The following is a 57,228-nucleotide window of genomic DNA, read 5'->3' as shown; positions in this document are numbered from 1 at the left end:
CGACCAAAGCCGCTGCGCCGCCTGGTCGCCTGGGTGATCGGCGCCATCGTCTGCCCCTTTACCGACTTCTTCACCCGCCACCATCGCAAGGCCATCTGGCTGCTGGCGTTCGTGGCGGTGTTCCGGATCAGCGACCTGGCCATGGCCTCGATGGCCAACCCGCTCTACATCGATTTGGGGTTCAGCCTGGCGACCATCGCCAACGTCACCAACGTCTTCGGCATCGCCATGAGCATCGGCGGGGGGATTCTCGGCGGGCTGCTGGTGGCCCGCTATGGCATCGGGCCGATCCTGGTGCTAGGCGCGGCGGCGGCGGCGCTGACCAACCTGATGTTCGTGGCCCTGTCGCTGGCGGGACAGAACCTGCCGATGCTGGTCATGGCCATCGTCGGCGACAACCTGGCCAACGGCCTGGCGAGTGCGGTCTTCATCGCCTTCCTGTCGAGCCTTACCTCGCGGGCCTACACGGCGACCCAGTACGCGCTCTTCTCGTCGCTGATGACCCTGCCCGGCAAGTTCCTGAGCGGCTTCGGCGGCCTGGTGGTGAGCAGCGAGGGCTATGCCACCTTCTTCATGATCTCCACCGCCCTCGGCGTACCGGCGGTGCTGCTGGCGATCTGGATCTACCGCGACCGCGAGCTGGTGGCGGCCCCGCGGGCCGCCTGAGCCAGGCTCGCTCGCCGGCACCCCAGCCGGCACCCATGCCGGTACCCAAGCCAGCGCGGGACGGCCGGCGCCGGGTCACTCGCCGAGCCGGCCCTGCAGCCAGTCCAGCGCGCCCGGGGTGGTGCGCCACTGGTCGCGCATCAGGGTACGGTACTGCCAGGCCTCGGCCCGGGAGCCGGGCGCGGCGACCCCGTCACCGCCGCTGCCAACCGGGCGCGGGTTCTCGGCGCATAGCATCGAGACCACATGGCTATTGTGGCGACGCACCTCGGCCAGCGCCTCGTCGGCCTCGTCGCGGCGCTCCAGGCGATAGAGCGCCAGCACTCGCCCCATCAGCAGCCCGAGCGGCGGCGCCTCGTCATCCTCGCCCTCGAGTTCGCGCACACTGAGCTCCAGCGCCGCGCGATCGCGCCCTTCCCGCAGCAGCTGATCGAGCACCAGCTCACGAAGCCCCAGGCTGTCCTCGGCGTCCAGGGTCAGCAGCCGCTCGGCCAGCTCCCGGGAGCGGGCGCGGGCGCCGCGCTCCATGCCGACCACCAGGGCCAGGCCCGAGCGCAGCAGCACGGCGTTATCGGCGTTGTCCCACAGGAAGCCGCCCTCGCCCTCGGCGCGCACCTGCTCGAGCCAGCGCTCGAGCCGGGTCGCCAGCGGCTCGAACAGGCTTGGCGCCATCCACGGCAGGCTGCCGAAGCGGCTGGCCAGCGCCAGCGCCAGGGCCTGCAGCACGGCCGGCGAATCCAGCCACTCGGGGTGGGCACAGAGCGCGGGGAGCCACTCGCCGGCCTGCGGCCAGGGATCCTCGTCGAAGCCCATGGGCGCATCGCTCTCGACCCGGGACTTGAAGACCTTCTGCCAGGCGGCGAACAGGGTGTCCTCGCGGGCGGTGGAGTGGTACTCGAGGCCGGCCTCGGCGTCGCGGCGGATCTCCAGGCGCGGGGCGACGGGCAGCTCGGCGAGCAGCGCCTGCAGGGCCACCAGCGGCTCGGCCAGGTCCTCCTCGGCGCTGAGCAGCTGGTCGGCCAGGGTCGCGCCGGGGTTGTCGGCCAGGTCGGCCAGGAACTGCAGCTGGTCGGGATCCAGTTCGCCCTGGCGGGCCAGGCGCCGGAACCAGAAGCGCGAGCGCTCCGCGGCCTCCTGCTCGTGCCCCTCATGGAGCAGCAGCATCGCCTCGATGTAGGCCAGCGTCGGCGAGTCGGGCAGCGCCTGCTGGGCGCGCACGAAGGCGGCCCGGGCGCTGTCCAGGTCGTCGTTGTCGAGGTGCATCAGGCAGAGGCGCTCCAGGGCCACGCCGCGCAGGAACAGCGGCCCGCGATCGAGCACCGCGTCGAGCAGCGCCTCGCGCTTGCGGTTGAAGCCGCGCTCCTGGTAGAGGTCGATGAGGATCTCGAAGGCGGGCTCCGCCTGCTCGGGCAGCGTCAGCCAGTCGGCGCGCTCGAACAGCGATTCGAGGATCTGCTGGGCGCGCCCGCGCTGGCCCGACTCGGCGGCGATCAGCCCGGCCTCCAGCAGGGCCTGGGCCGGCGCCCGGCCGCTGGCCAGTGCCGCCTTCAAGGTATCGCCCTTCCAGTCGCGCAGCGAGAGCATCCACATCAGGTGGGTCGGCACGTGCCCGGGCAGGCTGACCGCCCCGCAGCAGTGCTTGGTCTTGCGCCCGGAATCGCACCAGCAGGGCTCGTTGCGTCCCGGCCGGGCCAGCGGCTCGGCGGCGAAGTCGAGCCGCGCCAGCGGCGTCTGCGACCACAGCTCCGGGGCCAGCGCCTGGGCCAGCGCCGCGTCGCCGCCGACCAGCGCCGGCCCCTGCTCGCGGGCCCAGGCCATCAGCGTGGGATAGCGCTCATCCTCGCGAATGGCGCCCAGTGCCCCCGTGGCAAAGCCCAGCAGCTGTTCCACCCATACTGCCAGCATCGCACTCTCCGCATCCGCAAAAAGGGCACAGTCTACCAGCCCGCCGCGGGGCTGGGCAGGTGGTCAGGCCGGCGCGCTCGGCAGCAGCGCGCGGGTGCGGGCGTGCATGTCGAGGCGCGCGCCGAGGCGCACGAGGTTCCAGTAGTGGCCATTCAGGGTGCGTGACAGCAGCAGGGTGTCTGCCGGCGGCTGCAGGCGATCCATGGCCGCCCATACCTTCGGCGAGAGCTCGCGCAGCCGACGATGCACCCGCACGTCGCCGAAGTCCTGCTCGCCGGGCTGGAAGAGCGGCGACACCGCCTCGGCCGACTCGCGGTAGAGCGACAGCGGGGCACCCTGTCCCTGGCGGCCGCCAAGCTCGAGCAGCGCGGCGTCCATGGCCATGGCATCGCCCTCGAGGGTCGCCTCGAGCAGATGCATCATCGCCGTGAGGCGTGCCTCCGGCACCGGGATCACCGCGCCGAGGTCGTAGATCACCAGGCGCCCCGCCTCGTCCGCGGCGAAGTTGCCGGCGTGGGGGTCGGCGTGCAGCTCCCCATGGGTGAAGAGCTCCTCGGTCAGCCAGTCGGCGAGGGTGACCGCCACCTGCTGGCGAAGCTCATGGTCGGCCTCCTCGAGCTCGCGCAGCGGGGTGCCGGCCACATAGCGCATGGCCAGCACTCGCGGGCCCGAGAACTCGGGCAGCGGCTCGGGGATCACCAGCCGGTCGAGATGGGCATAGCGCGCGCGGTAGCGGGCCAGTGCCTCGGCCTCGGCATGGTAGTCGAGCTCGCCGCGCAGGCTCACCGCCAGCTCCTCGAACAGCGCATCGAGGCGCGCCTGGGGTACCTTGAACCAGCGTCCCAGGCGCATCAGGCGCCGCACCTGAGCCAGATCACTCTCCAGCACCTCGGCAAGCCCCGGGTACTGGACCTTGAGCACCAGGGTCTCGCCGTCGTGGGTCACGGCGCGATGCACCTGCCCCATGGAGGCGCTGGCGAAGGGGCGCTGCTCGATCTCGCGAAACCGCGCGTCGAGCTCGCCGTACTGCTCGACCAGGGTATGCCGGATATCGGCCCAGGGCATGGGTTCGGCCTGACGCTGGAGGCGGGCGAGCTCCTCGGCGAGATCCGGCGGCAGCAGGTCGTCCCACTGGGACATGATCTGGGCCAGCTTCATGGCCGGCCCCTTGAGCTCGGAGAGCCCCTCGAAGAGCGCCTCGCCCAGGGCCCGCCAGTCGGCCTGCCCCCCCAATCGGGTGCGGATCAGCGCCCCTCCGGTGCGGGCGCCGAGGCCCAGCAGGCGTCGAGTACGGCCACTTTCGCGCATCGCCTTATCTCCTCGCATAAATTTGTACAACCATTGTACACCTGAGAGCCAGCTTACACCTGGCGAGGCGCTGAGAATACTGGAAGAATGTCCATGTCATTTCCTCCGACGAGCCGCCATGCGCCTGATCATCGCCGAAAAACCGAGCCTGGGCCGGGCCATCGCCGACGCGCTGCCCGGCAGCCCGCGCCGTCACGACGGGGCCGTCGTGGTCGGCGACACCACGGTCACCTGGTGCCTGGGCCACCTGCTGGAGCAGGCGCCGCCGGACGCATACGACCCCGCCCTCAAGCAGTGGCGCCTGGACGCCCTGCCGATCCTGCCGGAGCGCTGGAAGCTGATGCCCCGCCCCAAGGCGCGCGGCCAGCTGGCGGTGATCCGCAAGCTGCTCAAGGACGCCCACGAGGTGGTGCATGCCGGCGACCCGGACCGCGAGGGCCAGCTGCTGGTGCAGGAGGTGATCGAGCACCTGGGCTGGAAGGGCCCGGTCTCGCGCCTGCTGGTCAGCGACCTCAACCGCCCGGCGGTCAAGCGGGCGCTGGGGCGGCTCGAGGACAATGCCCGTTTCACGCCCCTCTATCGGGCGGCCCAGTCGCGGGCCCGGGCCGACTGGCTGTACGGCATCAACCTGACCCGCGCCTGGACAGTGAGCGGGCGACAGGCCGGCCACGACGGGGTGCTCTCGGTAGGCCGGGTGCAGACGCCGGTGCTGGGGCTGGTCGTGCGCCGCGACGCCGAGATCCGTGACTTCCGGCCCACGCCCTTCTTCGTGCTATGGACCGATCTCGCTGTCGCCCAGGGCCGACTGCGGGCCTGGTGGCAGCCCGGCGAAGCCCATCCCCTGGACGATCAGGGGCGACTACTGGCGCGGGAACCCGCCGCCGAGCTGGCCGAACGCCTGCCCGGCGCCCAGGGCCGGCTGACCCAGCTGGAGAGCCGCGACAAGCGCCAGGCCGCGCCCCTGCCCTACTCGCTCTCGGCGCTTCAGGTGGACGCGGCGCGTCGCCACGGGCTCTCGGCCAAGGCGACCCTGGACGTCTGCCAGCGCCTCTACGAGCGCCATCAGCTGATCACCTACCCGCGCTCGGACTGCCGCTACCTGCCCGAGGAGCATTTCGCCGCCGCCCGGACCACCCTCGAGGGCGCCTGTCGAGCCGACGACACACTGCGCGGCTGGCTCGCCGGCGCGGATTTCTCACATCGCTCCAAGGCCTGGAACGACAAGCGGGTCGGCGCGCACCACGCCCTGGCACCCACCGGCAAGCCCGCCGATCTGTCGCGGCTCGAGAAGGCCGAGGCGGACGTCTTCCGGCTGATCGCCCGCAACGTGCTGGCCCAGTTCTACCCGCTCCTGGCCGTGCGCGAGGTCAAGGCGGACTTCCTGATCCTCGAGGAGCACTTCCGCGCCAAGGGGCAGGAGGTCCTCGACCCCGGCTGGAAGCCGCTGTTCACCACCCGCGAGGAGGCGCCGCCCCTGCCACCGCTCAACGAGGGCGAGGCCTGCCGGGTGGCAGAGGCCGGCGTGGAGGATCGCGAGACCCGCGCCCCCGAGCCCTTCACCGACGCCAGCCTGATCAAGGCGATGATGAACATCGCCCGCTATGTCGACGACCCGGCGGTGCGCCGCACCCTGCGCGAGCACGACGGCCTGGGCACCGAGGCGACGCGGGCCGGCATCATCGAGACCCTGGTGGAGCGCGGCTATCTGGTGCGCCAGGCCAAGGCGCTGCGCGCCAGCCGGCTGGGCAGCGCGCTGATCGCCTCGCTGCCCGACGCGGCCGGGCGCCCCGAGCGCACCGCCCTGTGGGAGCAGCGGCTGGGCGCCATCGCCGAGCAGGGCGACGATCCGGCCCCCTTCCTGGCGGCGCTGATCGAGGACCTGCGCGGCCTGCTCAGCGCCGCGGACGCCGGTAAGATCCGCACCGCGCTCGCCAGCGCCCAGGGGGAGCAGGCGCCGGCACCTCGCGCCAGGAGCGGCAAGAAACGCGGCGCCCCTCGCCGCCGCAGCACCGCCGCGACCAAGCGCACCCGGAAAACATGATGCACCGCGCCGCCGCCTAGTGTATTGCGAAAGCGTGATGCGAACGCCTGCTGCGAACGCGTGCCGCGGACGCTTGCCGCCCACGATGCCGTGGCCATGAATTTGAAAGGAGAGCCGCCATGACCCTGACGCGACACTGGATCGTCGGACCCGGCGCGCTGGGCCGGCTGATCGCCCTGCGGCTGGCCGGCGCGGCCGAGGTGACGCTGATCGCCCGCCGAACCCTGCCCGCCGAACAGACGCTGATCACCCCGGAGCATGCGGCGCTGGTGCGCCGAGTCGGCGTGGCCCACATCGAGGCCCTGCCATCGCCGCCCCCCGACGTGGTGCATCTCACCACCAAGGCGCACGGCGCCGAGGCGGCCCACGCCGCCCTGGCCGACCACCTGCCCGACGGGGTGCCGCTGGTGCTGTGGCAGAACGGCTTCGCCTGCCAGCCGCGGCTCAGTGAACGCCACGCGGGGCCGGTGCTGTGCGCCAGCACCACCGAGGGAGCGCATGTCCAGGACGATGCCCGAGTGACTCATGCCGGGCACGGCCACACCTTCCTCGGCAGCCTCGATGGCCGCCACGGCGAGCTCGCCGTGCACCTGGCCGACACGCTCGCCTCGGCGGGCCTGCCCGCCGAGGCGGTCGACGACATCCGTCGGCGGCTGTGGCGCAAGCTCGCCGTCAACGCGGCGATCAATCCGCTGGTGGCCCAGTTCGGCATCCGCAACGGCGAGCTCTGCGACGCGTTTTATCGTCCCCGGGTCGAGACCTTGCTCGCCGAGCTCGCGCCGATCCTCGCCGCCGAGGGCGTCGCGCCGCCCGATGGCGAGGGGATCGAGGGCTGGCGGCGCCTGGTGTGGCAGGTCATCGAGGCGACGGCCGCCAACCGCGCCTCCATGCTGCAGGACGTCCAGGCCGGGCGACTCACCGAACACGAGGCGATCCTCGCGCCGCTGCTCGCCGCGGCCGAGCGGCACGGCCTGGCGGCGCCCGACCTGGCCGATCACCTGACCGCCCTGCGGGCGCGCGCCGACGCATTGGCGCAACCTGGGGACGGTTGCTAGATTGAGAGGGTGATAATTCCGGGCCGGCACCCCCACTGCCGACTCAAGGTCGGAGATCATGCATCCGGATTCGCGCCACCTTATCGCCCTGACCGCCCTGCTGGCGTTCGTCGCCCTGCCCTGCCAGGCCGACATCGAGCTTGAACTCGACGCCGACAGAGAGATCGAGGCCGAGATGCCCGCTTACGGCGGCATCGCCCAGCCCTTGGTACTGCTCGACAACGGCATGCTCGTTCAGGGCGACGACGTCGCCACCCTCGATGGCACCACTTCCGGCTTTCGCCTCACCGCCGGCTTCACCCCCCAGAGCCTGCCCCGGCTAGACTTGGGCGCCGAACTCAGCTACCAGCGCAGCGACGACGTGCCGATCGCCGGGGAGGATGGCTCGCGACTCCACGACACCACCAGCCTGGGCGGCAGCCTGATGGCCGGTGTGCGCGTCGGCGACCTCGGCCTCTACGCCAAGGCGGGACTGGCGGAGTGGCAGGGCGACCCCATCGGCAGCGACGATCGCGCCGCGGGGAGCCGCGGCACGGCGAGGACCCAGGGCTTCGGGGCTCGCCTGCAGTTTCGCCAGGTGGTCAGCCGCTTCGAGTTCGAGCAGATCGATGCCCCGGCCCTCGAGCATCTCAACCTGATGACCGCCTCGATTCATTTTCCCTTCTAAACGCCCTGACCTGTCGAACCCACTGATCCCACGCTATAAACGACATCGCCCCGGCCAGTGATGGCCGGGGCGATGTCGTCGGCCGCCCAACGTCGCATCGGGCAGGGCCGGGTCGACCAGGGATCAGCCGGTGTTGCGAAGCCCCGCCGCGATGCCCGCCATGGTGACCATCAGGGCCCGCGACAGGTCCGCGCTGATGGCTCCGTCGGCATCGCGGTTACGCTGCAGCAGTTCGGCCTGGAGGCCATGCAGCGGATCAATGTAGGGGTTACGCACGTCGATGGCCTGGCGAATCAACGGCGTACCCTCGAGCAGTGCCTGCTGGTCGAGCACCTGCAGCACCGCGTCCTGGAGGCGACCGAAGCGCGTCCGCAGCCGCTCCCCCAGCGCCTTGAGGGCCGGCTCGTCCACCAGGCGATGCTCGTAGTAGGCGGCGATGTCCACGTCGGCCTTGGCCAGCAGCATCTCCAACATGTCGAGATAGGTGCCGAAGAAGGGCCACTCCTGGCGCATCTCGCGCAGCAGCTCGAGGCCGCCCGGCGTCTCGAGGCGCTCGCTGAAGGCCTCGCCGCTGCCGAGCCACGCCGGCAGCATCAGGCGAGTCTGGGTCCAGGCGAAGATCCAGGGGATGGCCCGCAGGGTCTCCACCCCGCCGTCCTGGCGACGCTTGGTCGGCCGCGAGCCCAGCGGCAGGCGACCCAGCGCCCCCTCCGGGGTCACCGAGCGGAAGTAGGGCACGAAGTCGGGATCCTCGCGCACCACGCTCACGTAGGCGCCGTGGGCCACCTTGGCCAGGCGATCCATCTCCTCGCGCCACTCCGCCCGCGGCGACGGCGGCGGCAGCAGGCTCGCCTCGAGCACCGCACAGGCGTAGATCTCCATGGAGCGCAGGGCGATCTCCGGCTGGCCGAACTTGAAGCGGATCATCTCGCCCTGCTCGGTCACCCGCAGGCTGCCGTTCACCGAGCCCGGCGGCTGGGAGAGGATGGCCGCATGGGCCGGGCCGCCGCCGCGCCCCACGGTGCCGCCGCGACCGTGGAACAGCGTCAGGTCGACGCCGTGTCGATCGCACACCTCCACCAGCGTCTCCTGGGCGCGGTACTGCGCCCAGGCGGCGGCCAGCTGGCCGGCATCCTTGGCGGAGTCCGAGTAGCCGATCATCACCTCCTGGCTATCGCCGGCCAGCTCCCGGTAGCCCGGCAGCGCCAGCAGGTGGTCGATCACCTCACCGGCATGGTCGAGATCATCGAGGGTCTCAAACAGCGGCGCGATGGGCAGGCTCACGGCGCCGCCCACCTCCTTCATCAGCAGCGCCACGGCGAGCACGTCGGAGGGCTCACCGGCCATGGAAATGATGTAGGTGCCGAGCGCCTCGCGATGCTCGGAGGCGATCACGCGAAAGGTGTCGATGACCTCTCGGGACTCCGCCGAGCACTCCCAGCGCCGCGGGATCAGCGGACGCCGGGAGGCCAGCTCGGCGAGCAGGAACTCCTGGCGCGTCGCCTCGTCCCAGTCGCGATAGTGGCCGAGGGCCAGGCCGTCGGTGAGCTCCTCCATCACCTGGGCGTGGCGACTGGCCTCCTGGCGCAGGTCGAGCTTGGTCAAGGTCACGCCGAACACGGCGACGCGGCGCAGGGTGTCGAGCAGCACGCCGTTGGCGATGGTGTCCAGGCCGACGTCGCACAGCGAGCGGTAGCAGGCCAGCAGCGGCGCATAGAGCTGATCGCGGGTCTCGATGATCGGGCCGTCGTCGACGCTGCGCCCGTCCAGCTGTGCCTTGGCCCAGTCCCGCGTCGCCTCGACGCGGGTCACCAGGCGCTTGAGCAGCTCGCGGTAGGGCTCGGCCACCTCGCCCACCTCGGCGCGCAGCGCGCTGTTGGCCTTCCACATGGAGAGCTCGGCCTTGAGCTGCTCCAGGTCGCGCAGGTAGAGATCGGCGGCCATCCAGCGGCCCAGCAGCAGCACCTCGCGGGTCACCTTGGCGGTGACGTTGGGATTGCCGTCGCGGTCGCCGCCCATCCAGGAGGCGAAGCGAATCGGCGCGGCATCCAGCGGCAGGCGCTCGCCGGCGGTCTCCAGCAGCAGGTTGTCGAGGTCGCGATGGAAATCGGGCACCGCCTGCCACAGCGAGTTCTCGATCACCGCGAAGCCCCACTTGGCCTCGTCCACCGGGGTCGGCCGCTCGTGGCGGATCTCGTCGGTGTGCCAGGCCTGGCTGATCAGCTCCTCCAGGCGCCCCTGGGCGCGCACGCCGCGCTCCGGGTAGTCGCCGGAGGACTCGATGGCGGTCAGGCAGTCGTCGATGGCGTCGTACTTCTGGATCAGGGTGCGCCGGATGACCTCGGTGGGATGCGCGGTGAGCACCAGCTCGACGCGCATGCCGGCGAGGCTCTCGACCAGCTTGCGCGGCGAGTGGCCGGCGCCCCGGGCGCGCTCGAGCAGCTCGGAGAGCACCGGCTGGGTGCCGGGCCGGTAATCCTCGACGCGACGGAAGCGCGCCCGATAGTGCTGCTCGGCGATGTTGGCGAGGTTGAGGAACTGGTTGAAGGCGCGGGTGACCGGCAGCAGGTCGCGGTCGGGCAGCTTGCGCAGGTACTCGATCAGCTCGCGCTGACTGCCGTGCTCGCCCTGGCGGCCGCCCTTGGCGAAGCCGCGGATGGCCTCGATGCGATCGACGAAGCCCGGCCCGAGATCATCGGCGATGGTGCGCCCGAGGCTGTCGCCCAGGATACGAACGTTGTCACGCAGTGATTCATGTAGATCATGGCTCATGGCCGGGTCTCTCCTTGCGGCGATTCCTTGTGGGGGACGTCGTGTCGCTTGGCCGCCTGCCAGTGGCGCTCCATGGCCGCCAGGCCCGCCTCGGGCAGCGGCACGTCCTCGGCGGCCAGCGCCGCCTCCACGTGGCGAAAGCGCCGCTCGAACTTGGCATTGGTGTGGCGCAGGCACTGCTCGGGGTCGGCCTTGAGGGTGCGCGCCAGGTTGGTGACGGCGAACAGCAGATCGCCTACCTCCTCCGTGGCATGCCGGCGATCACCCTCGGCCAGGGCCTCCTCGACCTCATCGAGCTCCTCGCGGATCTTCGCCAGCACGCCGCGCGCATCGGGCCAGTCGAAGCCGACCCGAGCCGCCCGCTTGGAGAGCTTGGCGGCCCGCGCGAGCGCCGGCAGGGTCCGCGGCACGTCGTCGAGCACCGAGAGGGCCTCGGCCTCCTCGCGCGCGCGCTCGGCGCGCTCCTCGGCCTTCAGCGACTCCCAGCGCGAGTGCACCTGCCGGGTCTGGACCTCGGCCGCACTCACGCCCTCGCGCCGCGAGGCCAGGGTGCCGTCGGGGAAGACGTGGGGATGGCGATGCAGCATCTTGGCGGTCAGGGTGTCGACCACGTCGTGGAAGTCGAAGCGCCCCTCCTCGGCCGCGAACTGGCTGTAGTAGACCACCTGGAAGAGCAGGTCGCCGAGCTCGCCGGGCAGCTCGTCCCAGGCGCGCCGCTCGATGGCATCGGCGACCTCGTAGGCCTCCTCGAGGGTATGCGGCACGATGGAGTCCCAGTGCTGCTGGACGTCCCAGGGGCAGCCCTGCTGGGGGTCTCTCAGCACGGCCATCAGCTCCAGCAGGTGGTTCAGGTCGTGGCGGGTGTCGCTCATGTGGCCTTCCTCTTGCCCTTGCCCTTCTTGCCGCCGCCGCGCAGGCGCCGCACCTCGATCACGTTGGGCAGCTGCTGGATGCGCGAGAAGAGCCGCCCCAAGGTCTCCAGGCCGTCGACCTCGACGGTGATGGACATGCGGGCGATGCCGTCGTCGGTATCGGTGAGGGTGTTGACGGAGAGCACGTTGAGGCGATCGTTGCTGAGCACGCCGGTGACGTCGCGCAGCAGCCCCGAGCGGTCCCAGGCCTGGATCTCGATGTCGACCGGATACAGGGTGCGGGCGCGCTCCCCCCACTCCACCTCGATGATGCGTTGCGGCTCATCGAGACGCAACTGGAGGATGTTGGGGCAGTCCTGGCGATGCACGGTGACGCCACGCCCCTGGGTGATGAAGCCGACGATCGACTCGCCGGGCACCGGATGGCAGCAGTTGGCCATGCTGGTCTTGAGGTTGCCCACGCCGAGCACGGTGATGTCGCCGCCAGGGCCCTTGCCGGTGGCCTTGCGCGGCTTGGCCAGCAGGCGGTCGAGCTGCTCCTGATCGTCGCTCTCGCCGAACAGCTGCTGCGCCTGGTGCAGCACCTGGCCGATGCGCAGGTCGCCGGCCCCCAGGGCGGCATACATGTCCTCCGGGGTCGGGTAGTTGACCTTGTTGGCCAGGCGGGTGAGATCCATGCCCTCGACGTCGAGCCGCTTCATCTCGCGCTCGAACAGCGCCCGGCCCTCCTCGAGATTGCGGTCGCGCGCCTGCAGCTTGAACCAGGCCTGGATCTTGGCGCGGGCCCGGGAGGTGCGCACGTAGCCCAGGTTGGGGTTGAGCCAGTCGCGGCTCGGCCCGCTCTTGCTGGCGGTGAGGATCTCCACCTGCTGGCCGGTCTTCAACCGATAGGTGAGCGGCACGATGCGCCCGTCGACCTTGGCGCCGCGACAGCGATGCCCGACCTCGGTGTGCACCCGGTAGGCGAAGTCGATGGGCGTGGCCACCCGCGGCAGGTCGATGACGTGGCCGTCGGGGGTGAAGACGTAGATGCGATCCGGCGCCACGTCGCTGGTCAGCCCCTCGCGAAGGTCGCCGAAGTCGCCGACCTCCTCGTGCCACTCGAGCACCTGGCGCAGCCAGGCGATCTTCTCCTCGTAGCTGGCGCTGCGGGCGCTGGTATCGTGCCCCTTGTAGCGCCAGTGGGCGCAGACCCCGAGCTCGGCCTCCTCGTGCATGGCGAAGGTGCGGATCTGGATCTCCAGCACCTTGTTCTCCGGGCCGAGGACCGCGGTGTGCAGCGACTGGTAGCCGTTCTTCTTGGGGTTGGCGATGTAGTCGTCGAACTCGTTGGGCACGTGGTGCCAGCGCGAGTGGACGATGCCCAGCACCGTGTAGCAGTCGCTCACCTCGGGCACCAGGATGCGCACCGCCCGGATATCGTGAACCTGGGAGAAGTCGATGCGCTTGCGCTTCATCTTTCGCCAGATCGAATAGATGTGCTTGGCGCGGCCGTCGACCTGATAGCGACGGATGCCCTGGGCCGACATCAGCGACTTGAGGGTCTCCACCACCTCGCTGATGTAACGGTCGCGATCCTGGCGCCGCTCGGCCAGCTGCCGGGCGATGGTCTTGTAGTCGTCCTCGTGCAGGTAGCGAAAGGAGAGGTCCTCGAGCTCCCACTTGAGGTGGCCGATACCCAGCCGGTGGGCCAGCGGGGCATAGATGTCGAACACCTCGCGGGCCACCTGCAGGCGCTTCTCGCGCGGCGCGTCGCGCACCTGGCGCAGCGCGCAGGTGCGCTCGGCGATCTTGATCAGGGCGACGCGCACGTCGTCGATCAGGTTGACCAGCATCTTGCGCAGGTTGTCCTGCTGATCGTGCTGGGTGAGGCCCTGGCTGGGCGCCTGGAAGGTGCTGATGGCGGCCATCTGCAGCACGCCGTCGATCAGTCCGGCGACCTCGTGGCCGAAGCGCTTCTCGACCTCGGCGAGGCCGATCAGCCGCTCGCGCACCGCCCGATAGAGCACCGCGGCCTCGAGGGCCGGCTGGTCGAGCTTGAGCTCGCCGAGGATATCGGCCATCTCGAGCCCCATGCGAAAGCTCGAGCCGTCCAGAAGCCAGGTCTTGTGGGGGCGCCCGGAAGTCTCTTCCAGGTGCTGGGCGAGCCGGCAGGCCTGATCCATCTCCGCGACGTCGCGCAGCTTCACGTCGTCCTGCAGGCGCGTCAGCCACAGGTCGATATCGACCGCCCCCTCCTGGGTCAACGGCTGATCCTCACGCACTTTAACCATCGCTTGGCGCTCCTTGGGGGTCGCGAGCCGAGCCCGTGAACTCGAACATCAGCATGGATTCCAGGTGGGAGGTGTGCACGAACATGTCGGCGACCGCCGCACGCACGATCCGGTATCCGCCCTGCACGAGGTGTGCCGCATCCCGCGAGAGGGTCGCCGGATCGCAGGAGATATACAGCAGGTGGGGCACCGGGTGCGCCGTCAGCGCCTGGCTCACCGCCTCGGCGCCCTCCCGGGGCGGATCCAGCACCACCGCCTCGGGTCGCGTCGCCGCGAGCAGCGCGCGTACCGCCGCCGGGTCATTGAGGTCGGCCTGGTGTGCATCGATATCCAGGCCGTTGGCTCGCGCGTTATCGGCCAGGCGCTCGACCATCGCCGGACTGCCCTCCGCCGTGGTGACCCGGGCGCCGGCCGCGGCCAGCGGCAGGCTGAAGTTGCCGACGCCGGCGAACAGATCGAGCAGACGGGCCTTCCCGACGAGCGGCGAGAGCCAGGCGAGCGCGGCGCCGACCATCAGGCGGTTGACCTCGGCATTGGCCTGGAGGAAGTCCCCGGGTTCGACGCGCAGCGCGATCTCGCCGGATGGCCCCGGCACCCGACACTCGAGCGCCGGCACCGGCGTCAGCCATTCGAAGGCCGGGCCCTCGCGACCCAGCCAGCGGGCGAGGTGCACGCCCTGGGCCTCGGCGAAGGCCTGCCAGCGGCGGGTGTCGCCCGCATGCTCGCGCAGCTGGCGTACCACCAGCACCACGCCGCGATCGCTTTCGAGCAGCTCGAGGTGTCCGACCTGGCGCGGCGACTCGAGCGCGGAAAGCTGCCGGTGCAGAGGCGCCAGCAGGGCCTCCAGGGCCGGCACCAGCACGCTGCAGGAGTCGATGTCGACCAGGCGATGGGTATGACGGGCGCGAAAGCCGAGATGCACCCGACCATCGGCGTCGACCTTGACGCCCAGGCGGGCGCGGCGGCGGTAGTCCTCGCCCGCCCCGGCCAGCAGCGCAGGCGATGCGTCCAGCGAGATGCCCTGGCGCCCCAGCAGCTCCTCGAGGACCGTCTGCTTGTGGCGGCGCTGGGCCGGCAGGGCGAGGTGCTGCAGGTCGCAGCCGCCGCAGCGACCGAAGTGGGGGCACGGCGGCGTAACGCGCTCCGGCGAGGGGGTCAAGAGCTCGCGGACGTGCGCCTCGTCGAAGCGCTTGCGGGTGCGATGCACGGCGACTCTCACCCGCTCGCCCGGCAGCGCGCCGTCGACGAACACCGTCTTGCCCTCTGGGGAGCGGGCCACGCCCCGCCCGTCGTGGGCCAGGCCCTGGATCTCCAGCAGATCGGGCTCCTGCCGGTGAGAGGCGGCGGGCGCGTGGCGGTCATCGGCCTTTCGTCCCTGCAGCCCCGAGACGCCCGACGGGGCCCGTTTCGGTCGGCGCTTGCCCAGCATGGCCATATCAGCGCTCCGGGGCGAAAAGGCCGGTGGACAGGTAGCGGTCGCCGCGGTCGCAGACGATGAAGGCGATCACCGCGTTCTCCACCTCGGCGGCGATGCGCAGCGCGCCGGCGAGCGCGCCGCCGGAGGAGACCCCGGCCAGGATGCCCTCTTCCCGGGCCAGGCGACGCATGTGTTCCTCGGCCTCCTGCTGGCCGATGTCCAGTACCCGGTCGACACGACTGGCGTCGAAGATGCTCGGCAGGTACTGCGGCGGCCAGCGGCGAATGCCGGCGATACTGGCCCCGTCCTCGGGCTGCAGGCCGACGATCTGTACCTCGGGGTTGCGCTCCTTGAGGTAGCGCGACACGCCCATGATGGTGCCGGTGGTGCCCATGGAGCAGACGAAGTGCGTGATGGTGCCGCCGGTCTGCTCCCACAGCTCCGGCCCGGTGGTGCGATAGTGGGCCAGTGGATTGTCGGGGTTGGCGAACTGGTTCAGCGGCTTGCCCTCCCCGCGGGCGACCATGGCCTCGGCCAGGTCGCGCGCTTCCTCCATGCCCCCCTCCTTGCTCACCTCGATCAGCTCGGCCCCGTAGGCGGCCATGGCCTGCTTGCGCTCGGCGGAGGCGCTCTCCGGCATGATCATCACCATGCGATAGCCCATGATGGCGGCCGCCATCGCCAGGGCGATGCCGGTATTGCCGGAGGTCGCCTCGATGAGGGTGTCGCCGGGAACGATCTCGCCCCGGGCCTCGGCCTGCTGGATCATGGAGAGGGCCGGACGATCCTTGACCGACCCGGCCGGGTTGTTGCCCTCCAGCTTGGCCAGCAGGGTGTTGCCGCGCCCGGCGGTGATGCGCTTGAGGCGGACCAGCGGCGTATGGCCGACGGTCTCCTCGAGTGTGGGGAAATGCATGTCACCTTCCTGATGAAATCGTCTTTTCGGCATTATATCCGTGCCACTCCATGCTGGACAGGCGTCCACCCCCGCTGTGGCATACTGGGGACCGATCCACCGTCCGACGAGCCCGCCATGTCCCTGAAGACGCGCCTGATGCTGTCGATCCTCGGCCTGCCGCTGCTGCTGCTGACGCTGCTGGCCGGCATGGCCGTGGTCCTCGAGGACCGCCAGGAGCACGCGGCGCTGCGCGATGACCTGCGCGAAAGCACCGCGCTGCTCGCCCCGAGCCTCGGCGAGGCGCTGGCGGCGGGCAATGACCAGGCACTGTTACGGCTGGGCGAGCGCCTGATGGCCCTGCCTCATGTCCAGGCGCTGGGCATCCGGGATGGCCGCGGGCAGCCTCGCCTCACTCTCGGCCAGCTCGGCCAACCGCCGGCGCCGCCGACGGGTGCCACCCCGCAGCTGCTCGAGCAAAGCCTGCGCTGGCGCTGGCAGACGCCCCTGCCGGGCCCGGGGCCGGCACCGGCCTGGCTGACCCTGGACGTCGACACCACGCCCCTGCTGCTGTCCCGCTATCGCCTCATGGCCAGTGCCGGGCTGGTGCTGATGCTCGCCGGGCTGCTGCTGTGGCTGGTCGGCTTCGCCGTCATCCGGCGAGTGACCCAGCCCCTGGAGGATGCCGGGCGCGCCCTGGAGCGCCTCGCCTTCGGCATGGAGCCGGCGCGACTGGCGCCGCCGGCCTCGCCGGAGCTCGGCGCGCTGACCCGACGCGTCAACGACCTCGCCGACCACCTGGCCGCGTCCCGGGACGACCTGCAGGCGCAGATCGAGCAGGCCACCAATGAGCTCCAGGAGTCCATGGAGACCATCGAGGTCCAGAACATCGAGCTGGACATGGCCCACCGCCGCGCCGTGGAGGCCAACCGGGTCAAGTCGGAGTTCATGGCCAACATGAGCCACGAGATCCGCACGCCCCTCAACGGCATCGTCGGCTTCTGCCGCCTGCTCGGGCGCTCGCGACTGGAGCCCCGCCAGCGTGAATGGCTGGACCATGTGCAACGCGCCTGCGACAACCTGCTGATGCTGGTCAACGACGTGCTGGACTTCTCGAAGCTGGAGGCCGGACGAGTCGAGCTGGAGACGCTGCCGCTGGACATGATCGCCCTGGTCGACGAGGTGCTGGGCCTCCAGGCACCGCTGGCGCAGCAGAAGGACCTTCAGCTGCTCGGCCTGGTCTACGACGACGTGCCCGCCGACCTCAAGGGCGACCCGCTGCGCATCCGTCAGGTGCTCACCAACCTGGTCAACAACGCCGTGAAGTTCACCGACCAGGGCGAGGTGATCGTGCGCGTCATGCTGGAAGAGGCCGAGCCCGACCGGATGCTGCTGCGCGTCGACGTCAGCGACACCGGCATGGGCCTGGGCGAGGAGGCGCGCCGCCGCCTGTTCCAGGCCTTCCATCAGGCCGATATCAGCCACTCCCGGGAGTTCGGCGGCACCGGCCTGGGGCTTGCCATCAGCCGCCAGCTGGTCGAGCAGATGGGCGGCGAGGTGAGCGTGGAGAGCGCCCCCGGCGAAGGCTCGACCTTCTCCTTCACCCTGCCGCTTGAGGGCAACGCCGAGGCCGAGCGCTCCCCCGAGCTTCGCCTTCAGGGCGATATCATTGCGCTCGACGAACCCCACCTGCCCACGCGCCGGGCCCTCAAGCACCTGTTGCGCCGCTGGGGCGCACGTGTCATCACGGCGACCCAGGCCGCCGCCGAGCCAGGCGTCGCGCTAATCGTGGTGGCGCTGGACGCCGAGGATCTCGAGGCCGCCTCGCTGGACACGTGGCGGCGGCGACTGGAGCACCTGGCCTGCCCCGCCCTGCTGCTGGTCAACGCCAGCCCGCCCGACCTCCCCGCCCTGCCCCTGCCGCATGGCGGCGAGATCCTCGCCAAACCGATCTCCCGCACGACGCTGGTCCAGGCGATGCGCCGCCACCTGGCGCACACGCCTCACGCCCTGCCGGCGCCGCCGTCTTCCCGCTCGCCCGCGAGCGTGGCGCGGCTGCTGGTGGTCGACGACACCGAGTCCAACCGCCTGCTGATGCGCGAACTGCTGAACGATGTCGGGGTCGCGGTGACCCTGGCGGCGAGCGGCGCCGAGGCGCTGAGCCTGGCGCGCCAGCAGCGCTTCGACCTGGTGCTGATGGACATTCGCATGGCCGGCATGGATGGCCTGGAGACGACTCGGGCGCTGAGGGGGCTCGGCGGAGAGTGGCGGCGGGTGCCGATCATCGCCGTCACCGCCCACGTGCAGGGCGAACAGCAGCGCACGCTTCGCGAGAGCGGGCTCGACGATGTGCTGATCAAGCCGCTGGAGCCCCAGCGGCTCGTCCGGCTGCTCGAGGAGACCCTCGGCCTCACGATGCCATCGCGCCTCTCCGCCGAGGCAACGACGACGCAGTACGCGGGACAGGAACTGGCCGTGGTCGACCTGGAGATCGGCACGCGGCTAGCCGGCGGGCGCGAGGCGCTCGCGCGGGAGCTGCTCGAGAAACTGGCCGACTCCCTGCCGGAGAGCGAGCAGGCCATCCGCGATGCCATCGCGCGCCACGACGACGAGGCCCTGCTGGATGCCCTGCACGCCCTGAACGGCGCCTGTCGCTACTGCGGCACCCCGCGCCTGGGGCTGCTGGCGGAGACCCTGGAGACCCGCCTGAGATCACGCGGCCAGGAGGCAGTGGTGGCGCTGCTGCCCGACCTCTATGCCGCCATGGCCGAACTGCGCCGCTGGCAGGCGGATCAGCCCTCGAGCACGACGAAGGCCATGGCCAGGGCCTCCTCATCGGAGAGCGACAGGTGAAGGGCGCGCACGCCGGCCGCCTCGGCCAGCGCCTGCGCCTTGCCGGAGAGCACCAGCGAGGGACGTCCCAGGGCATCGTTGACCACCTGGATCTCGGTCCAGCGCATGCCGCGGCGCAGCCCCGTGCCCAGCGCCTTGACGAAGGCCTCCTTGGCCGCGAAGCGCTTGGCCAGGAAGGCCGCCGGCAGCACGTGGCCGCGTAACCGCTCCCGCTCGAGCTCGCCGAGCAGGCGCAGGGCGAAGCGCTCGCCGTGACGCGCCATGGCCCGTTCGAAGCGGGCCACCCGGGCGATATCGGTGCCGATGCCGATGATCATCGGCAGCAGCCTGCCTCATCGTCGTGGTCATGATCATGGTCGTGATCGTGCTCATCGAGCGCCGCCAGCAGACCGGCCTCCTGGCCGGCGATGGCCAGCCGCTTCATCTCGGCCACGGCCTCCTTGAGCCCCACGAAGAGCGACCGAGCGATGATCGCATGGCCGATATTGAGCTCGTGGACACCGGGCAGCGCCGCCACGGCCTCGACGTTGTGGTAGTGCAGGCCGTGACCGGCATTCACGGTGAGGCCAAGCTCATTGGCCATCTCGGCGGCGGCGGCGAGCCGCGCATGCTCGCGGCGCGCGGTCGCGCCCGTGGCCTCGGCATAGGCGCCGGTATGCAGCTCGATCACCGGCGCTCCGACCTGGGCGGCGGCGGCGATCTGCTCGGGCTCCGGGTCGATGAACAGTGACACCTCGCAGCCCGCCGCCGCCAAGCGCCGACAGGCCTCGCCGATCGCCTCCTGGCTGCCCGCCACGTCGAGCCCGCCCTCGGTGGTCAGCTCCTTGCGCTTCTCCGGCACCAGGCAGACGTGGGCGGGACGTAGCTCCTCGGCCAGGCGAATCATCTCCTCGGTGACGGCCATCTCGAGGTTCATGCGGGTATTGAGCACCTCGGCCAGCAGGCGCACGTCGCGCTCCTGGATATGGCGACGGTCCTCGCGCAGGTGCACGGTGATGCCGTCGGCGCCCGCCTCCTCGGCGAGCAGGGCCGCCTGGACGGGGTCGGGGTAGCGGGTGCCACGGGCCTGGCGCAGAGTAGCGATATGGTCGATGTTGACGCCGAGCAGGATACGCGGGGGGTGCATGGAGACTCCAAGGGGTCGGAAAATCAGGAATAAGCAACCCGCCTGAGCCGTGGGCTCGGGGCTGATCCGGCGGCAGCCCTGTGAGGAGGCGCCATGAACCCATCCCTGGGCGCTACCGATGCCATCCGTGGCATAGGATCTCCTCTTCGGTCTACCCCCGGCGCCCCTCACGGTCATTGCGAGAAGTGCCAGAAAGTCATCAGTGTGAACCGGCCCGCCGACGCTGAGCAAGCTGGACCATCAGCTCCCGGGAGCGCAGCGGGCGCGCGCCGAGCAGCGGCGCCAGGGCCCGCCGCGTGACCGCCTTGGCAGGACCGGCGAGCCCCGGCTCGTCCCAGCCGCCCCGGGCCAGCAGCCTCAGGGTGCGCCCGTCGATACCGCGCTCGGCGGCCACGAAGGCCCGCGAGGTGTGGTCCAGGTCGTAGCGGCCCTGGGGGTCGAGCTCGCCCCCCTCGGGGTCGGTGAAGCGCGGCAGGGCATCGAGCGCCTCGAGCACCGCCACCTCCAGCCGACGCAGCGACGCGCCCCGGCCGTCGGGGCGCGGCAACGCCTCCAGCATGGCGGTGTAGTAGGCGAATACCTCGGCGACCGGCAGCTCCACCGGCAACACCCGAGTCAGCAGCTCGTTGGCATAGAGCCCGCAGAGCAGGCCCTCGCCGGCCAGCAGCGCCGCGCTGCCGCGCCCCTCCATCAGCCGCAGACGCTTGAGCTCACCCTCCCCGGCCCAGGTAACGTGCATCGGGGCGAAGGGCTGTAGCCGGCCGCGGGCGCGGCTGCCCGGGCGCTGCACGCCCTGGGCGACGGCCCGCACCCGGCCGTGATGGAGGGTCAGCAGGTCGACCAGGGCACTGGTCTCGCGATAGGGGCGCTTGTGCAGCAGGAAGGCCGGTTCGGGGGTCATCGCGGCGTCATGGCATCAGTCGAGGTCGTAGCCCAGGCTCTTCAGGGCCCGCTCGTCGTCGGACCAGCCACTCTTGACCTTGACCCAGAGGTTGAGCATCACCTTGGCGCCCAGCGCGCGCTCCATGTCGAGGCGCGCCTCGCGGCCGATGTTCTTGATCCGGTCGCCCTTCTCGCCGATCAGGATCTTCTTCTGACCCGCCCGCTCGACGAGGATCAGAGCGCTGATGTGCACCACCCGCCCCTCGTCACGGAACTCCTCGATCTCCACGGTCATCTGGTAGGGCAGCTCGTCGCCGAGCTGGCGCATCACCTTCTCGCGCACCAGCTCGGCGGCCAGGAAGCGCTGGCTCTTGTCGGTGACCTGATCCTCGGGGAAGTAGTGCACGCTCTCGGGCAGGTGCTTGGCGACCTCGGCCTCGAGCTCGGGCACGTTGGTGCCGTGCTTGGCGGAGATCGGCACGATGGCGGCGAAGTCGCGGCGCGCACCGACCTGCTCCAGCCACGGCAGCAGGCTGGCCTTGTCCTGCAGGCGGTCGACCTTGTTGACGGCCAGGATCACCGGCGCCTCGACGTGCTCCAGGCGCTGCAGCACCACCTGGTCCTCATCGCTCCAGCGGGTGCGATCGATGATGAACACCACGCAGTCGACGTCGCGCAGGGCCTGCACGGCGGCCTGGTTCATGAAGCGGTTGATCGCCTTGTTGCGATCCTTCGCCATGATGTGGATGCCCGGGGTGTCGACGTAGATGAACTGCGCCTCCTCCTCGGTCTTGATGCCCATCACCTGGTGGCGCGTGGTCTGGGGACGGCGCGAGGTGATGGAGATCTTCTGGCCGAGGATCCGATTCATCAGCGTCGACTTGCCGACGTTGGGGCGGCCGACGATGGCCACGAAACCGCAGGTGGTGGTCATGATTGGCTCCCGGTGCCGTGGGTCTTGGTCGGTTCGAGCTGGGACAGGGCCTGTTCGGCGGCCAGCTGCTCGGCGTGACGACGGCTAGCGCCGACGCCTCGGGTGTGCTCGTCGAGCACCTCGACATGGCAATCGACGGTAAAGGTCTGGGCGTGCGCCTCGCCTTCGACCGAGGTCACCTCGTAACGCGGCAGGGCCACCTGGCGCGACTGCAGGAACTCCTGCAGGCGCGTCTTGGGATCCTTCTGGGTGTCCTCGAGGCTGATCGCCTCGAGGCGCTCGGCGTACCAGGAGAGCACGCGGGTCCGGGCCGTCTCCATGCCGGCGTCCAGATAGATCGCCCCGAGCACCGCCTCGACGGCATCGGCGAGGATCGAATCGCGGCGGTGTCCCCCGCTCTTCATCTCGCCGGAGCCGAGCCGCAGGCATTCACCGAAGGCCATCTCGCGGGCCAGTTCGGCCAGGGTCTTGCCCTTGACCAGGCGCGCGCGCAGCCGCGACAGCTGCCCTTCCCGCGCCTCGGGAAAGCGCCGGAAGAGCGCCTCCGCGATGACGAAGTTGACGATCGAGTCACCGAGAAATTCGAGGCGTTCGTTGTTCTGACCGCCGTAACTGCGGTGGGTCATGGCCAGTTCGAGCAGACCGGGATCGGCGAACGCATGACCGATGCGGCGGCTGAAGGCGTTGAGGGAGTTGCTCACGGAGCTCCTGAATACGTCGATATCAAAGGGGTGTGTTCTCTCGCCGGGCCCGACGATCGGTCGGGCCCGGCAGGCGGGTCGGCTTGCTGACTACCCGCTACTGGATGCGGCGCACGCTGGTAAAGCTCGGCAGGCCGCCATCCCAGTGCATCCAGACGGCGAAGGCCTTGCCGACGATGTTCTCCTCCGGCACGAAGCCCCAGTAGCGGCTGTCGTTGGAGTGATCGCGGTTATCGCCCATGGTGAAGTAGTGGCCTTGCGGCACCACCAGCTCGCGCACCTGGGGACCGGGGTCCCGAGGATTATTGTAGAGCCGGTGCTCGCGCTCGCCCAGCTGCTCGGCCATCAGCAGCTCGGTGGGCGCCTTGACGGGCCCGGCCTCGAGCAGCCGCTTGGGCACCGCCTCGCCGTTGACGAAGAGCTGCTTGTCCTCGTAGCGAATCCGGTCGCCCGGCAGCCCGACGACGCGCTTGATGAAGTTCACCGAGGGCTCGTCGGGGAAACGGAACACCATGACGTCGCCGCGCTCGGGGTCGTCGACCTCGACGAAGCGGGTATTGATCACCGGCAGCCGCAGGCCATAGGCAAACTTGTTGACCAGGATGAAGTCGCCGATCTCCAGCGTCGGGCGCATCGAGCCGGAGGGAATCTGGAACGGCTCGACCAGAAAGCTCCTGAGCACCAGCACCACCAGCAGCACCGGGAAGAAGGAGCGGGCGTAGTCGACCGGCCAGGGCTCCTTGATCGCCTGCTCGCGCGCCCGTTCCCCGAGCCCCTCGGTGGTACCGGCCTCGACCGTGGCCAGCCGCTGCTGGCGCGCGGGACGCCACCAGAGCAGATCGAGCAGCCAGATCACTCCGGTGACGGCCACGGCCACCACCAGCATCAGAGAGAAGTCCATGCGGTTATCCGTCCCTAGTCATTGACCCTGAGCACGGCAAGGAAGGCATCCTGGGGAATCTCCACCCGGCCCACCTGCTTCATGCGTTTCTTGCCCGCCTTCTGCTTCTCGAGCAGCTTCTTCTTGCGGCTCACATCGCCCCCATAGCACTTGGCGGTGACGTTCTTGCGCAGCGCCTTGACGGTGGAGCGCGCCACCACCTGCCCGCCGATGGCGGCCTGGATGGCCACGTCGAACATCTGGCGCGGAATCAGCTCCTTCATCTTCTCGACCAGCAGGCGGCCCCGGCTGTGGGCGTGATCGCGATGGATGATCACCGCCAGGGCATCGACGCGGTCGCCGTTGATCAGCACGTCCAGGCGCACCAGCTTGGCCTCCTGGAAGCGCTCGAAGTTGTACTCCAGGGACGCATAGCCCTTGGAGATCGACTTCAGGCGATCGAAGAAGTCCATCACCACCTCGGACATGGGCAGCTCGTAGGTGAGCTGGATCTGGCTGCCGAGGAACTGCATGTCGAGCTGGGTGCCGCGGCGCTGCTCGCACTCGGTGATGACGTTGCCGACGAACTCCTGGGGCACCAGGATGCTGGCCCGCACGATGGGCTCGCGCATCTCCTCCACGTCGGCCATGTCGGGCAGCTTGGAGGGGTTGGCGACATAGACGATCTCGCCGTTCTTCATGGCGAGCTCGTAGACCACCGTGGGTGCGGTGGTGAGCAGGTCCAGGTCGTACTCGCGCTCCAGGCGCTCCTGGACGATCTCCATGTGCAGGGTGCCGAGGAAGCCGACCCGGAAGCCGAAGCCCAGGGCATCGGAGTTCTCCGGCTCGTAGTCCAGCGAGGCATCGTTGAGCGCCAGCTTCTCCAGGGCGTCACGGAAGTCCTCGTAGTCGTCGGCGCTGACCGGGAACATGCCGGCGTAGACCTGGGGCTTGACCTTCTGGAAGCCGGGCAGGCGTGGGACGTCCGGGGTCTTGGTATGGGTGATGGTATCGCCCACCGGCGCGCCATGGATGTCCTTGATGCCGGCGACCACGAAGCCGACCTCACCGGCGCGCAGGACGCCGGTTTCCTTGCGCAGCGGCGTGAAGATGCCCACTTCGCTGGCGGGCCAGTCACGGCCGGTGGAGGTCATGCGAATCTTGTCGCCCTTCTTCAGGGTGCCGTCGAAGATCCGCACCAGCGAGACCACACCCAGGTAGTTGTCGAACCAGGAGTCGATGATCAGCGCCTGAAGCGGCGCGGTGGGATCGCCCTTGGGGGGCGGAATGTCGCGCACCAGGCGCTCGAGCAGCCCATCGATGCCGAGCCCGCTCTTGGCCGAGACCTGGCAGGCATCGGTGGCGTCCAGCCCGATGATCTCCTCGATCTCGTGGGCCACCTTGTCCGGGTCGGCCTGGGGCAGGTCCATCTTGTTGAGCACCGGCAGCACCTCGAGGCCCTGCTCGATGGCGGTGTAGCAGTTGGCGACCGACTGGGCCTCGACGCCCTGGCCGGCGTCTACCACCAGCAGCGCCCCTTCGCAGGCGTAGAGCGAGCGGGAGACCTCGTAGGAGAAGTCCACGTGGCCCGGGGTGTCGATGAAGTTCAGCTGATAGACGTTGCCGTCATCAGCATGATAATCCAGCGTCACCGACTGGGCCTTGATGGTGATCCCGCGCTCACGCTCGAGGTCCATGGAGTCGAGCACCTGCTCCTTGAGCTCGCGCTCGGTCAGGCCACCGCAGGTCTGGATCAGCCGGTCGGCCAGGGTCGACTTGCCGTGGTCGATGTGGGCGATGATCGAGAAGTTACGGATGTGCTTGAGGGGATCGGAGGTTGCGTCTTGGGACATCGAGTCGATTCTGCCTTGTGGGTGTCGGGCCACGGCCGACCCGACGGATCGCGAGGCGGTCGGCTGGCGGGCTCTGATGGAATGGCCGCCATTGTAGCGGGATGCGCCTGCCAGATACAGCGACCCGACGGCGGCGGCCGTCGGGTCGGTATCACACAGGGCCTTGTTCGAGGCCTGTCACGCGCTCTGGCTGGGCCGGAGAAAGGCCGCAGACAGCCGGATCAGTCGCGGGAGAGCCGCATGGCAACGAACATCGAGCGGCCGTCGCGGAAGAGGCGCACCGGCACCGCGCGATCCTCGGAAAGCTCGGCCACCAGGTTCGCGAGCTGCTCGGGGTCCTCGACGGCGCGATGGTCGATGCTGACCAGCACGTCGCCGACGCGCAGCCCCGCCGCGGCGGCGGCACCGCTTGGATCGACCTCGGCGACGCGCACGCCGTGCTCGATGCCGAGCGCCTCGCGCTCGTCGCCCTGCAGCGGCTGCACGGCGATGCCGAGCCGGCCCGGGCCTTCATCCCGGGCGGCTGCGGGGCCCTCGCCCTGGGCCTCGGGCCACTCACCGAGGGTCACGGTCTCCTCGCGGCGCTTGCCATCGCGCAGCAGGGTCAGCTCGACCTCGCTACCCGGCAGCACCTGGCCGATCAGCCGCGGCAGGGTGCTGGACCGATCCACCTCGCGGCCATTCACCGAGAGGATCACGTCGCCGGCCTCGAGCCCCCCGCGGGCCGCCGGGCCCTCGGGGTCCAGATCGGCGATCAGCGCGCCCTCGGCGGTCTCCATGCCGAAGGACTCGGCCAGGTCACGGGAGACCGGCTGGATCATCACGCCGAGCCAGCCGCGGCTGACCTGGCCGTCGTCGCGCAGTTGGTCGGCCACGTCCATGGCGACGTTGATCGGGATCGCGAAGGAGAGCCCCATGTAGCCCCCACTGCGGGTGAGGATCTGCGAGTTGACCCCGATCACCTCCCCGTCGAGGTTGAAGAGCGGGCCGCCGGAGTTGCCCGGGTTGATGGCCACGTCGGTCTGGATGAAGGGCACGTAGGCGTCCCGGGGCAGGGTGCGGTCGATGGCGCTGATGATGCCGGCGGTCACCGAATGGTCGAAGCCGAAGGGCGAGCCGATCGCCGCCACCCACTGGCCCACGCTCAGCCCGTCGGAGTCGCCGAGCGCCAGGGTGGGCAGGTTGTCGGCATCGACCTTGAGCAAGGCCACGTCGGTCTTGGCATCGGCGCCCACCAGCTCGGCCTGCAGCTCACGGCGATCGTTGAGGCGCACCACGATCTCGTCGGCCCCGTCGACGACGTGGGCGTTGGTCATGACGTAGCCATCCTCGTCGATGATGAATCCCGAGCCCAGCGACTGGCGCTCCTCGCTGGGGCGCTGACCGTGCCCGGGCGGCATCTCGAACTGCTCACCGAAGCGATCGCCGAAGAAGTGACGGAAGATCTCGGGGATCTCCCGCCCGCCGAAGTCGTGGAAGGACGGCCCACGCCCTTTCACCGTGCGCGTGGTGGAGATATTGACCACGCCGGGGGCGGCCTCCTCGACCAGTTCGGTGAAGTCCGGCAGGTCACGAGCCATGGCCGACTGCCAGGCCAGCAGTGCCGTGGCAAGCAGCAGCCAGAGGGAAAGATGTCGCGTCATGCGTTTCATGAAGCACTCCTGGGTCGACGGGAAGGGAAGAAAAGCGCGTGCTCTTTCTTACCGCGCTTGCGCCAAAAGGTTCCGATCAGGGCGAGGCGCCGTCCGCCTCGGCCCGCCATGTCAGTGAATCGGCCACGCGGATCAGTACCCGCGGCGGCAGCTCGCCCATCACCACCACCTGGCGCACCTGACCGCCCAGCTCGCGATGGCGAACGGCGGCATGAGACACGCCGAGACGATGCAGGCCGGGCATCAGCTGATCCTTGCCGGCCACGGGTTCCACGAACAGGCTGAGGGTCGCCAGGCCATCGCTGTAAACGCGATGACCGACGGCCTCGTCGTGGCGCGGGCTGCGGGTCTTCACCGGCTTGGCGATGAAGCCCTCGGGTAACCAGGTCGGACGCCAGGGATCATCGGGGGCGGGGCGGCGGCGATCGAGGTCGATCGCCCCCCGATGCAGGCGAGGCCGGTTCAGCTGGGTGATCTGGAAGGTCTCCACCACTCGCCCCTGCTCATCCAGCAGGATCTGCTTAAGGGGCAGGCCCGTGGCCTTGTCGAGCCAGAAGCGGTGGCCGTAGCGCAGGTCGTCCAGGGGCTCGATGTCGAGACGCACGGTGTTGCGGTTGGCGAGACGCTCCTCACCGCTCAGCCGCAGGCGATAGAGTCCCTCGAGGTGGGCCACGATGCCCGACGGAGCGGCGGCCACCGCCGCATCGCCCTCGGCCCAGTTCAGGCGACCGATGCGCCCACGGCGCTCGAAGACCACCGGCGGACCGTCCAGGAAACGCGCCACTTCGCGCTCGACACCGTCCACCACGTCGTGGGAAAGCGCCAGCGAACGGACGCCGTCGCTGCCGATGCGCACGGCGCGCGCCTGGAAGGCATAGCAGTGGTTGGCCCAGAGGCTTCGCTCGAGCCAGGCCCGGGCACTCTCGGGAGTTGGCCGCGCGGTCAGCGCCTGACAGTCGAAGCGCTCGGCCTCGTCACTGCCGGCATGATCGCTATCACCAGGGGCGGCGCCACGGCCGACATCCGCCTGTTCAGCGCCAGCGGCGACATCGGCCTGAGCCGGCTCGGCCTGCGCGAGGCCCGCCAGCGGCAACGCCGCCAACAGGCTGCTCAACAGGAAAACCGGAAGCACTCTCGTGACCCCACGGGTCGGTCGACCCGAATGCATCAGCGCTGACCCAGCGACTCGCTGCCGGAAGCGCGCAGCAGCGGCATCCAGGTATCACCGCTGCCGTAGGCCGCGCCCTCGGCGTGACGATCCAGGTAGGACTGCAGCAGCTGGGCCTGCTGCTGGTTGACGCGCGCAGACTGGCGCGGGGAGAGCACCAGCGGGGAATCGACGCCGGCACCTACCGTCATCAGGCCCCGACCATCGCCGGAGGGCGTCTGGAACATCGGCAGGTCGGCAAGCGAGGGACGGTCGACGGCGCGCGACGCGGCCAGCTCCGACCCACCGAGGGCGGCCGGGCTCGCCTGCAGCTCAGTCGACAGGGGCTGCGACGGCGCCTGCAAGGCCACCTCACTGGGCACCTGCCCGCTGTTGATGCCACCCTGATAGAACTGCACACCGGTGATCACCATCAGGGACACGGCGGCGGCGATGCCGGCGCCGCGCATCAGCGACATGGAACGCCCCGCGCCGGCTCCTCCCTTGGCTTCGACCTGCGGCAGCGGCTCATCTTCCAGACGTGCCATGATGCCGGCAGAGAGGTCGGTGGCGACATCGACCTCGTGCTCTCGGCGCATCAGGCTGCGCATGAGATGGTAACGCCGCCAGGTATCCGCCGCGTCGGGGGAATCCTCCAGTGACTTCAGCACTCGACGCAGTTCCAGCTCATCCCCCTCGTCATCCATCAGGGCAGAAAGCGATTCCCGTGCGTTCTGACTCATTCTTCACACCTCACACTCGACAAGGCGACCCGCTCCGGGTCCTTTGACAGCCTGGAATTCCCGACATCGGCGCGTGTCGCCCTGGCCATGTCGGCATGTACGTTCCCGCGGGTGGCGGGCCGGTCACCGCATATGACGTCGCAGACCGCGGACAGTTCAGCAAATCGTCAAAAAACATGCAGTTTCCCGGCCCGACCGGCTTACTCGGTCACCGATTCCTGGTTACGCGCGGTGGTGACCAGCGGACGGATGTGCTGATCGACGGCCTCGCGGGCCCGGAAGATCCGCGAGCGAACGGTGCCCACGGGACACTGCATGATGGCCGCGATGTCCTCGTAGGAGAGCCCGTCGAGCTCGCGCAGGGTGATCGCCGTGCGCAGGTCGTCGGGCAGCGCCTCGATCGCCTCGAAGATGGCCGCCTCCAGCTGGTCGCGCGCCATGGCCGCCTCGGGGGTCTCGGCATCGGCCAGTCGTCCGCTGTGGTCGACGATCTCCGCATCGACGATGTCGAGATCACTGCCCGGCGGACGGCGCCCCTTGGACACCAGGTAGTTCTTGGCGGTGTTGATGGCGATACGGTACATCCAGGTATAGAAGGCGCTCTCGGCGCGAAACTTGCCCAGCGCCCGATAGGCCTTGATGAAGGCCTCCTGCGCCACGTCCTGCACCTCCGCGTGGTCGTGCACGTAGCGACTGATCAGGCCGATGATCTTGTGCTGGTACTTCTTCACCAGCAGGTCGAAGGCGCGACTATCCCCTTTCTGGGCGCGCTCGACGAGCTGCTGATCGGTTTCCCGGTTGCCCATTCAGGCCCTCCCTGAACGGAAAGGCGTGGATGACGACCCGAGCTCGGGTCGCGAAAGCCGTGATGTCGCTAGCATAGTGTCAACCTGGGGCATGTCGCCGCTGAAGGAATCAGGGTCGTGAGTCTCGAAGGGTACAAGTGTTCCTGTTTCTTGAACGTGCATCAAGCCGATCGACTCGCCCGACGCTCGCCGCGCCCTTCGCGACCGACCCGACGGGCCGCGGGGCGATTGAATTTGACCGCCCCAGGCGCGATAGTAGGTGCCAAATAATTTCGCCATCAGCGCCGACACGACACAGGAAGCACCATGTCCGAACAGCAGGTCAACAACCTCAACGTTCTCGCCCAGGACGTTCTGATCACCCCCGAGGCCCTCAAGCAGGAGATCCCCCTCACCGAGGCCGCGGAGCGCACGGTGATCGAGGGCCGCGAGACCATCCAGGCCATCCTCGACGGCCGCGACCCCCGCCTGCTGATGGTGGTGGGCCCGTGCTCCATCCACGACGTCGACGCCGCCCTGGACTACGCGCGACGGCTGCGTCGCCTGGCCGACGAGGTCAAGGATAGCCTCTACATCGTGATGCGCGTCTACTTCGAGAAGCCGCGCACCACGGTGGGCTGGAAGGGCCTGATCAACGACCCGCACCTCAACGGCTCCTTCGAGATCGAGGAGGGGCTGCATATCGCCCGCAAGCTGCTGGTGGAGCTGGCCGAGATGGGCCTGCCGCTGGCCACCGAGGCGCTGGATCCGATCTCGCCCCAGTACCTGCAGGACTGCATCAGCTGGTCGGCCATCGGCGCGCGCACCACCGAATCCCAGACCCACCGCGAGATGTCCTCCGGCCTCTCCTGCCCGGTGGGCTTCAAGAACGGCACCGACGGCAGCCTCGACGTCGCCGTCAACGCCCTGCAGTCGGTGGCCCACCCGCACAACTTCCTGGGCATCGACCAGGCCGGCCGGGTGGCGATCATCCGCACCCGCGGCAACGCTTACGGCCACGTGGTGCTGCGCGGCGGCAACGGCAAGCCCAACTACGACAGCGTCAGCGTGGCGCTGGCCGAGCAGGAGCTGAACCAGGCCAACCTGAAGCCCAACATCATGATCGACTGCTCCCACGCCAACTCCAACAAGGACGCGGCGCTGCAGCCGCTGGTGCTGGAGAACGTCACCAACCAGATCCTCGAGGGCAACCACTCGATCATCGGGCTGATGGTGGAATCCAACCTCGGCTGGGGCAACCAGAAGATGACCGAGGATCCCGCCGAGCTGAAGTACGGGGTGTCAATCACCGACGCCTGCATCGACTGGGAGACCACCGTCGAGGCCTTCAAGCACATGGACGAGAAGCTCGCCCCGGTGCTGGCCAAGCGCCGCCAGGCGGCCTGAGCGCCCTGCCCCGCGCTATCGCCATCATGAGTGCCTAGCGCGATCACGAAACAGACGGGCCCGCCATTCGGCGGGCCCGTTGCGTTCATGACCCTGTCGCGCGGCGCGGCCAAGGCCTATGACGCCGCATGAGCCCGGATCAGCTCAGCCGCCCAGGGCAGCGCCTCGGGATAGGCCGCGGCGTCCAGCACGAACTCCTGACCCCGGGCCACGGCCTTGAGCTCGGCATACCCCGCCTGCCGTCGCCAGCGGCCGCGGTCTGCGTGATAGGAGAGCGGTGGCCGCCCCTCCCCCGGATACCACCAGGACGGCAGCCGCCAATCGGAGACCTTCACGGCAGCGGGCGCGGTGAGCCCGAGGGCCGTCGCGTCCCGGGAGAAGATGCCGGCGCCCGGCAGGGTCTCGCCGAGGCCGTCGAGGGCCAGATGACGACGGGCGACATAGAGGACGTTGTTGGCCGCTTGGCGCTGGCAGTGCGGGTGGCCGCGCGCCCACACCAGCTCCGCCGGCAGCGGGCCATCCAGGGGCAGCACGCGCTCCACCTGCATCCAGCCCCAGAGCACGTGGCGGGGGCGCTCCTCCGGCACGAAGGCCCAACCGTTCTCGGTCGGCGCGACCTGCCGGAAGAGCCCGAAGAACAGGAACAGGTCCCCCGGCCCGACCCCCTGGTTGCGCAGGTGGCCCTGCGCCTGGCCCATCTGGCCGAACAACGGCCGCCAGCCCGGCGGGCGCGGCAGGCTCTGGGCCAGCAGGTCGGGATCGAGATGCACCCGATCGCGGCCGGTGAGCCGGCCCCGGGTCAGATCACCGACCAGCGGTCCCAGCGGCTCGCCGTCCTGGGCAAGCTCGCCGTAGGTGGTGAGGGAGTGGTCGTCGGGAATGGGCAGCACGATCAGCCGGCCGTCGGGCAGGATCGGGCTCGGCACGCCGCCGGCGGCGCTGTCGAACCCCTTGCGGCTGAGGATCAGCCTCATCCCGCGCTCTGGGTCACGCCGTCGATCTCGCGCACGAAGGGCGGCAGGGCGTCGAGCAGCGCACGGCCATAGCGACGGGTCAGCACCCGGCGATCGAGCAGCGTGATGCGACCCTGGTCGGCCTCCTTGCGGATCAGCCGGCCGCATGCCTGCACCAGCTTGATCGAGGCGTCGGGCACGCTGATGCGCATGAAGGGATTGCCGCCCCGGCTCTCGATCCACTCGGCCAGGGTCGCGCCCACCGGGTCGTCCGGCACCGAGAAGGGTAGCCGGGTGATCACCACGTGAGTCAGGTAGTCGCCGGGCAGGTCGATGCCCTCGGCGAAGCTCGCCAGGCCGAAGATGATGCTGCCCTCCCCCGCATCCACCCGCGCGCGATGCCGAGTGATCAGCTCGCGCTTGGGCAGCCGGTCCTGGGCCAGCACGCGCTCACGCCGCTCCCTGGAGAGGGCCTTCTCCACGCCGCGCAGCTGCGCCCGCGAGGAGAAGAGCATCAGCACCGCCTCCTGCTCGCCGAGGGCCTCGACGAAGTCGACGATGGCCCGCTCGTGGCCCTCGCGGTCGGCGGGGTCGACCGCCTCCCGGGGCACGCTGAGCACCGCCCGGGAGTAGTCGAAGGGGCTCGGCAGACGCTGGTAGCGATAGCGATTGGCGAGCCCCGCGCGCTCCTGGAGCCGCTCGAAGCGGCCCAGCGCGGTGAGGGTCGCCGAGGTGATCACAGCGCCAAAGGTACTGCCCCACAGGTTGCGCGCCAGGGTGTGCGCCGCGGAGACCGGGCTCGCCGAGAAGTTCAGCTCCGGCTCGCCGTTGAACCGCTCCAGGGTCAGCCAGCGCGCCCGGGGCGGTTCGCCATCGGGATCGAGTTCGGCGAAGGCCAGCCACAGGGCATGAGCCTCCAGGGCGCGACCGTGCAGCAGCGCCACCAGCGGCAGCCAGGCCTCGGCCTGTTCCCGGGGCAGGCCGGTGTGCTTCTCCGGGTCGAGGCTCTCGCGCAGGATGTCCGCCATGGACTCCAGGGTCCGCGCGAGCTCGGCGAACAGCGTCACCAGGCCGTCGGCGTGCTCGCGCAGCGCGTCCGGCACGCGGCCCATCTCGAAGCGATGGTGGCGGCTCTCCTCGCCTTCGCCCAGCCCCTGGGGCCGGCCGGCGAGCTGGTGACCCAGCGCGAAGGCCTCGCCGAGGCGCGGCTCCAGCACGTTGATCGCCTCGGGCAGCCCGGCCAGCAGGCGGGCCAGTGTCGGCTGCACGGCCAGCGCCTGGTTGAGCTCGGTGAGCGAGCTCTTCAGGGTGCGCAGCCAGCGCAGCGCCCCGCCGACGGCGACGCGATGGGTGAAGTGCTGCAGCGCCTTGTCGGGCAGGTGATGCCCCTCGTCGAAGACGTGGATGCAGTCGCCCGGATCGGGCAGCACCACGCCGCCGCCCAGTGCCAGGTCGGCCAGCACCAGGTCGTGGTTGGCGACGATGATGTCGGCGCTGTCCAGATGACGTCGGGAGCGGAAGAAGGCGCAGGAGGCGAAGTGGCCGCAGCGGCGATTGGTGCACTGGCGGTGATCCACGGTCAGGCGGCGCCAGTGGCCGTCGTCGATGGCCTCGGGCCAGCTGTCGCGATCGCCCTCCCAGCGCCCGTTGCCGTAGGCGTCACCGAGCTCCTTGACCAGCGCCTGGAAGTCGTCGCCGCCGCTGGCCAGCGACTGCTCGAAGAGCGACAGCGTCGGGTTCTCCTCGCCGCCGTCCAGCGCCTGGTCGAGGCGCGCCACGCAGACGTAGCGGCCGCGCCCCTTGGCCAAGGCGTAGTCGAAGGAGAGACCGCTGTGGGTCTTCAGCGACGGCAGGTCCTGATGGAGCACCTGCTCCTGCAAGGCCACGGTGGCGGTGGCGATCACCAGGCGCTTGCCGCGAGCCTTGGCCACCGGCAGCGCGGCCAGCAGGTAGGCCAGCGTCTTGCCGGTGCCGGTGCCGGCCTCGAGCACGCAGACGTGCTCGTCGCTGATGCGTCGGCCGGCGTCGTCCGCCTCGATGCTCGCCAGGGTGCGGGCGATCTCGGCGATCATCAGCCGCTGCCCGTAGCGCGGGGTGAGCCCGAGGCCCTCGAGCACGCGCCGATAGGCCTCCTGGATCTCGCCCTTCAGGGCCTCGTCAAGCATGGGGCGTCAGAGCAGCCCTTCCGGCGGGTGTTCGCACGGCAGCTTGTCGTTGATGTAGCGCTCGATCTCCGGCAGGGAGAAGGCGTCTTCCTCGCCGACGAAGCTGATCGACACGCCCTTGGCGCCGGCACGGCCTGTGCGGCCGATACGGTGGACGTAGTCCTCCGGATCTTCCGGCAGGGTGTAGTTGATCACGTGGCTGACATCCTCGATGTGGATGCCGCGACCCGCCACGTCGGTGGCCACCAGCACCTGGATCTGGCCTTCGCGGAACTTCTCGAGGGTCTCGATGCGCTGGTTCTGGGGCACGTCGCCGGAGAGCATGGCGGCGTTGATGCCGGCCTTCTCGAGCAGGTCGTCGAGCTTGCGCACCAGATCCCGGCGGTTGCCGAAGACCATCACGCGCTCGAAGCTCTCCTGCTTGAGCAGGTTGACCAGCAGGCGCTGCTTGTCCTCGTCGCCGACCAGGTAGACGCGCTGATCGATGTCGGCGGCGTTGTCGACGGTGACCGCGATCTCCACGTGGGCCGGCTTATGGGTCCACTGACTGGCCAGGTTGAGAATGTCCTGGCTGAAGGTCGCCGAGAACAGGAAGGTCTGGCGCTGCTCGGTGTTCGGCGTGTGGCGGATGATGCGCTTGACGTCGGGAATGAAGCCCATCGACAGCATCCGATCGGCCTCATCGAGCACCAGCACTTCCACCTGGGTCAGGTCGACGTCGCGCTTCTCGTGGAAGTCCAGCAGCCGGCCCGGGGTGGCGACGAGGATATCGAGCTTGTCGCCCAGCGCCTCGCGCTGCTTCTGGTAGTCCATGCCGCCGACGACGCTGGCCACCTTGAGGTCGGTGAAGCGGGCGAGCGCCTTGGCGTCCTTCTCGATCTGCAGCGCCAGCTCACGGGTCGGGGCCACGATCAGTGCCCGCGGCGCCCCCGGTTTCTGGGCGTTGGGCGCCTCCTCCTCGAGGAAGTAGGCCAGGATCGAGATCAGGAAGGCCGCGGTCTTGCCGGTGCCGGTCTGGGCCTTGCCCACCACGTCGCCGCCCAGCAGGGTCTGCGCCAGGGCCTCGGCCTGGATCGGCGTGCAGTATTCGAACCCCAGGGCGTGGATCGCCCGCATCAGCGGCAGCGGCAGATCGAAGTCATGGAAGCGCCACTTGCCCGCCACGGCGGGGACCTGGAACTGGCGCAGATCCCAGTTCGACTGACGACGCCGCGGCTTGCGCCGACGACGCTTGGGCTTGCGGTTCTGGGCCGGTGCTGTGGTCTGTTCCGACTCGCTCATAGGCTGTGCTGTCTTGTCCGTATGGGTGGATGGGGTGCGTGACGCAAACGGCCATTGTAACAGCCTCCGGCGACGAGGGCGCCCCCGGACGCCTGCCGGCGGTTGATTGCTGTCAGCAGGCGGGCCTCGACTGCTAGAATAGCGCCCTTACATGCAGGAGTTGCACCATGACACGCCAAAAGAAGACCCGGTCGCTGGCCGATAAGGTGAAGATCCGCACCGGCAAGCGCAAGGATTTCAAGAAGTGGCGCCACGAGAACCCCGATCAGGTGGCCTCGTCGACCCGCTTTACCCAGAAGAAGCGCCAGCAGCGCAAGCTGCAGGCGGCCCGCAAGCAGGCTCGCCAGGAAGCGGGGCCGTCCATCGAGATCCACCCCGACACGACCGAGCACAAGGACGACTGATCGATGCGCCTGGTGTCATTCAACATCAACGGCATTCGTGCCCGACTGCACCAGCTGGAGGCGCTGATCGAGGCGCATCGCCCGGCGGTGATCGGCCTGCAGGAGACCAAGGTCCAGGACAGCGAGTTCCCCGTGGCCGCCGTGGAGGCCATGGGCTATCGCGTCGCGTTCCACGGCCAGAAGGGCCACTACGGCGTGGCCCTGATGATCGACACGGCCCAGTGCGGCGAGCCCGAGGCGATCTACAAGGGCTTCCCCGACGACGGGGACGACGCCCAGCGCCGCATGATCGGCGCGCGACTGGCGCCGGGCGGCGGCACGCCGATCACGGTCTGGAACGGCTACTTCCCCCAGGGCGAGAACGTCGAGCACCCGGTGAAGTTTCCCCACAAGCGCGAGTTCTATGCCCAGCTCCAGCGCCTGCTGGAGACCCATCATCGCGCCGATGAGCACCTGGCGGTGATGGGTGACTTCAATATCTCCCCCGAGGACATCGACATCGGCATCGGCGAGGCCAACCGCAAGCGCTGGCTGCGCGAGGGCAAGACCAGCTTCCAGCCCGTGGAGCGCGAGTGGCTCGCCGGCATCAAGGCCTGGGGCCTGACCGACAGCTATCGCCTACGCTACCCGGAGGTCGACGACCGCTTCAGCTGGTTCGACTATCGCTCCCGCGCCTTCGAGCGCGATCCCCGGCGCGGGCTGCGCATCGACCATATCCTGGTCACGCCCCCGCTCGCCGAGCGCGTCGCGGACGCCGGCATCGACTATGAACTGCGCGCCATGGAGAAGCCCTCGGATCACGCCCCGGTCTGGACCGACCTCTCGACCTGATCGGCGAGCGCCGCGGCGCCCTCCTCCTCTGGGTCGGGAAGCGAGGCGAGCCAGGCCTCGGCCTCCTCGGCCCCCAGCGTGCGGGCCCGCCTCAGGGCCCGCCGGGCCAGCGCCTCGTGTCCCCAGCCGTGGGCCAGCTGGCCCAGCCGCAGCCAGTCGGCCGCCTTCTCGCTTTCCCGGGCGACCGCCTCCCAGGCCGAGAGCGCCAGGTCGTGGTCGCGAGCCGCCTCCCAGGCCGCGGCCAGCAAGCGCCGATGGCGCACCTCGCCCGCCAATACGCCATCTTCTAGCCCTTTCGTAAGATGCTCGGCCGCCCGCGCCGGGGTGCCCCCGGCGAGGTGCAGCCGGGCCAGGCGGCGCAGGTCCTCTGCGCCTGACAGCGCGCCCCGCCGCCAGCCGGCCTCCCAGAGCGCCGCGGCGAGCCCCGGATCCCCCAGTTGCTGCGCCAGGGCTGCGGCGCGGCGCCACGCGGCCGGGCTGGCCTCGCGATCCAGCCCCTCGCGCAGCAGCGCCAGGGCCTCGCCGTCGCGGCCCGCCCGGCGATAGACCGAGAGCGCCAGCGCCCGACGCGCCTCCTCCCGGGGCCGCGCCTCCAGCGCGTCGAGCCGCGCGGCGGCCGCCTCCCAGCGCTCGAGCTCGGCCAGCCAGCCGATCAACCGCCAGTGCTCCTCGACGGGCGGCGCCTCGGCCGCCTCCAGCCAGCGGCCGAAGCGCGCCGCGGCCGCGGCCGTTTCCCCTGCGGCGCGGTGCTGGAACGCCGCCTCCCTGAGCCGCGCCCGACGCCAGGCCGCCGGCGCCACCTCGCTTCCCGCCGCGGCGGAAAGCCACGCGGCGGCTCGGCCGTGCTCGCCCCGACGCGCCGCGGCGCCGGCCGCCAGCTGCAGATAGAGGGCCCGCGCCCAGCGATCGGCGGCGTTGCCCGCCGCCAGGCGCTCGGCCTGTTGGCGCGCGCGCTCGCTCACCTCGGCCGGCGCCTGCGCGAGCCGCGCCTCGAGGCCCTCGAGGTCGCGGATGAAGCTCCCGGGCAGGGCCGGCTGGGCCTGCACCGGGGCCGCGGCCAGCAGCAGCCCGGCGGCGAGGCCAGCCAGCAGGCGTCGCGGGAGGGGACGGCATCGAATCAACGCATGCGACATGGGCTCACCTCAGCTGAAACTCGAGTCGCTGGCGGGCACGCCGCAGGCGGCCGTCGGCCTCGAAGCGCCAGTCCGCCACGGCCCGCGTGGCCGCCTCGTCGAAGACCCGCCGCGGCCGGGCCTCGACCACCCGGACCGAGCCGGACTTGACCCGGCCGTCGGGGCGAATCAGGAACTCCACCACCACGTGCCCCTCGAGGCCGCGGCGCTGGGCGCGCCGCGGGTAGCTCGGCGGCACGCGCCGGGTGGGCGTCGCCTGCCCCACATCCTGGACCGTCTGGCGGGCCTGGCCGTCGGCGCCCGGCGCGCCCTGCCCCGAGGCGGCGGGCTGCGTCGCCGCGGCCTCGAGGGCCGTCGCCGACGGGCTCGCCGGCTCGGGCGACGGGGTTGGCTCGGGCTCGGGCGTCGGTGTCGCCTCGATCAGCTCGGGCAGCGCGGTGTCGAGCTCGGCGACCTCCTCGGGCCGCACCGGCGGCGGATCAACCGGTGGCTCGGGCAGCGACAGCGTGCTGTCAGGCAGCGGTGCCGGCGGCGGCGGGCTGGGCGGCACCGGCCGAGGCGCGGAGGGCGCGCTGGGGGCGGGCGCCGGCGCCGCGGCAGGCTCCGCCACCGGCTCCGTGGCGGCGGCCAGGCGCATCGTCATGGCCGTCTCGCGCACCTCGACCTCCGCCTCGGGCGGCGCCACCAGCAGCGCCAGCCCCCAGAACAGCAGCAGCGCCAGCGAGGCGCCGGCGAGTCCCGCCAGGGGCCAGCGAATCACGCCCCCTCCCGGGCGGCGGCCACCGCGATCTGCTCGACGCCCGCCTCGCGAAGGCGATCCATCACCTCGACCAGCAGGCCGGTGGTGGAGGCGCGATCGGCCTGGATCACCACGCCGCCCTGCTCGCTGACCAGCGGCGCCACGGCCTCGCCGACGCGATGCGCGTCCACCGGCGCGCCGTCGACCCACACCGCACCCTCGGCGGTCAGGGCCACCATCACCTGGGCCTCGGGCCGCGGCGTCGCGTCACTGGACTGGGGACGCTCGATCTCCACCCCGCTCTCCTTGACGAAGCTGGTGGTGACGATGAAGAAGATCAGCATGATGAAGACCACGTCCAGCATGGGGGTCAGGTTGACCTCGCTGGTCTCGCCGCTGTCGGCACTCAGGCGACGCCTACGCATCGGGCTCCTCCACGGCGCGGGCCATGCGGTCGTGCAGCCGCTGATCCTCGCGCCGGATGATGTGTTCGAGACGGGTGGTGAAGAGCAGGCCGGCCACCGCCACCGCCATGCCGGCCAGTGTCGGCAGCGTGGCCCGGGCGACGCCGTCGGCCATGGCCCGGGCCTGGCTGGTCTCGCTGGCGGCGAGCCCCTCGAAGACGGTGATCATGCCGGTGACCGTGCCCAGCAGGCCGAGCAGCGGGCAGAGCGCGACCAGCAGCCTGAGCCAGGGCAAGGGGCGGCGCAGCCGGGCGATCAGTTCCTGGGTCCAGACCTCGCGCAGGGTCAGCGCGCTCCAGCTGGCATGCTCGTCGCGGTCCACCCAGCGCGCCACCAGGGCCTGGCGCTCGCGCCGCCAGACGAAGCGGAAGTAGCACCAGCGCTCCAGCGCCAGCGAGAAGAGCAGCATCGCCACCGCGCCGATGGCCACCAGCACCGGCCCGCCGGCCTGGCCCAGCCAGGCGAGCGGCGCGGTGGCGCCCGTCATCACCTCAGGCCAGGGAAGCGGCATGACGCGACTCGCGACGCGGGGCGGAGGCCGGCAGGGCCTCGAGGTGCTCGGCCAGCGCCGCACTGGCCCGCCCCTCGATCACCCCGGAGAGCCAGCGGCTGCGGCTGGACAGCGCGGTGTGGGCGAGCATCAGCGGCACCGCGGTGATCAGGCCCAGCACCGTGGTGACCAGCGCCTGGCTGATGCCGCCGGCCATCAGCTGCGGGTCACCGGTGCCGAACACCGTGATCGACTGGAAGGTGCCGATCATGCCGGTCACGGTGCCGAGCAGACCCAGCAGCGGCGCCACCGCCGCCAGCAGCTTGACCAGCGCCTGGCCGCGCTCGAGCCGCGGCAGCTCGGCGAGCAGCGCCTCGTCGAGGCGCGCCTCCAGCGCCTCGGGCACCAGCCCCTGGCGCAGCGTCTGCACCTTGGCCAGCACCCGGCCCAGGGGATTGTCGTCGCGCAGGCTCGCGTCGTCCCGCAGCTGGCGACGCAGCCGCGCGCTCACGACCATCAGGTAGCCGTACTGGCCCAGCGCGATCAGCAGTCCCAGCCCGCCCAGGGCCACCACCACGTAGCCCACGGCGCCGCCCTGGTGGAAGCGCGCCAGCAGGTCGGGGCGCTGGGCCAGCGCCTCGAGCAGCTCGCCGCCGGTCGGATCGAGGGTGACCCGGTCGCTCTCCCCGGCCGCGAAGGCCGCCAGGGTCTCGCCGGCATCATCGGGGGTCGCGGCCAGCGCCGCCGGCGGCAGGTCCGGCGAGTCGCGCCGCAGCCAGCGCCCGTCGCCGATCATGGCGAGATCCCCCAACCGCAGCACCTCCCGGGGCTCGACGCGACCGTCGACCGAGGCCACCGGCAGGGTCAGCCGCTCGAGGCGCCCCGTCTCCCGGGTGAAGGCCATCAGCGCATCGGCCAGCGCCTCGATCCGCGCGAGCTCGGGCAGCGCATCCGCGTCGCCGCGCGCGGGCAGCTCGGGCCCGTCGAGGGTGAGCCAGCTCTGGCCGAGGGCGTCGCGCAGCTCGCCGACATGACGCTCCAGCACCGGCTTGACGGCGGACAGGTCGCCGCCCTGCTCCTGGCGCCGAGCTTCCAGCGCCTCGCGGCGCGCCTGCTGCTCGTCGCGTTGCGCCTCGAGGGCCTGGCGGCGCTCGGCCGCCGCGTCGCGGCGGTCGCGGGCCGCCTCGACGGCGCGGCGCAGGGCGTCGCGATCGTCGACCAGCGCGGCCAGCCGCGCCCGGTCCCGCGCGAGCTCGGCCTGGCGCGTCTCGGCGAAGGAGGCCGGGCCGTCCTGCCGAAGCTGAGAGTCAGACTGCGGAGCGGGCTGAGGGTCGGCCTGGGCCTGGAGCGCCGCCGCCGGCAGCACCAGGGCGCCGCACAGCAGCAGGCGGCGGGCATAGCGTGACAGCATCATGAGGCCTCTCCCCCGCGCTCGTGGGTCGTCTCGTCTCGGGAGATCGGCTGGGAGACCGGCAGCGTCAGCAGCTCCGGGGCGCGCTGCTCGCGGGCGATGCGCAGGCCGTTCTCGAGACTCCGGCGCGCCGCCTTGTCGAGGGGCTTCCAGGCCCGGTCGTCGGCCTTCCAGACACCGCCCTCGCGGCCGTCCGGCGTCAGGTAGTAGAAGCCGACCCGGCCCAGCCGCAGGAAGTCCACCTCCCGCTGACCGTCCAGCAGGCCGCGCCAGGCGTCCAGCTCGCGGCCGTAGGCGAGCTCGCCGCGCCAGGCGGCGAGCACGCGATCCAGGCGCTCGGCGGGCGACAGCGCCGGATCGGAGAGTGCGCGCTCCAGGCTCGCGACCCGGGCGCGGCGCTCGTCCCGAAGGAACGGCAGGTCGGCCTCGATCCAGCCGTCGAGGCGCTCGACCATCCCCCGCAGCAGGGGCGGCAGCCCCTCGCGGGTCGTCGGGGCGCCCTCCAGGGCGCGTTCGCGACGCGCCAGCGTCTCCTCCTGGCGCTCCACCACGCGCTCGAGCTCGGCGTTGTAGGCCTCGACCCGCTGCGCCTCGGCCCGGGCCTTTCGCAGCCCGCCGATCAGGCGGCGCGTCTCGTCGTCGGCGGCGTCGATGCGCGCCTGCAGCTCGGCCTGGCGGCGCTGCGCCTCGGCCGACCGATCGACCAGCGAGTCCTGGGCCTGCCCTTGAGCCTGGGTCAGGCCGGCACCGCACAGGCCGACGACCGCGACGAGCGCGGCGGGGAAGCGAAACATCCTCACGATGGCTCTCCGGTAAAGGTCTCGAACGGGCCGAGACAGTGACACAAATGGGAATGCTTATCAATGCATTCCATTCCGAGGCGCGTCCGGAAAAAATCTCCCCCGCCGGTTCAGAACCGCCGGGCGAATCCGTCGTGATCAGGACAAGGCAATAATCGATAATGATTATCAATAAAATTCCTGACCCCACTGGAGCGACCATGATACAGCCGGACGGCGCCTGCGGGCGGCCCAGCCGCCTCGACCCTCCCCTCTTGAATGCCCGGCATGCCGAGGCCTACTGGCAGCAAGCGACGCGCTGCCTCGATCTGGTACGGCGCAAGGTGGCCGACGTGGACCGTCCCTTCAGCGGGGCGCGACCCGAGGAGCTCGCGGGGCTGTTCGAGGCCATCGACCTCGACACGCCCCTGGGCGAGCTGCGCCCGGCCCTGGAGGAGCTGGAGCGGGTCTACCTGGACGACGCCGTCTACTTCCACCATCCCCGCTACGTGGCGCACCTCAACTGTCCCGTCGTGCTGCCCGGCGTGCTGGCCGAGACGCTCCTCTCGCCGATCAACTCCTCGCTGGACACCTTCGACCAGAGCGCCGGCGGCACCCTCATCGAGCAGTCGCTGATCGACTGGACGGCACGGCGCCTCGGCCTGGGCGAAGACGCCGATGGCGTCTTCACCAGCGGCGGCACCCAGTCGAACCTGATGGCGCTGATGATCGCCCGGGACCACCACGGCGCCAGCCTAGCCGATCACGGCGGCAACAAGCACGAGGGTCTGCCCGCGAGCCATCGCCGGCTGCGCATCCTCGCCTCCGAGGTCAGCCACTTCAGCCTGCAGAAGTCGGCGGCGATCCTCGGGCTCGGCTACCGGGCGGTGATGCCGGTGGCCTGCGACGACCGCTACCGGATGGACCCCGCGGCGCTGAAGGCGCGCCTGGAGGAGTGCCTGGCGACGGGCCTGATCCCCATCGCCGTGGTGGCCACCGCCGGCACCACCGACTTCGGCAGCATCGATCCCCTCGAGGAGATCGCCGCGCTGTGCCGGGCGCACGGCATCTGGCTGCACGTGGACGCCGCCTACGGCGGGGGCCTGCTTTGCTCGCGGCGCTTCCGCCACCGCCTGGCCGGCATCGAACACACCGACTCGGTCACCATCGACTACCACAAGACCTTCTTCCAGCCGGTGAGCTGCAGCGCCTTCCTGGTGCGCCGGCGCCGCGACCTGCGCCACGTCACCCACCACGCTGACTACCTGAACCCGCTCTGCCAGGCCGAGGCCGGCACCCCGGACCAGGTCAACAAGAGCCTGCAGACCACCCGGCGCTTCGACGCCCTCAAGCTGTGGCTGACCCTGCGCATCCTGGGCGCCGACGCCCTGGGCGAGATGTTCGAGCGGGTCATCGACCTGGCCGGCGAGGCCCACGCCGAGCTCTCCCGCCATCCGGCGTTCGAGGTGCTGCTCGAGCCGCCCATGAGCACCCTGGTGTTCCGCTACCGCCCGGCGGGCCTCGACGAGGCCGCGCTCGACGACCTCAACGCCCAGGTGCGCGCCGCGCTCTCCCGCCACGGCGAGGCGGTGATCGCCGCCACCCGGGTCGACGGCAAGCGCTACCTCAAGTTCACCCTGCTCAACCCGGAGACCCGGCTCGCGGATCTCACCGCCATCCTCGAGCGCATCGTCCACCACGGCCGCGCCTGGTGCCACTCCCGGACCCCGGCCCGCGCCGCCGCGTCCTGATCTTCAGCGAGACACGACCATGACACACTCCCTTCAAGACGTTCGCGTCCACGACTTCATCGCCATCGGCCTCGGCCCCTTCAACCTGGGCCTGGCCTGCCTGACCGACCCCCTCGAGGAGCTCGACGGCCTCTTCCTCGAGCGTCGCGACGGCTTCGACTGGCACCCCGGCCTGCTGCTGGAGCAGGCCACCCTGCAGACCCCCTTCCTGTCGGACCTGGTCACCATGGCCGACCCCACCAGCCGCTTCAGCGTGCTCAACTACCTGAAGCAGCAGGGCCGGCTCTACAACTTCTACATCCGCGAGAACATCTTCCTGCTGCGCAACGAGTACAACCGCTACTGCCAGTGGGCCGTCGACCAGCTCGACACGATCCGGTTCGCCACCGAGGTGACCCGGGTCGACTTCGACGACGCGGCGGGGATCTATCGGGTGAGCTGCCGCGACACCGCAAGCGGCGAGGCCCGGGTCCACCTGGCCCGCCACCTGGTGCTCGGCACCGGCACCACGCCCTACCTGCCGGAGGGCTGTCGCGACCTGGACCCGCGACCGCTGCACGCCAGCGAGTACCTCGAGCACAAGGCCGAGCTGCAGCGCCAGGAGGCGATCACCCTGGTCGGCAGCGGCCAGAGCGCCGCCGAGATCTACCATGACCTGCTCGCCGACATCGACCGCTTCGGCTACCGGCTCGACTGGATCACCCGCTCGCCGCGCTTCTTCCCGCTGGAGTACGGCAAGCTGACCCTGGAGATGACCTCGCCGGACTACATCGACTACTTCCACGCGTTGCCCGAGGCCACCCGCGACACCCTGATGCAGCAGCAGAAGAGCCTCTACAAGGGCATCAACCTGGAGCTCATCGACGCCATCTACGACCTGCGCTACGCCAAGGCGCTCGGCGGCGAGGTGCGCTCCGAGCTGCTCACCAACGCGAGCCTCGAGACCTGCCGCTTCGACGCCGCGCGCGGCGAGTACGAGCTGACCCTGTGGCACAAGGAACAGCAGCGCCACTTCCGCCACCGCACCCCGGCGCTGCTCATGGCCACCGGCTACCGCTACCAGATGCCGGACTTCCTGGCGCCCATCGCCTCGCGGATCGCCTTCGACGGGGCCGGACGCTACGCGGTAGGCCGCTTCTACGACATCGACGGCGGGCGCGGCGAGCTCTTCGTGCAGAACGCCGAGCTGCACACCCACAGCCTGGTGGCGCCGGACCTCGGCATGGGCCCCTACCGCAACGCCTGCATCATCCGCGCCCTGACCGGCCGGGAGATCTACCCCATCGAGGAGCGCATCGCCTACCAGCGCTTCGGCGCCCCCGGCGAGGCCGTCTTCGAACCGATGGACGCGCAGCCCGCATGAGCCCGACCCCCTGGCTGGTGGCCGTGACCGCCGTGGCGGTGATCAGCGACGCCATGCTGCTGCCCTTCTACCCGCAGTTCTTCGCCGCGCGCTTCGGCGTGGAGGCTCCCTCTCACGTCGGCGCCTACCTGGCCATGAGCTGCCTGGTGGTGATGCTGGCGCTGCCCGCCTGGGCGCGCCTGGCGCGCCGGATCGGCACCCTGCGCCTGCTGATCGGCACCCAGGTCGTGGCCGGGGGGCTGAGCCTCGCCTGCGCGGTGGTCACCTCGCTGCCGGGGTTCTGGGGGCTGTCGCTGGCCATGCTGGTCGCCAAGGCCAGCTACCTGCTGGTCTATCCCTACCTGATGCACTTCGCCCCCCGGGATCGCCACGCCACCCTGATCGGCACCCTCTCGGTGGTGGTGCATGCCGGCGGCATCCTCGGCGCCGTGATCGGCGGCCTGGTGCTGGAGCACTGGCAGGCGGCCCAGGTGTTCCGGGTGATGGCGGTCAGCGACGCGCTGCAGGTGGCGGTCTGCCTGCTGCTCCTGCGCCGCGGCCAGGCGCCTCACTCTCCCCCCCATGCGGCCCCTGCCACCCCGCCGGCCCCGGGCACCAGCGGCGCCATCCTGCGCCTGGGCCTGGTGATGCTGCTGTTCTACCTCAGCGCCTACCTGGCCCGGCCCTTCTTCGCCCAGTACTGGGCACTGGCCTCGGGCCTGTCCGGCGAGCTGCTGGCCGGCGCGGTCTTCGCCATTCCCGGCGGCGTGGCCGTGGCGCTGCTGGCCCTCGACCTGTTGGGCCGCCGCCCGGGTGGCGAGGCCATCGCGGCGCCGCTGGCCATCGGCCTCACCGGCCTGCTGCTGCAGGCGAGCGGCGAGATCGCCGCCCTCCTGGCCGGCCGACTGCTGTTCGGCTGGGCACTGTTCCGCGTCACCGTGCGCCTGGAGCTGCGCCTCTTCCGGCTCAGCACCCCCGACCGCTACGCCAGCGACTTCAGCAAGATCCACCTCTTCCAGGGGCTCGGCGTGCTGATCGCCTCCTGGGGCGCCGGCCGCCTGGTCGACGCCCAGGGCCCGACCAGCCCCTTCCTCGTCGCCGCGCTGGGCTTCGCCCTCTGCGCTCTGGCCCATCGCCTGCTGCTCACCACAGCCGAGGCGACCCCGGCGCGGCCCATCGATCCCGTTTCTGCAAGGACCCGACCATGACCCTCTTCCAACCGACCCCGACCACCCGCGCCTGCTTCTCGCGTCATGCCCAGGGGCTGGGCACCTTCAGCCTGCGCCCGCTGCACCTGCCCGAGGACCTGGCGCTGATCCACGCCTGGGTCAGCGCCCCCCGGGCCCGCTTCTGGGGCATGCAGGGCCACTCGCCGCAGCGCGTCCTGGCCTTCTACCGCGACCTCGCGGAGTGCGAACATGCCCAGGGCTACCTAGGGCTCGTCGACGGCGAGCCGGCCTTCCTGGTGGAGTGCTACGACCCGCGTCACGACCCCATCGGCGCGCACTATGACGTCGCCGAGGGCGATCGCGGCATACACTTCCTGGTGGCTCCGACCGACACGCCCCGTTCCGGCTTCAGCGTCCAGGTGATCACCACCATCCTGGCCTTCCTGTTCGAGGATCCCGCCACCCGGCGGATCGTCGTCGAACCCGACCTCACCAACCGCAAGATCCATCCGCTCAACCGCCGGGTCGGCTTCGTCTACGACCGCGAGGTCGCGCTCGAGGACAAGACCGCCCACCTGGCATTCTGCGACCGGGCGAGCTTCGCCGCCGCGGTGAGCGCCGACAACCCGCGCCTGGACCCGACCCTCGTCGCCGACCCGGCCCGCGCCGCCGCCCACCTGACGCCCGAGCACTGGGCCCGGGCCAACCGCTGGCTGATCCGCAAGGCCATCGCCGAGTTCAGCCACGAGCGCCTGCTGGCCCCCGAGCGCCTGGAAGGTGACGAAGGCGCCGGCACGTATCGGCTGACCGCCCCCGAGGGCGGCATCGCGTACCGCTTCCGCGCCCGTCGCCTGGCCCTGGATCACTGGGCCATCGACCTCGCTTCCCTGGAGAAGCGCATCGACGGCGCCCCGGCCGAGCTCGACGCCCAGCGCTTCATCCTCGAGTTTCGCGACCCGCTGGGCATCGGCGAGACGATGCTGCCGGTCTACCTGGAGGAGGTCGCCAGCACCCTGTTCGGCGGCGCCTACAAGCTCGCCGGCACTCGCCCCAACGCCGACGGCCTGGTCGACACAGACTTCCAGACCCTGGAGGCCGCCATGACCGAGGGCCATCCGGTGTTCGTGGCCAACAACGGCCGCCTGGGCTTCGATGCGGTGGACTACCACGCCTATGCGCCGGAGGCCGCCGCCCCCATCACCCTGGTGTGGCTCGCCGTGCACCGCGAGGACGCCCACTTCAGCGCCATCGAGGGGCTCGACTACGAGAGCCTGCTGCGCGAGGAGCTGGGCGAGGCGACGCTCACCGACTTTCATCGCCGGCTCGCGGCCCGGGGCCTCGACCCCACCGACTTCCTGCTGATGCCGGCGCATCCCTGGCAGTGGTTCCACAAGCTGGCCATCACCTTCGCCGCCGAGGTGGCCCGCAGCCGCATCGTCTGCCTGGGCTACGGCCTTGACCAGTACCGCGCCCAGCAGTCGATCCGCACATGGTTCAACGTCAGCCAGCCGAGCCGGCGCTACGTGAAGACGGCGCTCTCGATCCTCAACATGGGCTTCATGCGCGGCCTTTCGCCGAACTACATGCGTGCCACCCCGGCCATCAACGACTGGATCAAGACCCTGGTCGAAAGCGACCCGGAGCTCACCGCCCAGGGCTTCACGGTGCTGCGCGAGGAGGCGGCCATCGGCTTTCGTCGCGACGCCGTCGAGCCGGCCTTCGACCGCTACAGCGCCTACAAGAAGATGCTCGCCTGCCTGTGGCGGGAGAGCCCGGTGCGCTACCAGCGGGACGGCCGGCGACTGATGACCATGGCCGCCCTGCTCCACGTCGACGCCGACGAGCGCGCCCTGCTGCCGAAGCTGATCGCGCGCTCGGGGCTCGCCACCACCGACTGGTTGGACCGCTACCTGCGGGTCTATCTGCGCCCGCTGCTGCACTGCTTCTACGCCTACGACCTGGTGTTCATGCCCCATGGCGAGAACCTGATCCTGCAGCTCGAGGACGGCGTGCCGGTGCGCGCGATCATGAAGGACATCGCCGAGGAGATCGGCATCATGAACACCGAGGTCGAGCTGCCCGAGGCCGTCTCGCGCATCGCCGTGGAGGTACCCGAGCCGCTCAAGGTACTCTCGCTCTTCACCGACGTCTTCGACTGCTTCCTGCGCTTCATGGCACCACTCCTCGTCGACCAGGGCGACCTCACCGAGGACGCGTTCTGGGCGCGGGTGGCCCGCTGCGTCATCGACTACCAGCGGGACCATCCCGAGTTCGCCGAGAAGTTCGCCCGCCACGACCTCTTCGCCCCGGAGTTCACCCGCTCCTGCCTCAACCGCCTGCAGCTCAACGACCACCAGCAGATGATCGACCTGGCCGACCCGGCCAGGAACCTCCAGTTCGCCGGCACCCTGGTCAACCCCATCGCCGCCCATCGGCCGACCCCGGCCGAGGCCCGGGCGATTGACGACGCCCTGGCCTGACGCCGGCGTCGAGCCGGGCCTCGCCTTTCGGGCGGCGCCCGGCTCGCCCGCGGTGATCACGCCCCTCACGCTCATGCCACGCAACACTACGGTTCCCAGGACGGAGCTCCCATGACGGCCCATACAGATCTCGATGCCCTCTTCCAGCGTCACGCCACGGACCTCGCTGGCTACCTGCGGCGCCAGCTGGCCTGCCCCCACCTCGCCGAGGACCTCTGCCAGGAGGTCTTCCTGCGCCTTGGCCAGCACCCAGAACCCGCCCGCCTAGACGAGCCCCGGGCCTACCTGTTCCGCATGGCCCGCAACCTGGTCATCGACCATCACCGACGCTGCCGCTCGCGGCCCGTCAGCCAGCCCCTGGACGACCCCGCGCTCTGCCTCTCCTGTCCGCGCCCCTGCCCCGAGGAGGCCACCGAGCGCCGCCTCTGCCTGATGCGCCTGCGCGAGGCCATGGGCGCCCTGCCGGAACGGCTACGCCAGGCACTCACCTGGCACCGCCTCGAGGGGCTGACCCAGGCAGAGATCGGCCGCCGCCTCGGCGTCTCCGAGCGCATGGCCGGGCGCTACGTGGCCCAGGCCATCGAGCGGTGTCGAGCCCGGCTGGAGGAGGCCGCCTGACGCCAAGGCTTATTTGATAACGATTATTGTTTTGTTTATCATCCAGCGACGACGTTCCCGGCGGAGGCCCCATGACCCACGCGCTGTCGACGCTCTATATCGGCCCCCTGGAGGGCCTGACGCCCCCCCGGGTCGCGCCGACGCCCGGCCCGGACGCCCTGCCCGCCAGCACCCTGCTCGAGCCGACCTACCTCACCGAGCTGTTCGAGCGCTTCGGCCGAAAATATGGCCACGGCGACCGCCGAGCGGTGGCCTCGCTCTGGTCCAAGTGGCACTTCAGCGCGCTGGCCGCCCATGGCCTGGCGGCCAATCTGCTGCTCGAACGCGACCTGCCGCTGGGGCTTCATGAGCTGCACCTGGTGCAGTCCGACGAGGGCCAGACCGCCGGGCTGGTGCTGCCCCATGCCGGCCGGCCCCTGGCCGAGCTCGAACCCGAGTCGCGCTTCGCCACCCTGCTCGACGCTCACCTGACGCCGCTGGTCGAGGCCCTGGCCGCGGCCACCGGCGCCTCGCCCAAGGTGTTCTGGAGCAACGCCGGCAACTACTTCGAGCACTTCGCCGGCGCCCTGGCCGACCACCCCATGGCCGGGCCTGACGTAGGCGACCCCGCCCGGGCGCTGATGGAGCGCCGCACCCTGCCCGACGGCCGCCGCAACCCGCTCTTCCGCCCGGTGCGCTACGTCACTCCCGCCAAGTCGGACCAGCCCGCGCGGGTGCGTCGGCTGTGCTGCATCCGCTACCTGATCGACGAGCTGGGCTACTGCGCCAACTGCCCACTGGAGTGTCGCCGCGGCGCCACGGCGGCGAGGGGCACGGGGATGGCCAAGGCAAGCGCATGAGCGCGCGTAGCGCCCCGGCGCGCGCCCATACCCTCCGGGACCTGCACGCCTATGGCCGGCACTACGGCCTCGACTATCGGGTGCCGGGCCTCTCGCCCCGCGCCGAGGTGCCGGTGATGACCGGGACGGTGCGCGAGTTCTCACCGCGCCCGGGCATGCAGCTGGTCGCCTCCGACGTGGAGGTGATCCACCGCTACGACTCCCTCTCCCGCACCCCTTCGCCACTGTCGATCGTGGTCATGCTGGAAGGCTACGCCGACGTCAGCCTCGAGAAACGCCACCTGACGCTGACCCCCGGCATGGCGCTGAGCATCCGCCTCGATGCAGGTCACGGCCTGCGGGCGACTCAACCCGCCGGCCAGCGCCTGCGGGCCCTGACCCTCGGCCTCGACGAGACCTGCCTGGCCCGACTAGGGATGCGCCCGCCATGCGCCGAGGCCTGCCCCCTTCGGGCCTGGCGGCTTCCCGAGCCGCTCCGCCTGGGCCTCGAGCAGGTCCTCGCCACGCCGCTGCCCGGCGAGGCCCAGCGACTGCTGCTCGAGGGGCTGAGCCTGCAGCTGCTGGCCCACGGCGGCGTCCTCGACGTCTCGCCGGCGTCGGACACTGCCCGGCTGGCGCCCCGGGAGCGCCGGCGCCTGGAACGGGTCCGCGACGTCCTCCGCCACGATCCCGCCGCCGAGCATCGCCTCGCCGACCTGGCCGAGCTCGCCGCCATGAGCCCCGCCAGCCTGCGGCGCAAGTTCCAGGCGGCCTTCGGTCGCAGCGTGTTCGACTACCGGCGCGAGTGCCGGCTGGCCCTGGCCCACGACTATCTGGCGCGGGGCTGCAGCGTCCAGCAGGCCGCCCACTTCTCGGGCTACCGCCACGCCAGCAACTTCGCGACCGCCTTTCGTCGCCACTTCGGCTACCCGCCAAGTTCCCTGCCGGCGGCGACCTGATCACCTGGAATAGCCACGTGAGCATTCGGCATACCCCGCCGAGCAGGCAAAAGGGAATACTTCTCATTTCCTAAAGCCACACGCTCTCAGCAAGGATGTCCCGCATGCCGACTCCACGTCCGCTCTCGCTGGCGGTGTCGCTCGCCACCGCAAGCCTCACCCTGACGGCCCACGCCGGAGACGCCGAGCAACTCTCCACCCTGACCGTCACCGCCCAGGCCGCCACCAAGACCGAGACACCCTTCAACGAGACGCCGCAGTCGACCTCTCGCGTGGAGAGTGACGAGTGGGAGCAGAAAGGGGCCGAAACAGTGCAGCGGACCCTCGATTACACGCCCGGCGCTTTTACCAATCAGATCGGCTCATCCAACCGCTACGATTACATCGTGCTGCGCGGTTTCACCGACGGCAGCGTCAGCAACACCTTCCTCGACGGCTTGAAGCTGATGGGTGATGCCGGCACCTATAGCTCACTTCAAATCGACCCCTACATGCTGGAGTCACTAGAAGTAGTGAAGGGGCCTGCTTCGGTGCTCTACGGCCGAGCCTCCCCGGGCGGGCTGGTCTCACTGACCAGCAAACGCCCGAAGTTTACTGACGAAGTGACCGGCGAGGTTACAGCAGGCTATGGCAACCGGTATCAATACCACACCGGCTTCGATGTCACCGGCAGCCTCGACGATGGCCAGCGTGCAGCTTTCCGCATCACCGGTATTGCGCGTGGCGGCGATACTCAATTCGATTCCGTCGAAGAAGAGAGCTACGCCATCGCCCCGTCGGTAACCTGGGATGTGACCAACAAGACAACGCTTAACCTCAATGCCTATCTCTCACGTGAGCCTGAAGGCGGCTACCACGGAGGGCTGCCGTACGAGGGCACCGTTTCCAGCCGGTCCGGCCGCAAGATCGACATCAGCACCTTCGAGGGCGAACCCAAGCACGACAAGTTCGAACGCGATCAAACCTTGCTCGGTTACGAACTGGAACACCGCTTCAGCGACCGACTCTCCGCGCGCCAGAAGGTGCGCTACCTGGAATCGGACGTCATCAATGATCAGGCCTACGTCACCAGCTACGCCAGTGAGACCGAGATGAATCGCGGCTATCTGGAGTCCGAGGAGAGCCTGGAGGCATGGACGCTCGACCACCAGCTCGAATACAGCCTGAATGCCGGTGGCGTGAGTCATCGCCTGCTGTTCGGTGCCGACTACCAGTACCGCCAGACCGATACGGAGGATGCCTACGGCGCGCTGACGCCGATCGATGTCTTTGATCCGCAATATGGCGCGACGCCTACTGGCGTTACCACCTATTTCAAGAAAGACCGGGAGCTCGAGCAGATCGGCACCTACTTCCAGGACCAGATCAACTGGGGCAACTGGCATGCCATGCTTGGGGCACGTCATGACTGGGTAGAGATCGACAACGTCGAGCGCCTTAACGATACGAAGAATTCCCGCGAGGATACCCAATTCAGTGGCCGCGCCGGCCTTCTCTATAGCTTCGATAATGGCGTGTCGCCGTTCATCAACTACACCACCTCGTTCTCGCCCAACAGCATATCGAAGCTCGACGGCACCATCCTGGAACCCACCGAGGGCGAGCAGGTGGAGACCGGTCTCAAGTACCAGCCGAACGGTACGGACGATCAGTACAGCCTGACGGCCTTCCACATTACCCAGGAAAATATCGCCACCAAGGAAAACCCCTCCGCCGACTACGAGACCATCGGCGAGATCCAATCCCAAGGAATCGAACTGGAAGCCCGCGTTCAGCTGGCGCAGGACGTCAGCATCCATGCAGGCTACACCTACACCGATGCCACTTATGAGGAAACCGGCAACAGCTATGAAGGGAATCAAGTCAACTCGGTGCCGGAGCAGACCGCCACTCTGTGGGGGGTCTACGATGCCTCCAGTGGTCCGCTGCGTGGCTTCGATGCCGGCCTCGGCGTCCGCCATTACACCGAGAGCTACGCTGACCGCGACAACACTCGCGAAGTGCCGAGCTATACCCTGCTCGACGGCATGATCGGCTATGACTTTGGCGAAATAGGCCTGAAGGGTTTAACCGGCAAGATCAACATCAACAACATGCTCGACGAGGACTACGTCGCCTCCTGCTATAGCCTCAGCTACTGCTACTTCGGCGCCGAGCGCAGCGTGAAGGCCACCATTAGCTACGATTTCTGACCCTCGCGCCTCACTTCCAGTCGACGCTGACCGGCAGCCATCGGACTGCCGGTCTTTTTTCGTGCCCGGCAGTCATCGGCGATGCCCTGGCTTACGGAAAAGCCCCGCCCCTCCTCGAGGACCTGGGCAGGTGCTGAGGGGGCAGACCGCATCGATCACTCCAACGGGCATGGCCGCACCGATCCCTCCCTCAGAAACGCCAAGGGCCCACCCCGTCACCGGGGTGGGCCCTGGATGGCCTGGTCGAACGAGGCGATGCCTCAGTAGGTCCAGGTCAGGTTGGCCATGACGTGGCGCGGGGCGCCGTAGAAGCCCTGATCCCACTTCAGGCTGGTCAGGTAGGTCTCGTCGGTGACGTTGTTGACGTTGAGCGAGCCGGTGAGATTGTCGCTGAAGTCATAGCTCGCCATCAGGTCGACCAGCGCATAGGCGTCCTGACGATTCTTGCCGTCAACTGTTTGGCTACTGCGCTCATTCTCGATATCGTCCTGCCAGCGCAGCCGAGCGCCGACCTTGAGCGCCTCCAAGGCTGCTGGACGGTAGCTCGTGGTCGCCTGTACCAAATGACGCGGGATATAAGTATTGGTGGCCTCGCCGTCGGCGTCCTCGATCTCCAGGTAGGTGTAGCCGGCGCTGGCCTGCCAGCCCGGCGCCAGCTCACCGGCGAGGGTCACCTCGACGCCTTCGCTGGTGATGCCGTCTGCCCCAGCGTAAACATCCCGGCCACCGATATTATCGATCACCTGAGCCACATTATTTTGCTCAGTGCGGAACACGGCCAGGGCGGAATCCGCGCCGCCGTCGAAGACGTCGGCCTTGAGCCCCAGCTCATAGCTGGCCCCCTCGATAGGATCGAGATACTGGCCGCTGCGGTCCATCTCGGTCTGGGGCGTGAAGATCTCGGTATAGCTGGCGTAGAGCGAGGCCCGGTCGGTGAGGTCGTAGATCAGGCCGGCATAGGGCGTCAGTTCGTTGTCGAGGCTCGTGTCCTGGGAGCTGCCGTACTGCTCGCCCACGGTATCCAGCCAGCTCACCCGGGCGCCGGTGACCAGCGTCCAGCGGTCGGCCAGATCCAGCTTGCCGGCACCGTAGACGCTGCGCTCCTTGATGGTGGCGTCACCACCGTAAGATTCAGTGAAGCTCAGTTCAGGATAATGGCCGTCCCAATCATCCAGCGGAGGCAATCCTTGAGGCAGGTTTTTGCGCCTCATGTCAGACCACTGCTGATTACGGCTCTGCGCCCAGTCCGTGCCCAGCACCAGCTGATGGGTTCGCCCGAACGCCTCGACATTGCCCTTGGCATGCAGGTCCGCGACCCACTGCTCCAAGTGTCGATCAAACTTGCTTAAGACTAAATCGTAATCGTTATTGGAAATCTCTCCCGTTGATGCATCTGGAACAGCGCCGATATAAAAACTGTTGGCATCGGTAATCATGTCCAGATGGGTCACCGTGCCTGTGAGCGACCAGTCGTCAGAGAGCCGCTGAGTCAACTCGACGAAGCTGCGCTGCGTTTCCACATTCCAGTAGGACCAGTCCGAGGCCGATGACGTTGAGCGATCATAGTCAGTGGCGTTACCAGCCGAATCGTAGAGCGGCAATGCCCCCCACATGTTGCTGTCGGTGTCGTTCTGCTGCCAGGTATGCCCCAGCGCCAGCTGAGTGCTGTCGGTCAAGTCGACTTCCAACACCCCGTAGAGCAGGCCCCGCTCCCGATGTAGCCGATCCAGGTAGGAGTCGCCCTCCTGCCCCACGGCGACCAGGCGGCCGCGCACCCGACCCTCATCGTCCAGGGGGCCGGAGATATCGAGCGCCAAGCGACGATGGTCCCAGCTGCCCAGGGTGGTCGACACCGAGGCCTGGGGCGTCGCAGTGGGCCGCTTGCGGACGAAGTTGACGGTGGCCGCCGGATTGCCCGAGCCGGACATCAGGCCGGTGGCGCCGCGCACCACCTCGACGCGGTCATAGAGGGCGGTATCGATATCGCCGTGGACGTTGTTGTAGGGCATCGGCACGCGCAGACCGTCGACCTGGAAGTTCGAGATCTCGAACCCGCGCGAGCTGTAGTAGGTGCGGTCCGTTTCCGGCCGCTCTACCGTCACCCCCGGTGCGCTCTCCAGAACGTCATTGATCGTATTGAGATTGAAATCCTCGATCTGGGCGCGGGTCACCGTGGAGACGGACTGCGGCGTCTCGCGCGGCGTCAGATCGAGCTTGGTCGCGGTGCTGGTCTGGGCGACCCGGTAGTCATCGGCACCCTCGGTGACCAGCGACAGCGCCTCGGCCTCGACGGTGACCGTCTCGAGCGCTTCGGCGGACGCGGCCTCCTCGGCCAGCAGGGCGGGCGAGCCCAACACGAGACTGCCGAGGGTGGCGAGGCCGAGGGCGCGGCGCACGGCCTGGGCGAGGGGGTCGACCCCGACGCGACGGGAAGCGGATGGGAACATGGGGAAGCAAGCCTCTGGGTCTTATGCACGGGAATGCGCATGATAATGACTCGCATTAATAACAACAACCCAATTGGAACTTATTCTCGTTGGAAGCGTCCGCATCGACCACCCGCCTCGACGGCGGCCCTGCGGTCGCCGCCTGGAGGCAAAGAACGGGGCTCGCGTCAGCCCGAGGTCGCGGCCGCCTCGACCTCGCCGGTCTGCACCCGCCACTGGGCGGCGTAGCGGCCGTCCCTGGCGAGCAGCTCGGCGTGGGTGCCCCGCTCGACCACCCGACCGGCCTCGATGACGGCGATCGCATCGGCGTGAACGATGGTCGAGAGCCGATGGGCGATCATGATCACGGTGCGGCCGTGGCCGATGCGCGCGAGGGAGCGCTGGATCGCCGCTTCGGTCTCGTTGTCCACGGCGCTGGTGGCCTCGTCGAGCACCAGGATCGGCGGATCCTTGAGCAGCGCCCGGGCCAGCGACAGCCGCTGGCGCTGGCCGCCGGAGAGGCGAACCCCGCGCTCGCCCACCACGGTGTCGAGCCCCTGGGGCAGCGCCTGGATGAAGTCCCAGGCCTCGGCGGTGCGCGCCGCCTCGACGATCTCGGCCTCGGGAGCATCGGGCCTGCCGTAGGCGATGTTGTCGCGCACCGTGCCCTCGAACAGGTAGACGTCCTGGCTGACCAGGCCGATGGCCCCGCGCAGCGACGCCAGCGACACCGCGTCGACCGGCTGGCCGTCGACGGTCACCCGTCCCGCGTCGGGGTCGTGGAAGCGCAGCAGCAGCTTGATCAGCGTCGACTTGCCGGAGCCGGTGGCCCCGACCAGCGCCAGGGTATGCCCCGCCGGCACGGCCAGGTCGATACCCTGGACCCCGGCGCCCCCCTCGTCGTAGTGGAAGCTCACCGCCTCGAAGGCCACCGCGCCGCGCACCGGCGTGGCCAGCGCCTCGGTGGCCTCGTCGCGCACCCGGATGGGCGTGGCAATCAGGTCGAGGATGCGCCGGGTGCTGGCCATGGCGCGCTCGAAGAGGTCGATCACCTGGGCCAGCCCGGTGAGCGGCCACAGCAGCCGCTGGGTGAGGAACACCAGCACGCCGTAGGCGCCCACGTTGAGCTCGCCCGAGAGCGCCATCATGCCGCCCACGGTGAAGGTGGCGAGGAAGCCGGTGAGGATCGCCATGCGGATCACCGGGATGAAGGCGGAGCTCAAGCGAATCGCCCGGCGGTTGGCCGCCACGTAGGCCTCGCTGGCGGCCTTGAGGCGCTCGGCCTCGCGGGCCTCGGCGGTGAAGCTCTTGATGGTGGCGATGCCCGCCAGGTTGTTGGAGAGGCGGCTTGAGAGCTCGCCGACCCGTTCGCGGACGTCGGCGTAGAGCGGCCCGGCCTTGCGCTGGAAGTAGAAGGCCCCCCAGACGATCAGCGGGATCGGCGTGAAGGCCAGCAGGGCGATCAAGGGCGAGAGCACGAAGAAGACCGCGCCCACCGCCACCACGGTCACCGCGACCTGGATCATGGCGTTGGCGCCGCCGTCGAGGAAGCGCTCGAGCTGGTTGACGTCGTCGTTCATGGTCGCCACCAGCTGCCCCGAGCTTCGTGACTCGAAGAAGCCCATGTCCAGCCGCTGGGCATGCTCGTAGGCGTCCTGACGCAGGTCGGCCTGCAGCCGCTGGGCCAGGTTGCGCCAGAGGATCTGGAACAGATACTCGAACAGCGACTCGCCGGCCCAGATGAAGAAGGTCAGCGCGCCGAGCACCAGGATCTGCTGCTCGGCGGTGGTGAAGCCCAGCCCCGCGACGAAGCTCTCCTCCTGGTTGACCACCACGTCGATGGCCACGCCGATCAGGATCTCAGGAGCGATATCGAAGAGCTTGTTGAGGATCGAGCAGAGGGTGGCGGCGAGGATGCGACGCCGATAGCCCCGGGCATAGCGCAAGAGGCGCCCCAGGGCCTGGAAGCTGGAAGCGGTGGAAGACATC

General features: G+C 69.8%; 45 protein-coding genes (1 of these 45 cut by a window edge). 16 read left to right on the top strand and 29 right to left on the bottom strand.

The genetic code is table 11. The features are described from left to right. Positions 1–666 carry the 3' portion of an AmpG family muropeptide MFS transporter gene (locus ABE957_RS03325; RefSeq protein ID WP_349757252.1) on the top strand. The gene continues 696 nt to the left of window position 1, outside the view, so only the last 666 of its 1,362 coding nucleotides appear in the window; the start codon falls outside the window, past its left edge; it ends in the stop codon at positions 664–666. Positions 667–741: 75 nt separating this feature from the next. Here ABE957_RS03325 and ABE957_RS03320 read toward each other — a convergent pair whose 3' ends face one another. After that, positions 742–2,571 carry an SEC-C metal-binding domain-containing protein gene (locus tag ABE957_RS03320; RefSeq protein WP_349757251.1) on the bottom strand — a complete coding sequence of 610 codons (1,830 nt, stop codon included), beginning with the start codon at positions 2,569–2,571 and terminating at the stop codon, positions 742–744. Positions 2,572–2,634: 63 nt separating this feature from the next. Continuing rightward, positions 2,635–3,879 (bottom strand): ABC1 kinase family protein, encoded by a 1,245-nt coding sequence (locus ABE957_RS03315; RefSeq protein WP_349757250.1) that lies wholly within the window; start codon positions 3,877–3,879, stop codon positions 2,635–2,637. Positions 3,880–3,997: 118 nt separating this feature from the next. On the opposite strand from ABE957_RS03315, the gene ABE957_RS03310 reads away from it, so the two are divergent. From ABE957_RS03310 to ABE957_RS03300, 3 genes are all read left to right on the top strand, one after another. Beyond that, positions 3,998–5,920 (top strand): DNA topoisomerase III, encoded by a 1,923-nt coding sequence (locus tag ABE957_RS03310; RefSeq protein WP_349757249.1) that lies wholly within the window; start codon positions 3,998–4,000, stop codon positions 5,918–5,920. A gap of 119 nt (positions 5,921–6,039) precedes the next feature. Continuing rightward, positions 6,040–6,975, top strand: a complete 936-nt coding sequence (locus tag ABE957_RS03305) for a ketopantoate reductase family protein (RefSeq protein ID WP_349757248.1) — start codon at positions 6,040–6,042, stop codon at positions 6,973–6,975. Positions 6,976–7,033: 58 nt separating this feature from the next. Next, positions 7,034–7,642 (top strand): hypothetical protein, encoded by a 609-nt coding sequence (locus ABE957_RS03300; protein WP_349757247.1) that lies wholly within the window; start codon positions 7,034–7,036, stop codon positions 7,640–7,642. A 123-nt stretch (positions 7,643–7,765) separates the two neighbouring features. Here ABE957_RS03300 and ppc read toward each other — a convergent pair whose 3' ends face one another. Genes ppc through cysM form a run of 5 tightly spaced genes read right to left on the bottom strand, consistent with a single transcriptional unit; the run spans position 7,766 to position 15,892 of the window. Further along, a complete protein-coding gene (gene ppc, locus ABE957_RS03295; RefSeq protein WP_349757246.1) occupies positions 7,766–10,414 on the bottom strand; it encodes a phosphoenolpyruvate carboxylase in 2,649 nt (882 codons plus the stop codon). Then, the gene (mazG, locus tag ABE957_RS03290; protein WP_349757245.1) at positions 10,411–11,286 is read right to left on the bottom strand and encodes a nucleoside triphosphate pyrophosphohydrolase; all 876 of its coding nucleotides are present in this window, start codon (positions 11,284–11,286) and stop codon (positions 10,411–10,413) included. The genes ppc and mazG overlap by 4 nt, the downstream gene beginning before the upstream one ends. Then, positions 11,283–13,559, bottom strand: coding sequence for a GTP diphosphokinase (gene relA / locus ABE957_RS03285; RefSeq protein ID WP_349757244.1), 2,277 nt, complete (start codon positions 13,557–13,559; stop codon positions 11,283–11,285). Before relA ends, mazG begins: the two co-directional genes overlap by 4 nt. Further along, the gene (locus ABE957_RS03280) at positions 13,552–14,994 is read right to left on the bottom strand and encodes a TRAM domain-containing protein (protein WP_349757242.1); all 1,443 of its coding nucleotides are present in this window, start codon (positions 14,992–14,994) and stop codon (positions 13,552–13,554) included. Before ABE957_RS03280 ends, relA begins: the two co-directional genes overlap by 8 nt. 1 nt (position 14,995) lies before the next feature. Beyond that, a complete protein-coding gene (gene cysM, locus ABE957_RS03275; RefSeq protein ID WP_349757241.1) occupies positions 14,996–15,892 on the bottom strand; it encodes a cysteine synthase CysM in 897 nt (298 codons plus the stop codon). Between the two features lie 117 nt (positions 15,893–16,009). Between cysM and ABE957_RS03270 the strand changes: the two genes are divergently transcribed. Next, positions 16,010–18,724 carry an ATP-binding protein gene (locus tag ABE957_RS03270; RefSeq protein ID WP_349757240.1) on the top strand — a complete coding sequence of 905 codons (2,715 nt, stop codon included), beginning with the start codon at positions 16,010–16,012 and terminating at the stop codon, positions 18,722–18,724. On the opposite strand, the gene ABE957_RS03265 is transcribed toward ABE957_RS03270, so the two are convergent. The 11 genes from ABE957_RS03265 to rpoE all read right to left on the bottom strand — a co-directional run bounded on the left by ABE957_RS03265 (position 18,664) and on the right by rpoE (position 29,448). Beyond that, the gene (locus ABE957_RS03265; protein ID WP_349757239.1) at positions 18,664–19,041 is read right to left on the bottom strand and encodes a holo-ACP synthase; all 378 of its coding nucleotides are present in this window, start codon (positions 19,039–19,041) and stop codon (positions 18,664–18,666) included. The two genes, ABE957_RS03270 and ABE957_RS03265, sit on opposite strands and share 61 nt — an antisense overlap. Then, the gene (gene pdxJ / locus ABE957_RS03260) at positions 19,038–19,850 is read right to left on the bottom strand and encodes a pyridoxine 5'-phosphate synthase (RefSeq protein ID WP_349757238.1); all 813 of its coding nucleotides are present in this window, start codon (positions 19,848–19,850) and stop codon (positions 19,038–19,040) included. The genes ABE957_RS03265 and pdxJ overlap by 4 nt, the downstream gene beginning before the upstream one ends. Before the next feature lie 199 nt (positions 19,851–20,049). Next, positions 20,050–20,751, bottom strand: a complete 702-nt coding sequence (gene recO, locus ABE957_RS03255) for a DNA repair protein RecO (protein WP_349757237.1) — start codon at positions 20,749–20,751, stop codon at positions 20,050–20,052. 15 nt (positions 20,752–20,766) lie between these two features. Then, positions 20,767–21,666 (bottom strand): GTPase Era, encoded by a 900-nt coding sequence (gene era, locus ABE957_RS03250; protein WP_349757236.1) that lies wholly within the window; start codon positions 21,664–21,666, stop codon positions 20,767–20,769. Continuing rightward, positions 21,663–22,367: a ribonuclease III gene (rnc, locus tag ABE957_RS03245; protein ID WP_349757235.1), complete on the bottom strand. Its 705-nt coding sequence runs from the start codon at positions 22,365–22,367 to the stop codon at positions 21,663–21,665. Before rnc ends, era begins: the two co-directional genes overlap by 4 nt. A gap of 97 nt (positions 22,368–22,464) precedes the next feature. Beyond that, entirely contained in the window at positions 22,465–23,268 is an 804-nt protein-coding gene (gene lepB, locus ABE957_RS03240; protein ID WP_349757234.1) for a signal peptidase I, read from the bottom strand. A gap of 14 nt (positions 23,269–23,282) precedes the next feature. Then, on the bottom strand, positions 23,283–25,100 hold the full coding sequence (lepA, locus tag ABE957_RS03235) for a translation elongation factor 4 (protein WP_349757233.1): 1,818 nt from the start codon (positions 25,098–25,100) through the stop codon (positions 23,283–23,285). A gap of 221 nt (positions 25,101–25,321) precedes the next feature. Next, positions 25,322–26,752 carry a DegQ family serine endoprotease gene (locus ABE957_RS03230; protein WP_349757232.1) on the bottom strand — a complete coding sequence of 477 codons (1,431 nt, stop codon included), beginning with the start codon at positions 26,750–26,752 and terminating at the stop codon, positions 25,322–25,324. A gap of 76 nt (positions 26,753–26,828) precedes the next feature. Then, positions 26,829–27,866: a MucB/RseB C-terminal domain-containing protein gene (locus tag ABE957_RS03225; protein WP_349757231.1), complete on the bottom strand. Its 1,038-nt coding sequence runs from the start codon at positions 27,864–27,866 to the stop codon at positions 26,829–26,831. 53 nt (positions 27,867–27,919) lie between these two features. Then, positions 27,920–28,642, bottom strand: a complete 723-nt coding sequence (locus tag ABE957_RS03220) for a sigma-E factor negative regulatory protein (protein ID WP_349757230.1) — start codon at positions 28,640–28,642, stop codon at positions 27,920–27,922. A gap of 200 nt (positions 28,643–28,842) precedes the next feature. Next, complete coding sequence (rpoE, locus tag ABE957_RS03215; RefSeq protein ID WP_349757229.1) at positions 28,843–29,448, bottom strand: RNA polymerase sigma factor RpoE; 606 nt, start codon at positions 29,446–29,448, stop codon at positions 28,843–28,845. 306 nt (positions 29,449–29,754) lie between these two features. On the opposite strand from rpoE, the gene ABE957_RS03210 reads away from it, so the two are divergent. Then, positions 29,755–30,834, top strand: coding sequence for a 3-deoxy-7-phosphoheptulonate synthase (locus ABE957_RS03210; protein WP_349757228.1), 1,080 nt, complete (start codon positions 29,755–29,757; stop codon positions 30,832–30,834). A gap of 116 nt (positions 30,835–30,950) precedes the next feature. On the opposite strand, the gene ABE957_RS03205 is transcribed toward ABE957_RS03210, so the two are convergent. The 3 genes from ABE957_RS03205 to rhlB are packed head-to-tail and all read right to left on the bottom strand — an operon-like array spanning position 30,951 to position 35,233. Continuing rightward, entirely contained in the window at positions 30,951–31,808 is an 858-nt protein-coding gene (locus ABE957_RS03205) for an Nmad3 family putative nucleotide modification protein (RefSeq protein ID WP_349757227.1), read from the bottom strand. After that, positions 31,805–33,952, bottom strand: a complete 2,148-nt coding sequence (gene dinG / locus ABE957_RS03200) for an ATP-dependent DNA helicase DinG (RefSeq protein WP_349757226.1) — start codon at positions 33,950–33,952, stop codon at positions 31,805–31,807. Before dinG ends, ABE957_RS03205 begins: the two co-directional genes overlap by 4 nt. Before the next feature lie 6 nt (positions 33,953–33,958). Continuing rightward, a complete protein-coding gene (gene rhlB, locus ABE957_RS03195) occupies positions 33,959–35,233 on the bottom strand; it encodes an ATP-dependent RNA helicase RhlB (RefSeq protein ID WP_349757225.1) in 1,275 nt (424 codons plus the stop codon). Between the two features lie 167 nt (positions 35,234–35,400). On the opposite strand from rhlB, the gene ABE957_RS03190 reads away from it, so the two are divergent. Further along, positions 35,401–35,637 carry a hypothetical protein gene (locus ABE957_RS03190; protein WP_349757224.1) on the top strand — a complete coding sequence of 79 codons (237 nt, stop codon included), beginning with the start codon at positions 35,401–35,403 and terminating at the stop codon, positions 35,635–35,637. 3 nt (positions 35,638–35,640) lie between these two features. After that, the gene (xthA, locus tag ABE957_RS03185; RefSeq protein WP_349757223.1) at positions 35,641–36,468 is read left to right on the top strand and encodes an exodeoxyribonuclease III; all 828 of its coding nucleotides are present in this window, start codon (positions 35,641–35,643) and stop codon (positions 36,466–36,468) included. On the opposite strand, the gene ABE957_RS03180 is transcribed toward xthA, so the two are convergent. From ABE957_RS03180 to ABE957_RS03155, 6 genes are read right to left on the bottom strand one after another with little or no spacing between them, the layout of a single operon-like run. After that, entirely contained in the window at positions 36,435–37,601 is a 1,167-nt protein-coding gene (locus ABE957_RS03180; protein WP_349757222.1) for a hypothetical protein, read from the bottom strand. The two genes, xthA and ABE957_RS03180, sit on opposite strands and share 34 nt — an antisense overlap. 4 nt (positions 37,602–37,605) lie before the next feature. Then, entirely contained in the window at positions 37,606–38,361 is a 756-nt protein-coding gene (locus ABE957_RS03175) for an energy transducer TonB (protein ID WP_349757221.1), read from the bottom strand. Beyond that, a complete protein-coding gene (locus tag ABE957_RS03170; RefSeq protein WP_089846231.1) occupies positions 38,358–38,765 on the bottom strand; it encodes an ExbD/TolR family protein in 408 nt (135 codons plus the stop codon). The genes ABE957_RS03175 and ABE957_RS03170 overlap by 4 nt, the downstream gene beginning before the upstream one ends. Then, the gene (locus ABE957_RS03165) at positions 38,758–39,315 is read right to left on the bottom strand and encodes a MotA/TolQ/ExbB proton channel family protein (protein ID WP_432765388.1); all 558 of its coding nucleotides are present in this window, start codon (positions 39,313–39,315) and stop codon (positions 38,758–38,760) included. The genes ABE957_RS03170 and ABE957_RS03165 overlap by 8 nt, the downstream gene beginning before the upstream one ends. After that, positions 39,296–40,708 carry a MotA/TolQ/ExbB proton channel family protein gene (locus tag ABE957_RS03160; protein ID WP_349757220.1) on the bottom strand — a complete coding sequence of 471 codons (1,413 nt, stop codon included), beginning with the start codon at positions 40,706–40,708 and terminating at the stop codon, positions 39,296–39,298. Before ABE957_RS03160 ends, ABE957_RS03165 begins: the two co-directional genes overlap by 20 nt. Continuing rightward, positions 40,705–41,499 (bottom strand): DUF3450 domain-containing protein, encoded by a 795-nt coding sequence (locus ABE957_RS03155; RefSeq protein WP_349757293.1) that lies wholly within the window; start codon positions 41,497–41,499, stop codon positions 40,705–40,707. The genes ABE957_RS03160 and ABE957_RS03155 overlap by 4 nt, the downstream gene beginning before the upstream one ends. Positions 41,500–41,705: 206 nt before the next feature. On the opposite strand from ABE957_RS03155, the gene ABE957_RS03150 reads away from it, so the two are divergent. The 8 genes from ABE957_RS03150 (at position 41,706) to ABE957_RS03115 (ending at position 52,813) form a co-directional block, all read left to right on the top strand. After that, positions 41,706–43,235: a pyridoxal phosphate-dependent decarboxylase family protein gene (locus ABE957_RS03150; protein WP_349757219.1), complete on the top strand. Its 1,530-nt coding sequence runs from the start codon at positions 41,706–41,708 to the stop codon at positions 43,233–43,235. 19 nt (positions 43,236–43,254) lie between these two features. Next, entirely contained in the window at positions 43,255–44,598 is a 1,344-nt protein-coding gene (locus ABE957_RS03145) for a lysine N(6)-hydroxylase/L-ornithine N(5)-oxygenase family protein (RefSeq protein ID WP_349757218.1), read from the top strand. After that, positions 44,595–45,785 (top strand): MFS transporter, encoded by a 1,191-nt coding sequence (locus ABE957_RS03140; protein WP_349757217.1) that lies wholly within the window; start codon positions 44,595–44,597, stop codon positions 45,783–45,785. Before ABE957_RS03145 ends, ABE957_RS03140 begins: the two co-directional genes overlap by 4 nt. Then, positions 45,782–48,226, top strand: a complete 2,445-nt coding sequence (locus ABE957_RS03135; RefSeq protein ID WP_349757216.1) for a GNAT family N-acetyltransferase — start codon at positions 45,782–45,784, stop codon at positions 48,224–48,226. The genes ABE957_RS03140 and ABE957_RS03135 overlap by 4 nt, the downstream gene beginning before the upstream one ends. A gap of 111 nt (positions 48,227–48,337) precedes the next feature. Beyond that, on the top strand, positions 48,338–48,844 hold the full coding sequence (locus tag ABE957_RS03130; RefSeq protein ID WP_349757215.1) for an RNA polymerase sigma factor: 507 nt from the start codon (positions 48,338–48,340) through the stop codon (positions 48,842–48,844). A gap of 71 nt (positions 48,845–48,915) precedes the next feature. Then, positions 48,916–49,683: a siderophore-iron reductase FhuF gene (gene fhuF / locus ABE957_RS03125; RefSeq protein ID WP_349757214.1), complete on the top strand. Its 768-nt coding sequence runs from the start codon at positions 48,916–48,918 to the stop codon at positions 49,681–49,683. Beyond that, on the top strand, positions 49,680–50,621 hold the full coding sequence (locus tag ABE957_RS03120) for a helix-turn-helix transcriptional regulator (protein ID WP_349757213.1): 942 nt from the start codon (positions 49,680–49,682) through the stop codon (positions 50,619–50,621). Before fhuF ends, ABE957_RS03120 begins: the two co-directional genes overlap by 4 nt. A gap of 104 nt (positions 50,622–50,725) precedes the next feature. Beyond that, a complete protein-coding gene (locus tag ABE957_RS03115) occupies positions 50,726–52,813 on the top strand; it encodes a TonB-dependent siderophore receptor (protein WP_349757212.1) in 2,088 nt (695 codons plus the stop codon). 260 nt (positions 52,814–53,073) lie between these two features. Here ABE957_RS03115 and ABE957_RS03110 read toward each other — a convergent pair whose 3' ends face one another. Both ABE957_RS03110 and ABE957_RS03105 read right to left on the bottom strand, forming a co-directional pair. Beyond that, positions 53,074–55,260 (bottom strand): TonB-dependent siderophore receptor, encoded by a 2,187-nt coding sequence (locus tag ABE957_RS03110; protein ID WP_349757210.1) that lies wholly within the window; start codon positions 55,258–55,260, stop codon positions 53,074–53,076. 167 nt (positions 55,261–55,427) lie between these two features. Then, positions 55,428–57,227, bottom strand: coding sequence for an ABC transporter ATP-binding protein (locus ABE957_RS03105; protein WP_349757208.1), 1,800 nt, complete (start codon positions 57,225–57,227; stop codon positions 55,428–55,430). Position 57,228 lies beyond the last annotated feature (1 nt).

The organism is Halomonas pelophila, assembly GCF_040196315.1.
Lineage (GTDB): Bacteria > Pseudomonadota > Gammaproteobacteria > Pseudomonadales > Halomonadaceae > Halomonas > Halomonas pelophila.
This window is presented reverse-complemented; position numbering and strand designations above follow the sequence as displayed.

What these genes read in the sequence shown, in the direction of transcription:
- ABE957_RS03320 (WP_349757251.1), bottom strand. Translation starts at nt 2,571, where the DNA reads ATGCTGGCAGTATGGGTGGAACAGCTGCTGGGCTTTGCCACGGGGGCA.
- ABE957_RS03315 (WP_349757250.1), bottom strand. Translation starts at nt 3,879, where the DNA reads ATGCGCGAAAGTGGCCGTACTCGACGCCTGCTGGGCCTCGGCGCCCGC.
- ABE957_RS03310 (WP_349757249.1), top strand. Translation starts at nt 3,998, where the DNA reads ATGCGCCTGATCATCGCCGAAAAACCGAGCCTGGGCCGGGCCATCGCC.
- ABE957_RS03305 (WP_349757248.1), top strand. Translation starts at nt 6,040, where the DNA reads ATGACCCTGACGCGACACTGGATCGTCGGACCCGGCGCGCTGGGCCGG.
- ABE957_RS03300 (WP_349757247.1), top strand. Translation starts at nt 7,034, where the DNA reads ATGCATCCGGATTCGCGCCACCTTATCGCCCTGACCGCCCTGCTGGCG.
- ppc (WP_349757246.1), bottom strand. Translation starts at nt 10,414, where the DNA reads ATGAGCCATGATCTACATGAATCACTGCGTGACAACGTTCGTATCCTG.
- mazG (WP_349757245.1), bottom strand. Translation starts at nt 11,286, where the DNA reads ATGAGCGACACCCGCCACGACCTGAACCACCTGCTGGAGCTGATGGCC.
- relA (WP_349757244.1), bottom strand. Translation starts at nt 13,559, where the DNA reads ATGGTTAAAGTGCGTGAGGATCAGCCGTTGACCCAGGAGGGGGCGGTC.
- ABE957_RS03280 (WP_349757242.1), bottom strand. Translation starts at nt 14,994, where the DNA reads ATGGCCATGCTGGGCAAGCGCCGACCGAAACGGGCCCCGTCGGGCGTC.
- cysM (WP_349757241.1), bottom strand. Translation starts at nt 15,892, where the DNA reads ATGCATTTCCCCACACTCGAGGAGACCGTCGGCCATACGCCGCTGGTC.
- ABE957_RS03270 (WP_349757240.1), top strand. Translation starts at nt 16,010, where the DNA reads ATGTCCCTGAAGACGCGCCTGATGCTGTCGATCCTCGGCCTGCCGCTG.
- ABE957_RS03265 (WP_349757239.1), bottom strand. Translation starts at nt 19,041, where the DNA reads ATGATCATCGGCATCGGCACCGATATCGCCCGGGTGGCCCGCTTCGAA.
- pdxJ (WP_349757238.1), bottom strand. Translation starts at nt 19,850, where the DNA reads ATGCACCCCCCGCGTATCCTGCTCGGCGTCAACATCGACCATATCGCT.
- recO (WP_349757237.1), bottom strand. Translation starts at nt 20,751, where the DNA reads ATGACCCCCGAACCGGCCTTCCTGCTGCACAAGCGCCCCTATCGCGAG.
- era (WP_349757236.1), bottom strand. Translation starts at nt 21,666, where the DNA reads ATGACCACCACCTGCGGTTTCGTGGCCATCGTCGGCCGCCCCAACGTC.
- lepB (WP_349757234.1), bottom strand. Translation starts at nt 23,268, where the DNA reads ATGGACTTCTCTCTGATGCTGGTGGTGGCCGTGGCCGTCACCGGAGTG.
- lepA (WP_349757233.1), bottom strand. Translation starts at nt 25,100, where the DNA reads ATGTCCCAAGACGCAACCTCCGATCCCCTCAAGCACATCCGTAACTTC.
- ABE957_RS03230 (WP_349757232.1), bottom strand. Translation starts at nt 26,752, where the DNA reads ATGAAACGCATGACGCGACATCTTTCCCTCTGGCTGCTGCTTGCCACG.
- ABE957_RS03220 (WP_349757230.1), bottom strand. Translation starts at nt 28,642, where the DNA reads ATGAGTCAGAACGCACGGGAATCGCTTTCTGCCCTGATGGATGACGAG.
- rpoE (WP_349757229.1), bottom strand. Translation starts at nt 29,448, where the DNA reads ATGGGCAACCGGGAAACCGATCAGCAGCTCGTCGAGCGCGCCCAGAAA.
- ABE957_RS03210 (WP_349757228.1), top strand. Translation starts at nt 29,755, where the DNA reads ATGTCCGAACAGCAGGTCAACAACCTCAACGTTCTCGCCCAGGACGTT.
- ABE957_RS03205 (WP_349757227.1), bottom strand. Translation starts at nt 31,808, where the DNA reads ATGAGGCTGATCCTCAGCCGCAAGGGGTTCGACAGCGCCGCCGGCGGC.
- dinG (WP_349757226.1), bottom strand. Translation starts at nt 33,952, where the DNA reads ATGCTTGACGAGGCCCTGAAGGGCGAGATCCAGGAGGCCTATCGGCGC.
- rhlB (WP_349757225.1), bottom strand. Translation starts at nt 35,233, where the DNA reads ATGAGCGAGTCGGAACAGACCACAGCACCGGCCCAGAACCGCAAGCCC.
- ABE957_RS03190 (WP_349757224.1), top strand. Translation starts at nt 35,401, where the DNA reads ATGACACGCCAAAAGAAGACCCGGTCGCTGGCCGATAAGGTGAAGATC.
- xthA (WP_349757223.1), top strand. Translation starts at nt 35,641, where the DNA reads ATGCGCCTGGTGTCATTCAACATCAACGGCATTCGTGCCCGACTGCAC.
- ABE957_RS03180 (WP_349757222.1), bottom strand. Translation starts at nt 37,601, where the DNA reads ATGTCGCATGCGTTGATTCGATGCCGTCCCCTCCCGCGACGCCTGCTG.
- ABE957_RS03170 (WP_089846231.1), bottom strand. Translation starts at nt 38,765, where the DNA reads ATGCGTAGGCGTCGCCTGAGTGCCGACAGCGGCGAGACCAGCGAGGTC.
- ABE957_RS03165 (WP_432765388.1), bottom strand. Translation starts at nt 39,315, where the DNA reads ATGCCGCTTCCCTGGCCTGAGGTGATGACGGGCGCCACCGCGCCGCTC.
- ABE957_RS03160 (WP_349757220.1), bottom strand. Translation starts at nt 40,708, where the DNA reads ATGATGCTGTCACGCTATGCCCGCCGCCTGCTGCTGTGCGGCGCCCTG.
- ABE957_RS03155 (WP_349757293.1), bottom strand. Translation starts at nt 41,499, where the DNA reads ATGTTTCGCTTCCCCGCCGCGCTCGTCGCGGTCGTCGGCCTGTGCGGT.
- ABE957_RS03150 (WP_349757219.1), top strand. Translation starts at nt 41,706, where the DNA reads ATGATACAGCCGGACGGCGCCTGCGGGCGGCCCAGCCGCCTCGACCCT.
- ABE957_RS03145 (WP_349757218.1), top strand. Translation starts at nt 43,255, where the DNA reads ATGACACACTCCCTTCAAGACGTTCGCGTCCACGACTTCATCGCCATC.
- ABE957_RS03140 (WP_349757217.1), top strand. Translation starts at nt 44,595, where the DNA reads ATGAGCCCGACCCCCTGGCTGGTGGCCGTGACCGCCGTGGCGGTGATC.
- ABE957_RS03135 (WP_349757216.1), top strand. Translation starts at nt 45,782, where the DNA reads ATGACCCTCTTCCAACCGACCCCGACCACCCGCGCCTGCTTCTCGCGT.
- ABE957_RS03130 (WP_349757215.1), top strand. Translation starts at nt 48,338, where the DNA reads ATGACGGCCCATACAGATCTCGATGCCCTCTTCCAGCGTCACGCCACG.
- fhuF (WP_349757214.1), top strand. Translation starts at nt 48,916, where the DNA reads ATGACCCACGCGCTGTCGACGCTCTATATCGGCCCCCTGGAGGGCCTG.
- ABE957_RS03120 (WP_349757213.1), top strand. Translation starts at nt 49,680, where the DNA reads ATGAGCGCGCGTAGCGCCCCGGCGCGCGCCCATACCCTCCGGGACCTG.
- ABE957_RS03115 (WP_349757212.1), top strand. Translation starts at nt 50,726, where the DNA reads ATGCCGACTCCACGTCCGCTCTCGCTGGCGGTGTCGCTCGCCACCGCA.
- ABE957_RS03110 (WP_349757210.1), bottom strand. Translation starts at nt 55,260, where the DNA reads ATGTTCCCATCCGCTTCCCGTCGCGTCGGGGTCGACCCCCTCGCCCAG.
- ABE957_RS03105 (WP_349757208.1), bottom strand. Translation starts at nt 57,227, where the DNA reads ATGTCTTCCACCGCTTCCAGCTTCCAGGCCCTGGGGCGCCTCTTGCGC.